45 protein-coding genes, 1 tRNA gene and 2 pseudogenes are annotated in these 57,671 nt (G+C 65.2%); 27 read left to right on the top strand and 21 right to left on the bottom strand.

Annotation, left to right across the window (positions count from 1 at the left end):
• Nucleotides 1–39 precede the first annotated feature (39 nt).
• Together GWK61_RS07070 and GWK61_RS07065 are read right to left on the bottom strand one after the other, a co-directional pair.
• Nucleotides 40–2,574, bottom strand: a complete 2,535-nt coding sequence (locus GWK61_RS07070) for an AfsR/SARP family transcriptional regulator (RefSeq protein WP_194906257.1) — start codon at nucleotides 2,572–2,574, stop codon at nucleotides 40–42.
• A gap of 825 nt (nucleotides 2,575–3,399) precedes the next feature.
• A complete protein-coding gene (locus GWK61_RS07065; RefSeq protein WP_194906255.1) occupies nucleotides 3,400–5,208 on the bottom strand; it encodes a hypothetical protein in 1,809 nt (602 codons plus the stop codon).
• Nucleotides 5,209–5,455: 247 nt separating this feature from the next.
• Here GWK61_RS07065 and GWK61_RS07060 point away from each other — a divergent pair.
• The 4 genes from GWK61_RS07060 (at nucleotide 5,456) to GWK61_RS07045 (ending at nucleotide 7,200) form a co-directional block, all read left to right on the top strand.
• Nucleotides 5,456–5,555: transfer RNA gene (locus GWK61_RS07060), tRNA-Leu, on the top strand.
• 123 nt (nucleotides 5,556–5,678) lie between these two features.
• Nucleotides 5,679–6,233: a sigma-70 RNA polymerase sigma factor region 4 domain-containing protein gene (locus GWK61_RS07055; RefSeq protein WP_194906253.1), complete on the top strand. Its 555-nt coding sequence runs from the start codon at nucleotides 5,679–5,681 to the stop codon at nucleotides 6,231–6,233.
• 41 nt (nucleotides 6,234–6,274) lie between these two features.
• Nucleotides 6,275–6,508, top strand: a complete 234-nt coding sequence (locus tag GWK61_RS07050; protein ID WP_194906252.1) for a hypothetical protein — start codon at nucleotides 6,275–6,277, stop codon at nucleotides 6,506–6,508.
• Nucleotides 6,509–6,576: 68 nt separating this feature from the next.
• The gene (locus GWK61_RS07045; RefSeq protein ID WP_194906250.1) at nucleotides 6,577–7,200 is read left to right on the top strand and encodes an HAD-IA family hydrolase; all 624 of its coding nucleotides are present in this window, start codon (nucleotides 6,577–6,579) and stop codon (nucleotides 7,198–7,200) included.
• On the opposite strand, the gene GWK61_RS07040 is transcribed toward GWK61_RS07045, so the two are convergent.
• Entirely contained in the window at nucleotides 7,186–8,619 is a 1,434-nt protein-coding gene (locus GWK61_RS07040) for a tetratricopeptide repeat protein (RefSeq protein WP_194906248.1), read from the bottom strand. The two genes, GWK61_RS07045 and GWK61_RS07040, sit on opposite strands and share 15 nt — an antisense overlap.
• Between GWK61_RS07040 and GWK61_RS07035 the strand changes: the two genes are divergently transcribed.
• The 3 genes and pseudogenes from GWK61_RS07035 to GWK61_RS59330 all read left to right on the top strand — a co-directional run.
• Nucleotides 8,603–8,965 carry a hypothetical protein gene (locus GWK61_RS07035; protein WP_194906246.1) on the top strand — a complete coding sequence of 121 codons (363 nt, stop codon included), beginning with the start codon at nucleotides 8,603–8,605 and terminating at the stop codon, nucleotides 8,963–8,965. The genes GWK61_RS07040 and GWK61_RS07035 overlap by 17 nt on opposite strands.
• A gap of 3 nt (nucleotides 8,966–8,968) precedes the next feature.
• A complete protein-coding gene (locus tag GWK61_RS07030; protein WP_194906244.1) occupies nucleotides 8,969–9,400 on the top strand; it encodes an ATP-binding protein in 432 nt (143 codons plus the stop codon).
• A 48-nt stretch (nucleotides 9,401–9,448) separates the two neighbouring features.
• Nucleotides 9,449–9,904 (top strand): annotated as a pseudogene (locus GWK61_RS59330) (helix-turn-helix transcriptional regulator); the annotation flags it as partial.
• Between the two features lie 51 nt (nucleotides 9,905–9,955).
• Here the strand turns inward: GWK61_RS59330 and GWK61_RS59325 are convergent.
• The 11 genes from GWK61_RS59325 to GWK61_RS06975 all read right to left on the bottom strand — a co-directional run bounded on the left by GWK61_RS59325 (nucleotide 9,956) and on the right by GWK61_RS06975 (nucleotide 18,427).
• Complete coding sequence (locus GWK61_RS59325) at nucleotides 9,956–10,333, bottom strand: pilus assembly protein TadG-related protein (protein WP_323747443.1); 378 nt, start codon at nucleotides 10,331–10,333, stop codon at nucleotides 9,956–9,958.
• A gap of 38 nt (nucleotides 10,334–10,371) precedes the next feature.
• A complete protein-coding gene (locus GWK61_RS07015) occupies nucleotides 10,372–10,785 on the bottom strand; it encodes a TadE family protein (RefSeq protein ID WP_194906240.1) in 414 nt (137 codons plus the stop codon).
• Complete coding sequence (locus tag GWK61_RS07010; protein ID WP_194906238.1) at nucleotides 10,782–11,216, bottom strand: TadE family protein; 435 nt, start codon at nucleotides 11,214–11,216, stop codon at nucleotides 10,782–10,784. The genes GWK61_RS07015 and GWK61_RS07010 overlap by 4 nt, the downstream gene beginning before the upstream one ends.
• Entirely contained in the window at nucleotides 11,213–11,455 is a 243-nt protein-coding gene (locus GWK61_RS07005) for a hypothetical protein (RefSeq protein ID WP_194906236.1), read from the bottom strand. Before GWK61_RS07005 ends, GWK61_RS07010 begins: the two co-directional genes overlap by 4 nt.
• 38 nt (nucleotides 11,456–11,493) lie before the next feature.
• Nucleotides 11,494–12,384: a type II secretion system F family protein gene (locus GWK61_RS07000; protein WP_228561876.1), complete on the bottom strand. Its 891-nt coding sequence runs from the start codon at nucleotides 12,382–12,384 to the stop codon at nucleotides 11,494–11,496.
• A 5-nt stretch (nucleotides 12,385–12,389) separates the two neighbouring features.
• Nucleotides 12,390–13,337, bottom strand: a complete 948-nt coding sequence (locus GWK61_RS06995) for a type II secretion system F family protein (protein ID WP_194906221.1) — start codon at nucleotides 13,335–13,337, stop codon at nucleotides 12,390–12,392.
• A complete protein-coding gene (locus GWK61_RS06990) occupies nucleotides 13,325–14,662 on the bottom strand; it encodes a TadA family conjugal transfer-associated ATPase (protein ID WP_323747442.1) in 1,338 nt (445 codons plus the stop codon). Before GWK61_RS06990 ends, GWK61_RS06995 begins: the two co-directional genes overlap by 13 nt.
• Nucleotides 14,659–15,429, bottom strand: coding sequence for a P-loop NTPase family protein (locus GWK61_RS56080; protein ID WP_228561870.1), 771 nt, complete (start codon nucleotides 15,427–15,429; stop codon nucleotides 14,659–14,661). Before GWK61_RS56080 ends, GWK61_RS06990 begins: the two co-directional genes overlap by 4 nt.
• Nucleotides 15,429–16,298: an SAF domain-containing protein gene (locus GWK61_RS06985; protein ID WP_194906210.1), complete on the bottom strand. Its 870-nt coding sequence runs from the start codon at nucleotides 16,296–16,298 to the stop codon at nucleotides 15,429–15,431. Before GWK61_RS06985 ends, GWK61_RS56080 begins: the two co-directional genes overlap by 1 nt.
• 805 nt (nucleotides 16,299–17,103) lie before the next feature.
• Complete coding sequence (locus tag GWK61_RS06980; RefSeq protein WP_194906208.1) at nucleotides 17,104–17,466, bottom strand: hypothetical protein; 363 nt, start codon at nucleotides 17,464–17,466, stop codon at nucleotides 17,104–17,106.
• A gap of 361 nt (nucleotides 17,467–17,827) precedes the next feature.
• Nucleotides 17,828–18,427, bottom strand: a complete 600-nt coding sequence (locus tag GWK61_RS06975; RefSeq protein ID WP_194906206.1) for a prepilin peptidase — start codon at nucleotides 18,425–18,427, stop codon at nucleotides 17,828–17,830.
• A 552-nt stretch (nucleotides 18,428–18,979) separates the two neighbouring features.
• Here GWK61_RS06975 and GWK61_RS06970 point away from each other — a divergent pair.
• The gene (locus tag GWK61_RS06970; RefSeq protein WP_194906204.1) at nucleotides 18,980–19,426 is read left to right on the top strand and encodes a hypothetical protein; all 447 of its coding nucleotides are present in this window, start codon (nucleotides 18,980–18,982) and stop codon (nucleotides 19,424–19,426) included.
• Between the two features lie 227 nt (nucleotides 19,427–19,653).
• Here the strand turns inward: GWK61_RS06970 and GWK61_RS06965 are convergent, their stop codons facing one another.
• Both GWK61_RS06965 and GWK61_RS06960 read right to left on the bottom strand, forming a co-directional pair.
• Nucleotides 19,654–21,315 (bottom strand): IS1182 family transposase, encoded by a 1,662-nt coding sequence (locus GWK61_RS06965; RefSeq protein WP_194906202.1) that lies wholly within the window; start codon nucleotides 21,313–21,315, stop codon nucleotides 19,654–19,656.
• Between the two features lie 372 nt (nucleotides 21,316–21,687).
• On the bottom strand, nucleotides 21,688–23,442 hold the full coding sequence (locus GWK61_RS06960; RefSeq protein ID WP_499699825.1) for a tetratricopeptide repeat protein: 1,755 nt from the start codon (nucleotides 23,440–23,442) through the stop codon (nucleotides 21,688–21,690).
• An 819-nt stretch (nucleotides 23,443–24,261) separates the two neighbouring features.
• Here GWK61_RS06960 and GWK61_RS06955 point away from each other — a divergent pair.
• From GWK61_RS06955 to GWK61_RS59320, 5 genes are all read left to right on the top strand, one after another.
• Entirely contained in the window at nucleotides 24,262–24,462 is a 201-nt protein-coding gene (locus tag GWK61_RS06955; RefSeq protein ID WP_194906198.1) for a hypothetical protein, read from the top strand.
• Nucleotides 24,463–24,602: 140 nt separating this feature from the next.
• The gene (locus tag GWK61_RS06950) at nucleotides 24,603–25,130 is read left to right on the top strand and encodes a DUF6879 family protein (RefSeq protein ID WP_194906195.1); all 528 of its coding nucleotides are present in this window, start codon (nucleotides 24,603–24,605) and stop codon (nucleotides 25,128–25,130) included.
• A gap of 1 nt (nucleotide 25,131) precedes the next feature.
• Complete coding sequence (locus GWK61_RS06945) at nucleotides 25,132–26,010, top strand: methionyl-tRNA formyltransferase (protein WP_323747441.1); 879 nt, start codon at nucleotides 25,132–25,134, stop codon at nucleotides 26,008–26,010.
• Between the two features lie 359 nt (nucleotides 26,011–26,369).
• On the top strand, nucleotides 26,370–27,854 hold the full coding sequence (locus GWK61_RS06940; protein WP_194906193.1) for a tyrosine-type recombinase/integrase: 1,485 nt from the start codon (nucleotides 26,370–26,372) through the stop codon (nucleotides 27,852–27,854).
• Nucleotides 27,855–28,029: 175 nt separating this feature from the next.
• Nucleotides 28,030–29,487, top strand: coding sequence for a tyrosine-type recombinase/integrase (locus tag GWK61_RS59320; RefSeq protein WP_194906191.1), 1,458 nt, complete (start codon nucleotides 28,030–28,032; stop codon nucleotides 29,485–29,487).
• Nucleotides 29,488–29,532: 45 nt separating this feature from the next.
• Here GWK61_RS59320 and GWK61_RS60620 read toward each other — a convergent pair.
• The 5 genes and pseudogenes from GWK61_RS60620 to GWK61_RS06915 form a co-directional block, all read right to left on the bottom strand.
• A pseudogene (locus GWK61_RS60620) lies at nucleotides 29,533–29,904 on the bottom strand (AAA family ATPase); the annotation flags it as partial.
• A 315-nt stretch (nucleotides 29,905–30,219) separates the two neighbouring features.
• Entirely contained in the window at nucleotides 30,220–30,693 is a 474-nt protein-coding gene (locus GWK61_RS06930; RefSeq protein ID WP_194906190.1) for a hypothetical protein, read from the bottom strand.
• 121 nt (nucleotides 30,694–30,814) lie between these two features.
• Complete coding sequence (locus tag GWK61_RS06925; protein WP_194906188.1) at nucleotides 30,815–32,614, bottom strand: DNA cytosine methyltransferase; 1,800 nt, start codon at nucleotides 32,612–32,614, stop codon at nucleotides 30,815–30,817.
• Nucleotides 32,615–32,801: 187 nt separating this feature from the next.
• Entirely contained in the window at nucleotides 32,802–33,209 is a 408-nt protein-coding gene (locus GWK61_RS06920) for a very short patch repair endonuclease (RefSeq protein ID WP_369125561.1), read from the bottom strand.
• 119 nt (nucleotides 33,210–33,328) lie between these two features.
• A complete protein-coding gene (locus tag GWK61_RS06915; RefSeq protein WP_194906184.1) occupies nucleotides 33,329–33,808 on the bottom strand; it encodes a hypothetical protein in 480 nt (159 codons plus the stop codon).
• Nucleotides 33,809–34,195: 387 nt separating this feature from the next.
• Between GWK61_RS06915 and GWK61_RS56070 the strand changes: the two genes are divergently transcribed.
• The 14 genes from GWK61_RS56070 to GWK61_RS06845 all read left to right on the top strand — a co-directional run bounded on the left by GWK61_RS56070 (nucleotide 34,196) and on the right by GWK61_RS06845 (nucleotide 57,532).
• A complete protein-coding gene (locus GWK61_RS56070; protein ID WP_228561868.1) occupies nucleotides 34,196–35,020 on the top strand; it encodes a hypothetical protein in 825 nt (274 codons plus the stop codon).
• Nucleotides 35,017–36,540 carry a hypothetical protein gene (locus tag GWK61_RS06905; protein ID WP_194906182.1) on the top strand — a complete coding sequence of 508 codons (1,524 nt, stop codon included), beginning with the start codon at nucleotides 35,017–35,019 and terminating at the stop codon, nucleotides 36,538–36,540. The genes GWK61_RS56070 and GWK61_RS06905 overlap by 4 nt, the downstream gene beginning before the upstream one ends.
• On the top strand, nucleotides 36,528–38,237 hold the full coding sequence (locus GWK61_RS06900) for a nuclease-related domain-containing DEAD/DEAH box helicase (protein WP_228561867.1): 1,710 nt from the start codon (nucleotides 36,528–36,530) through the stop codon (nucleotides 38,235–38,237). Before GWK61_RS06905 ends, GWK61_RS06900 begins: the two co-directional genes overlap by 13 nt.
• Complete coding sequence (locus GWK61_RS06895) at nucleotides 38,234–41,722, top strand: helicase-related protein (RefSeq protein ID WP_194906180.1); 3,489 nt, start codon at nucleotides 38,234–38,236, stop codon at nucleotides 41,720–41,722. Before GWK61_RS06900 ends, GWK61_RS06895 begins: the two co-directional genes overlap by 4 nt.
• The gene (drmB, locus tag GWK61_RS06890; RefSeq protein WP_194906178.1) at nucleotides 41,719–43,689 is read left to right on the top strand and encodes a DUF1998 domain-containing protein; all 1,971 of its coding nucleotides are present in this window, start codon (nucleotides 41,719–41,721) and stop codon (nucleotides 43,687–43,689) included. The genes GWK61_RS06895 and drmB overlap by 4 nt, the downstream gene beginning before the upstream one ends.
• A 238-nt stretch (nucleotides 43,690–43,927) precedes the next feature.
• Nucleotides 43,928–46,099 carry a coiled-coil domain-containing protein gene (locus GWK61_RS06885; protein WP_194906176.1) on the top strand — a complete coding sequence of 724 codons (2,172 nt, stop codon included), beginning with the start codon at nucleotides 43,928–43,930 and terminating at the stop codon, nucleotides 46,097–46,099.
• Between the two features lie 45 nt (nucleotides 46,100–46,144).
• The gene (locus GWK61_RS06880) at nucleotides 46,145–46,735 is read left to right on the top strand and encodes a DUF4241 domain-containing protein (RefSeq protein ID WP_194906174.1); all 591 of its coding nucleotides are present in this window, start codon (nucleotides 46,145–46,147) and stop codon (nucleotides 46,733–46,735) included.
• Nucleotides 46,736–47,434: 699 nt separating this feature from the next.
• The gene (locus GWK61_RS06875) at nucleotides 47,435–47,827 is read left to right on the top strand and encodes a hypothetical protein (RefSeq protein ID WP_194906172.1); all 393 of its coding nucleotides are present in this window, start codon (nucleotides 47,435–47,437) and stop codon (nucleotides 47,825–47,827) included.
• Nucleotides 47,824–48,876, top strand: coding sequence for a phosphate ABC transporter permease subunit PstC (pstC, locus tag GWK61_RS06870; RefSeq protein WP_228561866.1), 1,053 nt, complete (start codon nucleotides 47,824–47,826; stop codon nucleotides 48,874–48,876). The genes GWK61_RS06875 and pstC overlap by 4 nt, the downstream gene beginning before the upstream one ends.
• A 1-nt stretch (nucleotide 48,877) precedes the next feature.
• Nucleotides 48,878–50,305, top strand: coding sequence for a phosphate ABC transporter permease PstA (pstA, locus tag GWK61_RS06865; protein ID WP_228561865.1), 1,428 nt, complete (start codon nucleotides 48,878–48,880; stop codon nucleotides 50,303–50,305).
• On the top strand, nucleotides 50,302–52,014 hold the full coding sequence (locus tag GWK61_RS06860) for a phosphate ABC transporter substrate-binding protein PstS (protein ID WP_194906170.1): 1,713 nt from the start codon (nucleotides 50,302–50,304) through the stop codon (nucleotides 52,012–52,014). Before pstA ends, GWK61_RS06860 begins: the two co-directional genes overlap by 4 nt.
• On the top strand, nucleotides 52,011–54,893 hold the full coding sequence (locus tag GWK61_RS06855; RefSeq protein WP_194906167.1) for a hypothetical protein: 2,883 nt from the start codon (nucleotides 52,011–52,013) through the stop codon (nucleotides 54,891–54,893). Before GWK61_RS06860 ends, GWK61_RS06855 begins: the two co-directional genes overlap by 4 nt.
• Nucleotides 54,890–55,897, top strand: coding sequence for a hypothetical protein (locus GWK61_RS06850; RefSeq protein ID WP_194906166.1), 1,008 nt, complete (start codon nucleotides 54,890–54,892; stop codon nucleotides 55,895–55,897). The genes GWK61_RS06855 and GWK61_RS06850 overlap by 4 nt, the downstream gene beginning before the upstream one ends.
• Before the next feature lie 57 nt (nucleotides 55,898–55,954).
• Nucleotides 55,955–57,532 carry an Ig-like domain-containing protein gene (locus GWK61_RS06845; protein WP_194906164.1) on the top strand — a complete coding sequence of 526 codons (1,578 nt, stop codon included), beginning with the start codon at nucleotides 55,955–55,957 and terminating at the stop codon, nucleotides 57,530–57,532.
• The last annotated feature ends 139 nt before the right edge of the window (nucleotides 57,533–57,671 follow it).

Below are 57,671 nucleotides of genomic sequence, written 5' to 3'. Positions count from 1 at the left end.
GGTTGCGCTCTGTTCCGGCCATGCCTGCAACCAACTGGGCTACCGCACTGAGTTGGTCATCATCGCTGCGAGTTGTGCACTCGGCGTCGTCCCCAACTGTTCGAGGAGATCGACGAGGTCGCGGTAGCGGCGCTCGGCGGCATGCCGCTGACCGAGGTCGAGGTGGAGGCTGATCAACGACTCATAGAGCCCCTGGTTCCAAGGCTCCATGCGGATTGCCCGATCCAGCACGTCAAGGGCTCTCTCGGGGTCGGAGGTACGCACCAATTCGGCGAGGCTCTGGTGTGTGTCGATGATGCGTGTCCAGTACTGCTCGCGAAACGGGCGGAGCCAGATCTCGTAGGGCTCGGTGAGCTTGTTGGCTCGCTCGATCGCATAGCCGAGCTCCCCGCGGTACAGCTCTACCGCGGTGGTCAGCTCCTCGACGCGAGTAGCAGCGTCCACCCCGCCGCGGCGCTTGATCAGTTCGTCAAACTGCCAGACGTCGCTGTCGAAGTATTCGGGGTTCAGGTAGGCCACGCCGACGCTGCGGTCCTTGGGGAAGAACTCATGCTTGTCGCCGCAGATGCCGGCAAGGGCGGTCCGGGTGTGCGACAACGCTGTGGTGAGGTGGGCCCTGCGCTTGTCAGGGTCGTCTTCGGGCCATAGGTCGGCGGCCAAGACAGCACGGCTTACGCCGTTCTGGTACAGCACGAGGTACGTGAGCAAGGCAGTGAGCTGGACACGGACGTCGGCTGTTGCGTCACGGCCGCCGCAGACGATCTGGACCGGGCCGAGGATGTTGATCGTGATGGCCTCCGACGCGGCTGGCTTCGCGTGGGAGGCCTGCGGAGGGACCGGTGTCGGCTCCAGTGGTGTTCGTGGGGCAGGTGGTACCGAGGCCGTGGGTTCTGCCGATGGTTCAGTCCCGGCATCAGGATCGCTCCATGCCAAGGGCAAGTGTCCGAAAAGATCGCGCGCTTCGGGCAGGCTGAGATGGTATGCGATCCCACCTTGCAGCGCATTTGCTGCCGGACCGCTTGCGGAAATCTCGAAAGCAGCGTTGATGATCGCGACGCTGTTCGCCTCTGGACTGCCGAGGTAGACCGGGACCACATGCGCTGTGGGAGGCTCCGCAGGCTCATCGGATGAAGTAGTAAGCAGGAGACAACGATCGGCCGTCGTGGAGTTCGCCTCCTTCACCGCTTCTGCGTAGGTGGGGCAGACGGTCAGGTGCTCGACGCGTCGCGCGGCCAACTCGTCGCCCAGCAAAGCACGTAGGTCGGCGTCCGTCGTCACCACGGGAAAGGCGACCGAACTCGCCAAAAACCCGCCAGCCGTTAAGCAGCTGAGCAGCAGCGCCCGCGCAGCATCCTGCGCACCGTCGCCGACGAGCACGAGGCCGTTGCCCGCGGCGGTCTCCAGCAGAATCGGTCGTCCATTGCGGATCCCGAGGTAGACCGCCTCCGGTGCTCGCAGTTCCGCGAGAGCTGGCGGGACTCGCTCCACGTCGCTGACCGGAATCGAGTCGACGTAGGGATCCTCGTCATGGAACCCGAGTACGTCCGCAGCGCGAAGCAACGACGTCTCGGCCGCGCTGAACCTGGGCGTCGGCGGGACGATTTCCTCGGGATCACGGCGTCGCGGGCGAACGCGAGAGCGAATCCGCGCGGCAGCCAGGGCGGCTGTGAACCCTGCCGCAAGAGTGAGGCTGACGTAGCCGCCGTTCGGCAGATCCACCGCGACCGGGCGACGGACAACGGGACGTACGGAGGACGAATCGTCCGAGTGAGAGTGGGGCGCCGAGATGGCAGGGGCCGAAGGCACGCCACCACCTTCACCCGTAGGGTTCGGAACGACTGATGTAGCTCGTGGCCGCAAGGCTGTAGTCATGGCGGCCGGTCGCGAAGGCACGGCGTCACGTCCGAGGGTGACTTCTGAGCCACCATGGGGAAGCACAAGCCGCCAGCCGGGCTGGATCAGGTCCGGGTCGGTGAGAACGCCGCCATCGTCCTGAACCCGATATCGGTTCAGCTCGAAGATCTCGCTCCAGCGTTCAGCCTTCCCGAGGTACCTCGCGGCGATGTCCCACAGGCGATCTCCCGCAACCACTACATGGACCGCTTCTTCAGACGCGACGCTGATAGTACCCACTGACGGCCCGCCAACTTCGGTTGAAGCATGCGTGCCAGTCGCAGCGACAGCGACGCCAAGTGTCCCGCGTGCCGCGATGAAACTGAGAGCGATGCCTGTCAGGAATCGGCTGGCGAGGTTGGCGTTCTCGACAGTCGGCATCATCACGCCGGTCCGCAGACAACGTGCGGTATCGGCGGCGACGCCAGGAAGTTGCACGGCGATCTGCAGCGTGAAAAGAGCCCACAGCAGCCACGCGGCAGAGACCAGGACGTCAATCAACGCCTGATCAGGGAACAGCTTGGCTGCGTCCAACCAGCCAGTGACGTCCGCATAGTCGGGCACGTCGTTCGGCACGGGAGACCAGTAGAAGAACGATAGGCCCCACGGCAGACCGCCGATAATCCCCACGAGCACCACCAACAGCAGCGTCGGCCTGGCGATGCGAAGAAGCGCTCTCACATCAGAGCCTTTCCGTATCCGATAGCACGGGTTCGTGGCAGCTGGTCTTGGTCAGCTTCGTCAACGACGGCGGCACGGCGATGAGCGGAGTCAGGTGAGTGAGCCACGCACCGGAGAACGCCATTCCCAGGAACCCGGTCGGTCTCGATGACGCAGCGGATCTCACGCCTATGGCACGCCCGGAGAATGAGGTTCGTCGCGCGGACTGGCAGGTTGTTCGGCATGCGGAATCCCCGGAAGATCGCGTGGACGGAACCCGCATCAGTGTACAAAAGTGCAGGTCGTCGCATTGGGAAGCGAATACGTGTCGTCCTGAGGTAACCCATGGGGCGTCCAACCGTGCGTGATTGCTGCGGTTCTGTGTGACCCGGGGCCTGGCGCCTAGAAGCCGCCGGGCCCGCTGGCTCAAGTACACAGTTCGCCGGGCGGCTGGTCACATGGGACGCGAAATCTGTTTTGAAAAATCACTGCTGCCCCCCCTGAGTATCACACTAATGTGTCAACCTGGACCAGGAGGCCGCGCTACCCAGGGTGACCACATTCAGCCGGACAGCCATCGCCAAGCAGCTCGAGATACTTCAGGAGGCACCCCCACGGTTCGCGGGCGTCGCCAGCGGTTAGAAGCCCATTCAAAATGGACCGGCAGGCCCTAGACAGCGCGCACCATAAAGTCCGGACCAACCGAGGACGCCTATGGATGGCCACTCTCAATCATGCCCGTGCGGTCATGGCGAACGTCTGGGATCATTCGAAATAGTGAACCGAGGGCTCAAATTCGTCGCAGTTTTGTCGACTCCGAACTCTACCATTAGGCTGGATATGATCTTACTGTAGAGTGCTGTCCGATGGCTCGGCCGGCAGCACAAATGATCTATATCGCCAGGTTTGCGCGCGGTGGTGAGCTCGCTGCACCACCGTCACAATCTCGGGAAATGGTTCCGCCTCGTCGGTGATCGCCACCCGGATCTTACGTTCCAAAGCAGGCCACAACGCTTCAGCGAGCTTTGTCTTACTCACGGCATACTCCCACTTACCGCTAGGTTTACCAAGTTGGGCGTCCCATTTGCCACTCTCCCACACGCGCTTGACGTCTTCTTTTCTGTTGCGCCAGTATGCGAGCGCGGCAACGAGTTCAGCGCGTGACCACCCATCGCAGGTCCGGTGTACCGCCATAATCCCGTCTGCAAGCTCATCATCGCTGAAGTGGGCGAACTCGTAGCAGGACTGGTTCCAGGTGTATATCTCCAGAAGCGCCTGAATCTCTGAGTCGTCTGCCTTGATTTTCTGATCCCGAAGAGTCTTTCTGATCTCCTCGATCGCCTTGTTGCGCGTTTCGGCGACCTTGTTCGGCGCGAAAAAATTCTCAGGATCAGCGGCCACCATGAAACAAGTCGGTGGCTTGATCAGCCACCAGAACTCCCGATCACCATCTACACCTTTGTGGCTTACGAGAGGGGCTGCGGCAAGCACCGCGAGCTTCTGGATGTCGCGCTTCGTCCCACCGAGATTCAGTACTCGAATGAGCTCTGGCGCATCCGAGTACTCGAGTAGCTTCAGGATCTTCGGGACATGCGACTCCTCTGTGTCGCCTTCAACCGCAAGCACAACCCGCGGATGAGGTGAGATCCCCAAGTCCATGAGGTTTTTGTCGAGCGTGTCTCGACGGAAGCTCAAACGCTCATGCATGAACCACCACCCGCTACGGGGGTCGATTTCAGGCAGCGGCTCGGCAAGTCCGTGACTGGCAAGGTCCTCGTAGAACCGGACCAAGATCTCCGCCGTCACGCGTAGATCCATTGCTGACAAGGCGGCGTTCTTGAGGCCTTTGTGCGAGCTCGCAGGTGCCCGGCGAACGAGGCGGCTCCACTCGTCGCCCATCGGATCAATATGCCGGGCCCTTAGCAGCAACTGATCCGCATCCTGACGAATCTGGGCGGCCGGGTAGCCAAGCAACTCGCTCATCGCCACAGGGTCAAAGTTGCTGCGGTAGCGTTCCCAGTCCTCGATCTCAGTGTTCGAGAGTTGGATCCATTCCGGGTCGAGGCTCGGCAGGTAGCGCGCTTCAAGCGCTGTCGCTGCCACGGCAACGCGCCAGAACCGTGCCATGTGCTGCACGAAGTATTTATTGGGATCGGGAACCCGCGCCCGCTTCACGTTGCCGCGAAGCGAATATCGACGCTGTTCCAGGAGTGATAGCAGCTCTGGCAAGGCCGCCAACTGGTACCAGGTGTAGATCAGGCCGTTCCACCATCTGCGGGGGTCCGCCTTCGTACGGTCGAACGGCAACCTCGGATTGAACGGCGTCGCCGAGAGATCAAGCAGCTTGCCGGCGGCTCGCGCGCCATACAGTTGCCCAAGCCGCGTACTGTTCCAGCCTCGCCGCTCTTCAGCCTCAGTCAACGGAATCGGATCGGAGCAATGGCTGTCGCGGACCACCACGAACGGCGCCAGGAGTCCGTGCCGGTACAGCTCGCGAAGAGTCGAAAGGTCCAGCTTGCAACCGCGGCGCTCAGCCTCGCTGACGAAGTCATTCGTGTCGAGGGGATGGCGCTGCGAGAACGTCCAGGGCATCGCCGTAACGGTCAGTGGAGAACATATGTCCGGCTCAGTTATGAGATCGCCATCCTCAACCATGCACTAACGGTACGCGCGAGGGTTAGCCCAGTGCAGGCAGTTTCGACGTCACACATGTTCCAGACTCAAGTTGACGCTCACCCAACTGCTCGGCGGTCGAGCCCGCGTCCCCAGAAGGGCCGCGTTGCTGCGGGCGAAGCTTCCAGCGTCGATGGTCCCCGCGTCGCCAAAGCGGCCCAATAGGGCCTAGACGTCGTATAGGGGGGGTTGACAGCGGTAGCCGGGGGTTGCTAAGGTTGGTTTCGCTGGAGGTTTGGCAGAGCGGCCTATTGCGCCGACCTTAGGAGTCGGTGGCTGGTTCCGTCCTACCGGAAGCTGGCCCGAGGGTTCGAATCCCTCAGCCTCCGTGCCGCACGCAAACGGGGGACCACTAGTTGAAGTGGTCCCCCGGGCAGGCTTTTGAGCCTTTGGTTCCGTCCTACCGGAACCTTCAGTGTGGCAGCCAAGGGCAAGATCAGCAAGGAGGAAACATGATCACGGCCGATGATCTGCACGACATTGACGACCCTCTGGAGCTGTTCCAAAAGGCCACTGATGGAATCAGCCAGCTCCAGACAGAGATCGACCAACTGGCTGAGATTCGGTCGCGCTCACTCGCCGAGCTGTACGTGCGAGGCAAGTCATACCGCGATCTGGCGCAGATGCTGGGGATGAGCGCACCGCGCGTTAGCCAACTGGTCTCAGCCAACGACGCCGCCTCCATGCACGTGATCAAAGCATGGGCCAAGCTTGAGAGCACCATTGCCGATGTAGCTGGCCTCAGTCAGCGAAGCCCAGCGAGAGCTCCGGCCTACCATCGAGCACTTGAGGCGCTACGAGATTCAGGCCGGTTTGACGAGCACGCCCTCCGAGCACTTGAGGACCTTCGACGCGCCCGGAACATGCTCGTCCACGGCCAGCGTGATGTTTCGGTCGAAGAAGCCGAGAAGCTTGTTGACAGTGCCATTTATCTCAATGCCTTAATGCAAGTGATCCTCCGTAGCCCGCCGTGGGACAGCTCGGAGTCACCAAGCCTGTTGGTTTGATGGATCCATCTGAACTCTCTCGTCCGTGCCACCATCCCTGTATGGCCCCCCATACGCCGATCCTCATCCTCTGGGACATCGACCACACGCTGGTAAGTATCAGCGGCGTCAGCCGTGAGACTTACACCCGCGCCTTTGAGCAGGTGATTGGCCGGCAGATGGAGCACCTGGCCGACATGACCGGCCGGACCCAGGATCACCGCAGGCCGCCGCATCCGGGCCATTTCAAACCTCGGGTCGAGCCGAGCACGGGTGCAGCACCGAGCACTCGGTAAAGGACGTGGTCGGCGTTCCAATAGCGACGGCACTGCCGCAAGAGCCACTGTCCCCATAGGGTGACTTCATGAGCGCGCGACGGTTCAACGGCCTCATTCTCGACTTCTTCGGCGTCCTGACGTCGAACATGGTCGAGGTCACCGCACAGTTCGTACTACGGGAAAAGCTGCATCCCTCGGCGTTCCTCCGCGCATGGTCCGACCCGCGCGGGCAGGAGCTCTATCGAAGGCTGGAGCTGGGCGAGATCGATCAGACGGCCTGGAACACAGGGTTCGCTCCGCTGATCGGTGCCGAGCCGGACAACCTCATGGAACGCATGTGCTGGGACCTGTACCCGGCTCATGACGTACTGAAGGTAGCCAAACAAGCGCGAGCAGCAGGTATCAGGACAGCAGTGCTGTCGAACTCCATGGGACGTCAGCCGTACGACCCGTACGCGCCGTACGATCTGCGCGGCAATTTCGATGAGGTCGTGCTGTCGGGCGAGCACGGCATGCGCAAGCCGGATCCCGCGATTTTCCGGCTCGCCCTGGAACGACTTGGGCTGACCGCTGATCAGTGCGTGTTCGTCGACGACTCCGAGGAAAACCTTCAGACCGCGTCCGATCTAGGGATGACGATCGTGTTCTCGCTGGACGAACGGGTGGTCGCACAGAGGCTCCGGATGCTGTTCGGGCTACCCGACCTGTAGGAACTCCCTTACCGCAGCATTCGTAGTATGCACTGCCAGCTTGCGACGCAGCCCGACCATCGTCGAAGACGAGCGGGCTGAATCAACCGAGCCTAGGCAGCGGGCCGCATGCCGGGCCTGCACCACGGCGGCGTCGAGGTCATGCATCGCCAGATGAGCCTCGGCCGCACGGGCTAGGTAGATGGCGTGGGTACGTGGGTACTGGACGTCTCCGGGGTAGTCGGCTTGAACAGCGGCGCTGAAACAACGCAGAGCCTTGGCGGGGTCGTTCATCTCCAACGCCGACGAGCCAGCGATCATCTCTACCTCGCCTCTGGTGACCCAGTACAGGAACGGCGGATCATCGTCGTGCGGGCCCCTGTCCAGCAGCTTGCGGGCAGCCTCCAGCGCTCGGGCGTTTCCGCGAGGGTCGTTGGTTTTGGACAGGGCGCGTGCCTTACGGGAGGCCAGCATGGCGCGCATCTTCGGCGTGGCGTTTCCCGATACCGACGTCTCCGCTGTGTCCATCAGACTGACCGCATTTTGCGGGTTACCTGCCGTGTAGTGCTGAATTGCCATGAACGACATGGCATACGCCCCGGCTACCGCGTCCCCTGCGGTAGCCGAGGCACGGAGTGAGGTTTCGAAGAATCGTTCTGCTGATGCGTGCCGACCGGAGTCGAACATGGTCCATGCGACCTGCCGGGCCGCCTCGCTCGCCAGGCTGTAGGCGCGGTCTTCGGTGCTGCCGTTCAGCCGGCCGGCTCTGAGGAGTTGGACGATCATCGCGAGCTCGCTGCGCGCATAGCGCGCAATATCGCCACTGCCGAACTCGTCATCGAGGTGCCTCAAATAATCGAGCCGCTTCTCGATATGACCGAGTAGTCGTGGCGGCGCGACTGGTTGCGTGCTGCTCGCCGCAGCTGGCGCGGCCTGCGCTTCGACAGCCGCAGACCATTGCCCGATCAACGCTGTCAGCGCCGTACCCGTTGTCACGACGAAGTGCCGACGGTCCAAACCGCCTCCATCTGCCATTTCCGTCAGGGCCGCGAAGGCCCCCTGACGGTTCCATGGTGCCTGCTGCGTAGTCGCTCCGTCGACCATTGCGCCAAATACGCCGCCAGTCGCCAAGACCCGGTCGTAAGCCCTGGCGACGTCGCGAGTAGCGGGCTTCGTCCCGTTCTCCACGTTGCGCAGGTGGCTCTCGGAGTATCCCGCTGCACGCGCGAACACGTTGAAGGCCAGCCCCGAACGTCGCCGCGCGGCCCGTAGTTCGGCTCGCAGCTCTTCCGTCATGATGCCGCCCTTGCCGGAAAAGGAATCGCCTAGGAATCGGTCATCGTCATTGTTCCTCGCCCGGTAACGCGGTGTGCTCATTTCGACGCAGATCGCGTCGGTCCAAATAGAAACACGGGAGGACATCGTGGACCTGACCAGCATCGACGAACCTTTCGACGGTCCGCTCACCGCAGAGCCCCCAAAGTGTGAAAGCGCGAAGGCCTCGATCCTCAGCCGAGTCATGCAAGAGGGGCACACGGACAGTTACGGCGTGCTGCTGCACCTCGTCGCAGTCATGGGCAGGGAGCCGAAGGCACTCAATCCGCGAACGGAGAAAGAGCTCGCCGAGTGGAGCGGCCACTTCCGGGGCTTGAAAGCTGCGCTGCTTTGCCTGGTGATGCACGAACAGAAAGTCGAGCCCGGCCCCGCCGCAGTGGTCGTCTGTCGGCACATCGAGGACGCGTCGGACGAGTTGGACCGTCGCAGCGGCACCGGGACCGGAGGGTGAGCGGTGTCCTACTGGTCCAAGACCTTCGACGGGCGTCCTGAACACGTCTCCGAAGTAAGGAAGTTCACGCGCAAGGTGATCGGCGACTACAAAGGTGCCGATCTGGTGGAACTGGTCGCCTCAGAGCTGGCTGGCAACGCTGTCCGGCACAGTGACAGCGGCGAGCCTGGCGGGCAGTTCACGCTGCATCTTGCAACATTCCCCAACCGATGGCAGGTCCGCGTGGATGATGCCGGCGGGCCAAGGGAGCTGCACGTCTGCGAGCCGAAACCGATCGAGAGTATCGATGACCTCGACGCCTTCGGCGACGAGGTCGAAGCCGGACGAGGCTTGGCACTCGTCGCGGCGGTGTCGTCGCAATGGGGCGTGCTCGGGGACCAGGCCGGCCGCGCGGTATGGGTCGAGATTTTGAAGCCCCGGGAGATCCCTGCGTGAACGGTGCCTGGGAGTTTTCACGGACGGTGCGCAGGAGCGGGAGCGCGCATGACGCTGCAAGTTGACGCTCGGGCGAAAGAGAACCTCGCGTGGATCGTCAGTGGTCTGCGATCTGTACGACAGGATGCCGGGCTTTCCCAGAACGCCCTGTCGTCGGGCTTGCCGGTTCGGGGAAGAGCGATTTCCGAGTGGGAGACCGGGCTCATGGAGCCGACCTTGGAACATCTGATGCAGTGGTCGCGCGAGCTCGGCCAACGTCTGGTGATCGTCGGTCGGGACAACGAGCTGCGGGAAGGACCACCACGCCCGCAGACTCGCGAGACCTGGGAGGCCTTCCAGAGACGGCGACTGGCGGTGCCTCTAAAGAACCATCGACTGACCTGGCGGCTGACACAGAAAGAACTCGGTCTACTGGTCGGCGTCAGTCGGGACTCGATCCAACGATGGGAGCACGCTCGCGTACCTCCGAGACCGATTGCGCTGATCGTTTGGGCGCACAAGCTGGAGTGTTCCGTGACCCTGCGGCCGATCAATATGCATGCCGCCGGGTTGGACTCAGGAGTTGGCGGATTCCGGGTGCGCGGTGGCGGCGGCGTGCATTGTCATGGTGCTCATGCCGATCAGCTCAAGCAGCCAGGTGTGGTGCGAAGCGGCGACGGTGACGGTGACGGCATCAGTGGTCGACGTGACGGTTCCGCTGTCACCAGTAGCCGCCAAGTACTGCTTGGCCGCCGCGGTGGCGGCAGTCTCGTCCAGGACGCGTGTCCCAGTGCGGTGGAAGATCCCGACATCGAGCTGTTCGGCTCCGGCGCGAGCGGCCTCAGACGCCTCGTCCAGCGCCCGAACCCGCGTCGCCAGAGCGGATCCGCCGTCGCCGACAAGACCGGTGAACAGCAATAGCGCAGCGAACACGACGACGATGAACGCCGTCACCGATCCATTCTCCGGGTCTTGGGATCTCAGCGCGCGGATCACGGAGCGTCCGACTGACGCCAGGTGTCGATCCCGGACACCATCCGCTCGCTGATCTGCACTGTCCCTGGGAAGCCGACGCCGGTAATGTCTGCGAGCCGCGGATGGCAATCCACTGTCACTGCGACAGTGCCACCTGGGCGGAATGCGGAAGTGTCGACGATGACATTCGGGTTCGGGCACGACACGCTGCTGTTGGCCTGCACCGTCGCGTGCGCAGCGACGACGGCCTGGTCCGCGCTGCGGGCCAGCGACGCAGCTCGCGCAGCTGAGCCGGCGGCGGTCTCGGCCAGCATCTGGGCCTCGGTTACGCGCCCCAGACCGACGGTGAACAGCACCACCAGTATCAACAAAGGAGTGGCGACGACCATTTCGACGGCCGCGCTGCCCTCCTCACGGTCCCGCGACGTCATGATGCGGCGGCGGTGGTCAGGGCCTCGTTCGGAGTACGCGCGACCGAGGAGACCTTCAGGTGGAGGAACGGCACGACCGTCACAACGGCGCCGGAGATCCGCACCGTCGTGAGTGTCGCGGTCCGAGTGACCGCGACGTCGGTGGCGGTGAGAAAACCAGCCCCGACAGCTCCCAAAATCCGGTGCGCTTCCGATGTCCCGTCGTCGGTATGGCCGTGCTCGCTGCTGGTGCCGGCCGCCGCCTGCGCGGCGGCGGCCTGGGCGACGTGCAGGGCGCAGAAGTACGCCGCAAACTGCACGATCACCATGAGCACGAGCATCATCACCGGTGTGATCACGACCATCTCTACCATCGATGAGCCGTCGTCGGCGGCTCGAGACTTCAGGGCACGACCGGACCTAGTCAGCGGAATCTTCTGCGAGCGGGTCACGGATTATTGTTGAGGTTCGGGGTGTCGAGGCTGATGCTGTGGGCCTTAGCGATCACGGCATTACCGATGATCGTCACGACCCCGATGGCGATCAGCGCAAAGGCTGCGGTGATGATGGCTGTCTGCAGTGCGTCACCGGCTTCGGGGTCGGACTGAGCGATGCGTTCGAGTTGACTGCTAGCGCGTTCCCGCAGTGTCGAGACACGGACGGCGTAGGCCGCGGCCAGGCGGTACATCATCTTCAGGGTGCTCCATTCTCTTGGGGGATGGCAGGCGGTTACTGAAAGGTGGTCATGATCCGGTAGACAGATGGAAAGCCGAGGATCAGGAGGAACGCGAAGAGCATCAGGCCAACCGGAATGTGCATCATCTCGGTGGCTGAGGCTGTCTGACCTTCGTTTTCGGCCTGGAGGCGTCCGCGCAACGCTGCGGACTTGGCTGTCAGAGAGTCGGCGATGCGTGCGCCTTCGGCCCCAGCCAGTCTGATCGAGGCACCGAGTTCGGAGAGTTCTGGAAGGCCGATCTCGTCGCCGAGTTCGCCGTAGCAGTCCCAGATCGAGCGTCGCGCCAGCCTCGATTTCGTGGCGGCGGCACGGAAGCGGGCGAAGCTCGGCCCATAGCCGATCGCGGCTGCGCTGGCCAGGGCTTCCTCGATGCCGTCTCCGGACTGCAGGCTGGTGGAGGCGAACGACAACAGCGCGCCCAGCGCGGCGCGGGACTCGGCCCGCGCAGTGCGGGCTCTGGCACGGGTGTCGAAGTCGGGGACGAGGAACAAAGTCGCGCCGAGCACCAGGCCCATGCCGACCACGACTGGGTTCGACAGTCCGACGCCGCCGGCGGTGAGCATCAGCTGGAACAAGGCTGGCATGAGCAATCCGGCAACGGCGGCGGTGACCTTCTTGGTCAGGAACGTCTCGGGGTCCTGGCCGGTCAGCGCCAGGTCGATCATGAGCCGGTCGCCTGGCAGGCCGAACGCTGACAGCACCCGGATCACCGGGGCAGTCAGTCGATGCTCCAGGCCGGGCCGCGCGGAGGCGGCTGGAGTCGGCGTGTCGGCAGGAGTCTCGCTGGCGAGGATCCGTTCGGCCTCGGCCAGGCCGATGGCCGGAGGCCGGATCCCGTAGATGAGGGCCGTCAGCCCGAGGCCGAACCCGGCGCCCCACAGCATCGCGATCAATGCGTCGCCTCCGTGTCTCGTGCGGCCCGGGGCCGGGGTGGGATCGTAGGCGGCAAATCGTCTGACTTTGGGGCCTGATTCAGTGCATCCAGCCGGGTCAGGAACCTGGGCACGGAGGCCGGACGGGCGATGCGGATCAACCAGGCGAATCCGGCAGCGAAGATTCCGCCGGCGACCGCGAGATCAAGTTGCCCAGCTGCGGTGGAGAACGGATCGAGATAGGCGGAGTCGGTGACCAGCAGCAGGATCGTGATGCCGAGAATGACCGCGGTGATCACGCGGACGGCGGTGCGGATCTGGGCACGGGCGGCCACCGTCTTGCGCATGGCCAGCGCCTGGTCGCGGGCTTCGGAGGCGAGCGCGGTGAGCGTGGCAGGCAGGTTACGCGACGGCCTTCCATTTGCGTGGATCAGAGTGGCACAGATCAGGTCCGCGATCGGATCGACCAGCGTGTCGGCCAGCTTCCCGAGTGCCTCGGTGACTTTCACGCCGTGCCGGAGGTCGCTGTGCAGAGTGCGTAGTGGTACCTCGATCGCTTTCGGCGGTACAGAAGACGCAGCGAGTGCTGCCTCAGTCAGCCCGGAAGCCGCCGACAGAGTGTCCCGGAGCATCTCGGCAAACCCGGCGCAGCCTTCGGTGCGAGCGATGATCCGCTCGGATTCCCTGTCTGGCCCGAGCACAGCCGGAAGCCACCAGCACCCGGCGGCAGCCAACACTGCCGCCACCGGCCAGCCGGTGGCGGCGACGGCGGCGATCCCAGCTGCCAGGCAGAGAAGAAGCCTGCGCCATTTGAAGAGCAGTGGACGCAGGTCGAATTTCACAGCCAGCTGTGGGCTTGTACGGCTGCGGGACGCCTTGGGCCGGAAGGCGTGGCGGACCATCAGCACACCGATCCCGAACCCCGCCCCGCACAACGCGCCGAACAGGCCGTTCACGATACCCATGCCGGGACGTTGAACCACGCGGAGTCGAATCCGGCCTCCTCCAACAACTCCAGCTTCTCCTCGCTCGGAGCAACGTTGAACACCCCGCGTCGGTCCGAACGCTGTTTGAAGATCTCGTTCGACACGACGTCCTCGCCGCGAGCGTTCGTGACCTCCCGGATCGACGACACCACCCGGACCTTGTCCTCGTCCCTGCCCTTGGACCACTTCAGCTGGATCACCAGATGGACCGAGTTGGCGACCATCAAAGCCGTGGATGCCGACGACAACCGCTCGGGAGCCTGTGCAGCATAGGAGGCGAGCTTTCCGAAGGCACCCCGTGAATCCGAGGCGTGAATCGTGGCCATGCTGCCATCAATACCTTGTGACATCACGTTGCATACCGATACGACTTCCTCGCCCCGGATCTCCCCGAGGATTACGCGGTCGGGCGAGCCGCGCAGCGCCATCCGCACCAACTCGGCCTGATTGATACCGCCGACGTTTTGGGTATTCGGGTACTTGACCTGGTACGCAGTGACGTCGGGATGCCGCTCCGGATCGTATAGCCCGAGTTCATAGACGTCTTCGATGGTGATCAGCCGCTCGTCCGGCGGGATCGCTGAGGCGAGCGCGCGCAGCATGGTCGTCTTGCCTAAACCCGGTCCGCCGGAAATGAGAATATTGAGCTTCGCGCGGACGGCGGCCCGCAGGAACTCGTACAACGCGTCGTCGAGCGTGCCCAGATCTCGGAGCGTGGCGAGCGTTGCGTCAGGGAAACGGTGACGTCTGATGGAGACTGTTGGCCGGTCGCATACGCCCATCGCGGCGAACAACCGCGAGCCGTCTCCCAGCTTGAGGTTGATGCTCGGTTGTTCCCGGTCGAACCGTCTCTCCTCGGCGCCCGGCTGAGCCGCGAGCATGCGGATCAGCTCGATCAGCTCGCCATCCGAGGCCGCGACCGGCGTCTTTCCTTCCGCCCGTCGGCCGTCGGAAAACCTCAGACGGACGTTGTCGCACCCATTGCAGTTGATATTCTCAATGGACAGATCATCTAGATACGGCTGGAATCCGCCATGGCCGAATAGCACGTCGACCACCTGCCCAGCGATCCGCCCCTCAGCCTCGGCGTCCAGGTATTGTGCCCCGACCGACAACGACCGCTTGGCGTGCGCCGCGAGTTCGTCCTCGGTGATCGCGGCGACAATCTCCCGTTGGCGGAGCTCGGGGACCGGTCGCCCCGCGAGTTCCTCCTCTTCCTGACACAGCTCGGCCAGTCGGATGCCGACGGCGGTGGCGATCTGCGAGCCGATCCCGGCTTCCGACTTGAGATTGATCTCGGTCACGCGGAAGCTCCCACTTCTTCGGCCATGCGGACGGCGTGCGGAGCAGAGCCAGCGACGAGTCTTCGTTCGATGAGCACGTCTGCAACGCCGGCGGCGGCCTCTCGGAACCCGGCCTGGGTGCGGTCGCGTCGGAGCCGCTCCACAGCCCGGGATGTTGTGCCTGTTGGCAGCAGTGGCAACGTGCCCCAAACGGGCAGTTCCAGCAGCCATGTCAGCTCAGCCGACGAGTAACCAGGGCCTACCAATACGAGCCCGACGTCCCGATGAAGCTCCCTGATCTGCCCGAGGACAGCCTTGAGTCCAAGGGCGTGCTCGACCACCGGCCGGATCACGAGGATCAGAGACTCGGCGCAGGCTAGTACTGCCCGGGTCTCGGCGTCACGTGGGTCCAAACGCCCGCAGTCAGCGAACATGACAGCCCCCGAGTCCGCAGCGACTGTCGATAACAGCCCGCCTGGCTTCGCCAACGCCGCGATCAGTGGACGCAGCCGCTCGCCGTCCTCCGGAGCCGTCACCACGGCGGCTCCAGCTGACGTCGTGCGAGTGTGCTCGGCCAGCAGCCGGGCATCGCCGCCGTGTCTGGCAGCGCTGGCCAGGGCTTCAACCGTCCGGGATCCAGGGATAAGAAACCGGCAGGCCACGGAACCGCCGCGCGGATCACACTCCAGAACCACAGGGCTCTGCGGGCCAGGCCAGGATTCGGCGAGCGCGAGCGCGGTCGTCGTCACGCCCGGCGCGCCGCGCCACGATCCCACCGCGAACAGCATCAGTTGCCCGCTGATGGCGGCAGTACGGCAAGGGATACTTCAGTCGGGCTGGCCGAGGCGACCTTCTGGATCGAGTTCTGGTCCATCAGTAGATCGGCGACCATCTCGCCCTGACCGTCGGCTCTACCAACCTTCGTCACCACCGCATACGTCGGGACCGGCGCGGGGGCGACTGTCGCAGGATTGGTCGCCGGCGTCGCAGGTTGGCTGTCGCTCGGGACCACGACCTGAACCCGGTCACCGGCCGCCAGATCCAGCGGGTAGGCGCCGGCCCGAAGCGCCACAGCCAGCTCGGCCTGACCGGCAGGCGGAAACGTCGACTTCCCGATGTCCGTAACGTTCAGCAGCGTTCCCGGCGTCAGCGGCACGGCTGCCGTCCGTCCGACCACTTTCGAGGCGAGCGAAGCGTCGATAGTCCCCACGCCTGCGTCGGCAGCCACAGGAATCGTGCGCAGCACATCGGAGGTGATCGTCTGGCCTGCGGCCAGCGGTTCCGCTACCACGAGCACGGGGGACTTCTCACTGAGGAGTCCTGACCCGGTGGAAAAGCCGACCGTCGTGGCGACGACCGTCAGACCGCCGCCGATCGCCCACGGCAGCTGCATCCTGCGCGGGGCAGACAACAGTCCCGTCCTGAGCTGCTTCTTGCCTGCCTGGCGGGATGGATCGGGGGCGGTGCTTCCGGGCGGAACCTGGCCCGGGCGCGTAGTCTGCGTGGTCATATACGTGTCCTGTGTGTTCTTCGTCGTCGATCGCGTCAACTGGAGACGCCGGTGACCAGTGCCTGGACCTCGGTGACCTGCACCTGCGTGCCAGACGATGTGCGCAGGTTCGGGAAGGTCCCGCCACTGTTCCCAGTCCCAGACCACGCCACCTGCCAATCCACCGTCGCGGTGACCGGGAACGACGCGCCCTGCAAAGTCGTCGACGGCCGCGGATAGGTGTATCCACAGGTTGGGGACAACAGCGGGGGATGCGCCGATGGATCAGACGGAAAGGGCGTTCCCGGTCCGTGGCATGTCACGCTCCCGCCGTCACCCATCGACCACATCACCGACGCGGGCGTTGCCGTCGCGGTCACGGAGACTCCGCCCGCCGACGCGTTTGCGGTCACCGGAGCCCAAGTTGCAGCGGGGATCGAGAGCCATAGCGGCATCCCGACCAGTTCTGGTCGTGTATTCGGGGGACTCAAGACCAGTGTCGGAGTCGGAGGCTTCAGCTCCTTGTACGCGACTTGGGCAAGGGCGGATGGTGTCAGGGGAGCCACCTTCGGCACCCAGACGACCTCACCGACCGTCGGCATCGGGGCTCTGCCCATCACGTCCATTGCAGGTCCGGAGCACTGCCTCAACATCCATGAACCAGCTTCGCCCCTGTGCGCGTCACCTGGGCTCATAGTCGGCGGCGGCACAAAGTCCGGGTCAGGCATGAACTGACAGAGGGGGCGCGGCGTCTGCGCTGTTCCTGGGGCCACAGGTGACACAGCAGTGGCGCTGGTGGCCGGCGTGGAACCCGCGCCCAGGTCGCACTCTGCGCTTTGGCAGTTGACCTCGGCAAACGTGTCGCTGATGACCGGAGACTTGGACTGCTCACCAGCAGGGCCGGATGCCGTCGGGGAAGGGACAGGGGCCGAGACCACAGTCGCGAGAGCCATCGCGACCGCCCCCACCGAGGTCAGCATGTACCTGCAGGATGGAACACGAACTTGGTGACTTTCCACACGCCGTCAATGTCATCAACTTGCACATCAGCCGCGTGGCGACCCCCGACGCCAGGAACCTTGGCCCCGTCGGTCCTGTACTGAAGCCAGGCGGACCCGTCAGCGCAGTCGGTCAAGATCGCCTCTGTCGGAGCTCCCTGCGGCGTCAACTTCACGACTCGTGGGTTGTCGACGGGCTGGCCCTTGCTCACGACACCCGCGGCCTGTGCGGCGGCGACGGTTCGGACGAGTTTCGACAGCGCATCGCCGCTGGTATGGCGTGTCAGGGTTGGATCCTGATAGTTCGAAGTCTTCGACACAGCCGTCCAGTCGGCCATCATCCCGTCGTACGCAGCCAATGCATCTCGGCTCGCGACAGACGCCGGGTCAGTTGGCAGGACGGAGGTCGGCGCCGATGCTGGCGTAGGCGACGGTGGCCTCGTCGAGTTACCGCAGCCGGCGGTCAGTACCGTGACCATGGCGTACACGACGAGAGCCGCATGACCAACATGCTTCCCCGCCACAGCGATCCTCCCGAGTCAGGTGTCCATGCGAGCCGCGCCGACTCGAGAACTTGATGACGACCACTTCAGTCCATCAGCAAACGTGAGGAAAGCAACAAAACGCTGATATCACTCGAAAGTGGTAACTATAGGGATAATCGAAGTGCCGCCTGGTCAACAGATCCATCTGGCTGGTTCAGAGAAGGACAGCGATCAAAGCTCCCGCCACCAAGAACGGCCCCAGCGGGATGCGTTCGCGACTTCCTGGGCGGAAACCGCTGAAGACGATGAAGATTGCCGCGAGGGCGAAGGCCGCAAGCATGCCGATGTAGACCGTCGTCCAGCCTCGGAAGCCGAGGACCAGGCCGAGCACGCCAGCCAACTTGACATCGCCCAGCCCCACTCCGCGCACCAACGCGGACACCATGAACAAGGCCACGAGTAGAACCCCAGCTGTTGCTGCCCGTACCGTCGATCCTTGGTTCGGGGACGCGATCTCGGCGGCGCTGAGCATGATGACGAGGATCGGATAAGAGGGCAGCGTCAAGCGGTTTGGCAGCTTCCCTGTCGTGGCATCGATCGTCGCCAACGGCACGCCGACGACAACGAAGTACAGATATGCAGGAAGCTGAGCGGCCATACCGAGGCGCTCAACCATCAATAAGGCGGTGAACACCGCGACAACGGCCGCGCACACCACGAAGGGTCGCGTTGCCTGGATCACCCGCACTCGGTGTTCAACAACCATGATCCGTACTTGGTCCCCATCCAGCTCGGGGCTGGCGTCGTCTAGCATCCACGGCCCAACCAATCGGCGGTTCGCTGACTCAATCAAAGCGCCAATTTAGAACAACTGGCGGCTCGAGGGCAGTGGGAAGTGTCTGTGCCGTACGCCCTGGGAAGACCCGACAATTAAACATCCAATCCGGTATTCGGATTGGACGGGTCAACGGAGGACTGCACTATCGAGATCGTTACGGCGCAGATGCTGGCCGGGGGGCTATCGAAGGTGCTGGATACGGCCGCCGGGGAAGCCGGGTGACAGAGCTGGGCGGCGTTGGTCCGGATCGCTAAGAAGCGGAGGAACTGGTCCGAGGCTGGCAAGGACGTCCTGCTTGAGCTTGAGAACCCGGCGGACGCCGTGGGGATCGCGGACTTGGCCGAGTCATTGGAGACGGATGCAGTTCTCGTTGAGTGACCATTCGGGAGGTCTGTAGCCGCTTGGTACGAGCTGGTGTGGTCGAGGGGGAAGTAGTGGGGCCGGAGGGCGGCCGGGGTCGTGGCGGACGGCCGTCCTCGGCCCCCTTGCTTGTTGCTTGTCGGTGAGACCACCGCCATCGTGACTGGCATGAGCGCATGGATAACTCTCGCTGCAGCTGTCGTCGGCGCCACAATTGCGCTTGTCGGACAACAGGTGACCAGACGCAGTGAAGCAAGGAGACGCGGCGGAGAGCTTCTGCTGGAGCAGTGCGCCCTGGTAGTTGCGCTCGCTCACGACTACACCAACCGTCTTTGGGAGGAGAAAGAACTCGGCCTCGTCGGCAGAGTAGACGGTTGGGACCTCCAGGCGGACCGGCTTGCGGTTGCGCGGCTGCGGATCCTGAGCGCTGACAACAGGCTCAGGCAGGCGCTGGAGGAGCTCGAAGATGCTGGCGAGGAGCTCGGCAAATACTGGCGGGGCGGCAGTAGTGACTCGGGCGAATTCGACGCACGCAAACTTCGCTTCAAAACGGCACGAGCAGCCTTCGAAGCGGCCAGCGCTAGCGTCGTCAAACATAGCTTGGGCAGCCACTGATTCTCGTCGGCCTTCGCTCGCGCGATCCATATCCGGCGGCACCGGGTTGAGCGCGGGATCAACCGACTTGCACAACCGGACCGTGGCCAACCTGCAACAACAAGCTCGTCCTGCGCAACGACAACCGTCAGCCTTCGCGAGCAGTCGCGCCACCGACGTCGATCGACAGTTCCTCAGGACGAACTGCACCCATTGAAGGACTCTGTCGGGAATCTTGAGCCGCAAGGTCACTTTCCTTGGCGCCACCAGACCGGGCGGGGTAGGTCGTGGGCGTCGAGGTACTGCTGGAAGGCTGTGGGCGTCCGGGGCCGGTAGTCGGAGTCGGCGGGTTCTTGCTGGCTGAGCCGTTCGATGTTGACCGCGATCGCGGTCAGGACGTGCTGGACGTGCGTCTTGGCCTGGCCGCGGTAGCGGCAGTGGCGGGCTCGGTGTCCGACGGCGAACTCGGCGATGGTGCCCTCGGTGCCGCTGCGCAGGGCGTAGAGCCTGCGCCAGGCGGAGTTCTGCTGGTCGTCGCGGTTGCGCTCTTGGAGCTCGTGGATCCGGCGGGGCAGGAAGTTGATGGTCCGAGCCTCGCCGCTGGTGCATTTGGCCTTCTCCGGGCAGGGTCCGCACTGGCGTTTGCCGAACCGGACCACGGTGTAGGGGGCCATCGACGGGATCTCGTTCCAGTTGCCGCTGACCTTGCCGTTCGGGCAGGTGACCTCGCGCCGGTCGAAGTCGATGATGAAGTTCTCCTTGGCGAACCCGTCCTTGGCCTTGGCCTGTTTGGAGTTGTTGTTGTGGATCGGCCCCACCAGCGCGATCTTGTAGTTCCGGTCGGCGTCCGCCAGCCCGGCGCCGGAGGCGTAACCGCCGTCCACCAGGTGCTCGGCCGGGAGCAGGCGGCGCTTCTTGAGCCGACCGTGGATGCCGGGCAGAGCCTGGCTGTCGGCCTCCGACACCCAGGTGGCCACGTCGGTGACGACGTTGACCCGGTCCTCGTCGCAGGTCTCGGTGACGTGGAGGAGGTAGCCGGTCCAGCGGGTGTCGCCGCGGCGCACCCAGCGGGCCTCGGTCTCATACGGCGATTGGATGCGGATCCGAGACGGCGGCAGGCCGTCGCGCTCGGTGCGGGGCCGGAACTTGCCACGCGCGTCGGTCAGGAAGTGCTGGATCAGCAGCCGACGCAGCACGTCCGCTTGCGGCGGCATCTGCTCGCCGAAGCGGCCGTAGACCCGTTCCAGCAGTACGTCGGCGTCGGCGCCGACCTGGGTGAGCCGGGCCACCGGGTGGCTGGGCTGGCTGCACATCCGTACCTGCCGGCCATAGCGTTGGCTCCAGTCGGCCGTCACCAGCTCGTCCAGGATCTGCGGCGCGGCCGTGGCCAGGTGTTCCAGCAGCGCCCGCACCGCCTCGGTCACCAGCTCCAGCCGAGTGAGCTCCCGTCCGGCGGACAGCACCCGGGTGGAGTCGGTGCGCTGCCGTCCGCGCGCCTTGACCAGGCCGGCTTCCTTCAACCGGGCCAGCATCAGGTCGAGCAGCCGGTCGGCCCGGCCGTCCTCGGCCAGGCGATCACGAAAGTCGCTCAGCACGCTGTGATGGAACCCGGGATCCTCCAGCTCCAGCCCCAGCGCGTATTTGTAGTCGATCCGGCAGCGCACAGCCTCGGCGGCTTGCCGGTCGGACAGGTGGTCCAGGAACTGCAGCACGCACACGGTGGCCAGCTGCGCCGGAGACCAGGCGGGCCGCCCGTCGCGGGGATACCAGCCGACGAAGTCCTCATCCGACCACAAGCCCTCGAGCCGATCCCGCACCCACATCGCGGTGGTCCCCTTCGGGTTGGCCGCCCGAGCCACCCGCACGGTCAACTCCGGAACCTCGGCACCCGAACGAGGACGAACCGACATCTGCACCACCCTGGGATCCGACAACCTGTCATGCCATGAAGATCCGGACCATAGCAGTGCATTGATCCAATCAGGAGACCGTCACCGAACAAGATCCCCGACAGAGTCCTTCATTGGCGACCGCGGCTGCTTCCGACCCGGCGCTTGCCTCCGACTTGGGCAACTGGCATCGCTCCGCCACCATAATCGTCGTATCCGGGGCCGGCGATGTTTCGAGCACGGTCTCAGGGACAGTGCACGGTCCCATGGTGCGGTCCCGGGATGTGACCGGGCCGATCACATTCAACTGACCGCATCGCAGACCCCTGCGCCTTCTAAACCGCCGATCTATGAAGCGACCACTACCGGACGCGGAAGTCCGCTCATCAGTCGTCAAGACTCCATGGCGCTGAGCACGCGGGCATGGACAGCCCGAGCCTCCGGATCGGGGAATTCCCGGAGCAGGCTGGCTGCTTCGCTGCGATGAGTTTGAGCCTCCGCCGACGCGCCGCCTAGCTCGACGGCATCAGCCAAGCTCGCTAACGAAAGCGCGAGCTGCCAGCGATCGCCGCGCTCGCGCTGCGCGGCAACGGCGCGGCGACAGAATTGAGCGGCGTCATCCGGGCGACCTGCCATGACATACACCTGGCCTGTGGCATTCCATGCCACAGCCTGAAGATCCAGGCGTCCGACCCGCCAGAAGAGCGCTGCAGCCTCCTGTAGGCGCGCGAGCGCGTCGCCCACATCAGGATCCGCCATCGCGATCCGGCCTAGTTCCAGCAAGGCGAGTCCCTCGAAGAGCTTTCCGCCGAGTTCGCCAGCGGTCCGCAAGGCGCTCTCGGCGGCATCCCGCGCTTCTTGCGCGCGTCCCTGCTGCCGCAATACGGAGGCGAGCAGAGTCAGCGACTCGGCGACTTCCAACGGCTCGCCCAGGTCCTGAAGTAGCTGGGTGGCCTCTCGAAGCGTTCGTTCAGCCGCGTCCAGTTCGCTACGTTCGAGAAGCGCCCAACCGACGTTTCTAGTGAAGAAGCCGATGAAGGCTCGATGGCTGAGTTCGCGCGCGGTTTCCAACGCTTGCTGGAAGTCATCGAGCGCGTCGTCGAGGTGGTGTCCGAAGATGCGAACGACGCCAAGTCCGTTCACAGCGCGGGCCTGGCCGGATCTATCGCCTACCTCGCGAAAGGTCGTAGACGCAGCTTCGAAGTATCCAGCCGCCTGGCCAAGCTTGAACAGGTGACGGCAGGCGATGCCGAGATCATCCAATGTGATGGCCTCACCGTAGCGGTCATCGATCTCTCGCGCGGAGTCCAGGGCAAGCTCCTGTGTGGACAACCACGTCGAGCCGGGTTCTCGATCTGCGATGATCATGGCCAGCACAGCGGGGATCTGCCAGGCAACACGATGCATGCCGAGAGAACGCGCCGTCCGCACTGCCACCATGAGGTTGTCGCGTTCTGTCTCGTACCAAGCGAAAGCGGCTCTGTGGCTGTCGAAAGTCGCCACTGCCACCCCGTGCGGCAGCGGCTCTAGCTCTACTGGAAGCGTGTAGGAGCCGGTCGCGCTGCGTCCGGCCTCCGCGGCCGAGTGCAGATACCAGCGAAGGACACGGTGCTGGGCTGAGACCAGTTCGTCGGCGGGCTCCTCATGCTGAGCTTGGTCCATAGCGAAAGCGCGAAGCAGGTCATGGAACTGGTACCGATCGTGCCCGCATTCCTCCAGCAGGTGCGCACCTGCCAGAGTGTCCAGCGCCCTTCGGGCCTCGGTCGGATGGACGGCAGCCAGAGCAGCAACGGCCGCCACTCCGAACTCGGGGCCCGGATGTGATCCCAGCAACCGGAAGACGCGCATCACTTGTGGTGACAGCGCTCGATATGACCATGCGAACACGGTCCTGACCGCTTCAGACTCGGTCGCGTCATCGGCCGACAGCGCATCCCAAAGACCTGCCTCGTCCCGGAGGTCGGCGATCAGCTCGCTCAGGGGCATGCGAGGCCGTGCTGCTGCTCGCTCGGCAGCGATGCGCAAGGCCAGCGGCAGATGAGCGCACAGTCGCGATAGCTCGAGCAGATCGTCATCCTCGTCGTCCCGGTAGCCGGACAGGACTCTGTGCAGCAGTTCGATCGATTCCGCCTCCGACAGCGTCTCCACACTCACACGATGTGCCCCTTCTCGGACGACTAAACCGGACATACGGCTCCTACTGGTCACTAGTACGGCGCAGGCTCCTCCACCTGGAAGCAGCGGGCGGAGTTGCTCAGCGGAGGCCGCATTGTCCAAGACGACGAGGATTGATCTGTCGGCTACGAGGGACCGGAACAGCTCCATTCGAGCCTCCTCGCCGGCTGGTATCCGCGCCACAGGCATATCCAAAGCCTGGAGAAAGCGCCCCAGAACGTCCATCGCCGTAGCCGGCAGCCCCGGGTCGTATCCACGAAGGTTCACATACAGCTGACCGTCGGTGAACTGTGTGCGGGCCAGGTGCGACCACCGTATTGCCAAAGCTGTCTTTCCAACGCCCGCCGTACCGACGATCACTGCCATGCGGGCGGCCCCAGGCTGGCCAGTTTGGCTGCTCAGCAGGGCGTCCAGTGTGTTCAGCTCACGGGCTCGATTGACGAAACCATGAACTTCCGGCGGTAGTTGAGCGGGGCGCGAGGCGGTTTCACGGAGTGGAACGTGAAAATGAACACCGCCACTGACATCACGAGCCTGAACAACGTTATCAGCTGACCCGGAAAGTTCTGAACGCGTCCCGGACACAGACTCGGACGATTCCCCGTCCATTCGCTAGAGGCCCTCCCGCCACTCTTGACACACAAGACGACTCAAGTAGCGCACAAAGCGCACTCCATGTCAGTCAGGTTAAGCATTGGTGAACACGCTTTGACACCTAACGAGGGTTGACGCAAAGCTCTTATCGCAGTGTCATGCTAGTAGAATCTGTCCACTCCCGGAAGCGGGGCTCCCGTGCGTATCTCATTCGTTGGCGGATCCACAGGTCAGGGCGGTTCGCCTCGGTTCTACCGGGACGAGGACAGCGGCGATTTCATCGTCCAGGGCTACATCGTCTCCGACCCCGCTGATCTGGCTCAGATGACGATCCCCGAAGGCGAGGCGGTCGTCCGGGTGCCCGTATCTCTGTTCGAATACCTTCCTGAAGACGTCTGATCATCCAGCGGAGCCGCGTCTCGCGTGTTCCCGCGCAGACGAGGTCGCCGTGGGTATTATCGGTCGGCGTCACGGCCAGTGGCGGAGGCACGGCCGTCCGTACTGGCGTCCCGTCCGACGACTTGCCGAAGGGTGACTTGATGGAGTCTCTCGACCTCGAAGGCTGGACGCGGCTCTTCGACGGCTGCCAGCGAACGGCCTGCCACCTGGAGATGCGCGATAACTACGCTGTTCAAGAAGAGTTGGAAGACATCGCGAAATGGCGAGCCGGTAAATGGACCGCACGCGATGACGCTGAAAGCAAGGCGGATTGGCTGGAACTGATGCGCAAAACCGCCAGTCGAGGTGTGAGCTTGCGACGTGCCAGAATCGTCTCAGAACCAGCCACTGAATACATTCGTTTCGAACACTTCGGCACTCCGCAGAACATCGAAGCCGGCGAACAAGTCCGATGGCTGCCTCGAGCGCAAGCATCAGGGATTGCGCTGCCAGGCAACGACTTCTGGGTCTTCGATGGCGCGACGGCGCTGTTCAATCATTTCACCGGTGACGGCGGCTGGGTTGGCAACGAACTGACCTCAGACCCGAAGGTGGCGAGGCTCTGTTCGGAGGCCTTTGAAGCGGTGTGGGCCCTGGCCACTCCGCATGACGACTACGTAGTCCGCTGAAGTGGTCGTCGACACGTCGGCCATGACAGACAGCCGGAGAGTCGCCATCATCTCGTCCGGGCAGGATGAATTTGTCGCGATCCATGAAGCCTGCGAGGAATCCGGATTCGAACCAGTCGTCTACTGCTACGGTCGCTCGCTGAGGCCAGGTCAACCGAACCTCACAGACGCGGAGCAGGCAACCGCCTCAATCCTCCAGGTTCTTCCTCCGAGAATGGACTTCATCCTCCCTGGCACCATCGACCAGCTTGCAAGCGCCCTGCGAAGCCATCGAATCGATCTCCTGATCGTCTTCGGTTTCGCCTGGAAGCTGCCGGCGTCCGTTCTTGCGATCCCAAGGCTCGGTGCACTCAATGTGCACGTCTCGATGCTGCCCAAGTACCGGGGCCCAGCACCGATGCTCTGGGCAATCCGAAACGGCGACGCGAACGGCGGAGTGACAGTCCACCGCATGGACGAAAGCTTCGACACCGGGCCCATCCTCGCTCAACAAGACGGAATCCCGCTCGACGACGACATCACGTGGGCCGGCTACTGCCAACACGCCATGCCCGTGATCAAGCAACTCTTGACGACATCACTGAGCCTCGCCGCGGCCGGGCAGCCGGGGTCGCCGCAGGATGAGTCGATGAGCAGCTACGCCGGGTTCATGGAGGAGGACTTCAACGTCGTCGACTGGTCGATGAGCGCACGCGAGATCCACAATCAAGTAAGAACTCACCGCTATATGCGCTCCCAGCACTACCCTGTTGCCAAGATCGGCACCGAGTGGCGGCGTCTCATCCGAACTAGCCTGGAGCCAGCCGACGGACTGGCCGTCGATTGCGGAACCGGAACCCTCTGGGTGATCGAGTCCGAGCCCACGGATTCACCGCCATGAGAGCCAAGTCGCCAAGGATGAAGCCGAGTGACTCCGCCGCCGCGCTCAACCTCTGGTTGAGCGCGGGCCATCGGTGAGGCCACGCCTCACCATGTGTGCAGCGGTTCGAGGTGGCCTGGGTGTGCTCAAGCATGCGCCGCACGAAGCCGCCGCAAACGCCTGAAGCGATCGTTGCCGCAGCCTGGCTGTCGAAGCTGACGAGCAACAATCCGGTGGCGTGAGCGCTGTGCGTTCCTAGCGGGACGTGCCGAATATGGCGTACCTGTCTGGCCTAGCCGAATCACTCTCGCGGGCTATTGGGAATTGCCCAGAAATGCCGACAAATATGCCATGCGATTGACTCGACATACGAGAGAAGCGTGAGCCCGTTGGCAGAGACGACTGATGTCCGTGTCTGGAGCATCCGGATCAACGATGGCGCACGAGGCAAGACCTACACCGTGCGGTGGCGAGTGAGCCGACAAACGTTCTGTAAGACCTATAAGGTAAAGCAGCCCGCCCTGCAGCGACACGCGGAGTTAAGAAACGCTGTTCGACGCGAAGTGCCGTTCGATATCTACACCGGTTTGCCCATCAGTGAAACCTGCAAGGCGGTTGTCGAGGCGACATGGTACGACCACGCGGTGGCCTTCATCGACATGAAGTGGCCGAGCCTACAGCCGGGATCCCGTCGAACCATCGCTACGGCCATGGCCACGGTCACCCTGGCACTCACCAGCCGCGAGCGTGGCGGTCCTGATCGGGAGTTGTGTTTCAAAGCTCTGCTGAACTGGTCGTTTAACCGAACAGCTAGGGCAGCTGGCGCCCCGCCGTCTGAATATGCCTCGGCCGTCGCATGGACGCGTACGCATTCGCTGCAGGTGAGCATGCTCAACAATCCGCAGACGCTGCGGGCAGCTTACGACGCGACGCTCATCGCGGCTGACGGGAAACCGTATGCCGTCGCTACACACAGGAACAAGATAAAGGCACTGTCGGGCGCCATCCGTTACGCAATCGAACTCGGGCTGCTTGAACGGAACCCCCTCGAGCGGCTGAGCACGCCACGGCCGCGTAGGACGACTGCCGTTGATCGCCGAGTCGTCGTGAATCCAAGCCAGGCGCGCCGGCTGATTGCAGCCGTGGAGGACCTCGGAGGCACTGGGCCGCGCTATGTGGCGTTCTTCGCGACGGTCTACTTCGCTGGCCTGCGGCCCTCCGAGGCGCTGGCCTTGCGTGTCCAGGACTGCGTCCTGCCGGAGCGGGACTGGGGCGAGTTGTGCTTCGCAGAGTCCGCCCCTTATGTAGGTGCAGCCTGGACCGATGACGGAACCAACGGACCCAGGAAGGCGCTGAAGCATCGGGATGCGAGCGAGAGCCGAACCGTGCCCGCTCACCCCCAACTCGTAGCCCATCTTCGCAACCACATCGAACGCTTCGGAACCGCCGAGGACGGACGGCTGTTCGTCCGGGCAAACGGCGGAGACATCAGATACGGATCCTTCGCCGGAATCTGGTCCCGGGCGCGCAGGGCTGTACTCACAGATGCCCAGTTCGAGACACCACTCGGGAAACGTCCCTACGATCTTCGGCACGCCTGCGTCTCCACTTGGTTGAACGCAGGCGTGGCCGCGCCCCAGGTTGCCGAATGGGCCGGCCACAGCGTCCAGATGCTGCTCAGCACCTACGCCAAGTGCATCGACGGCCAACATGAACGGGACCGGCATCGTATTGCCCTGGTGCTCGAGGAGACAGACGACGAGTCGGCTGCATCCACGGCACCTCACGCCGTCTCTCGCCATCGCAATCAGCGCTCACACATGGCGGCGGCCCATCAACAACGACGAGCCGTAAGACTTCGATGACGCCAAGAGATACGGCTTTGGGAGCGGCAGAACAGCAGCGCAGTAGTGGCCACAGAGTGGATCGGTCATCCCTCGCGGCGGCCGGATGCAACGAGCCGGTCGGCGGCGAAGGATGCCGGCGGCAGAGGGCGATGAAGACTCTTACGGTCTGCTGACCGGGGCGAGGAGAACAGTCGTGACGACGACAACCAACGACGTCCGCGTCTGGGCGATGCAAACGTATGACGGGGTGAGAGGCAAGACGTACAACATCCGATGGAAGGTCGACGGCCGCATCTTCAGCAAGACGTATCAGTCGAGGCCCGTGGCGGTTCGACTGCGTGCGGAGCTGAACAAAGCCGTTCGTCGAGGAGTGCCGTTCGACATCTACTCCGGCCTGCCTGTCACGGAAGTTCGGCAGCAGGTCATCGAGACTACGTGGTACGACCATGCGGTCGCCTTCATGGACATGAAGTGGCCGACGCTACAACCTGGTTCACGCAGAAGCCTTGCGGCAGCTCTGGCCACAGTGACAGCGGCGATGACCTCGCGGCAACAGCGTCTACCCGATCGGGAACTTCGTATCAAGGCACTGTTGAACTGGTCGTTCAACCGGACTGTCCGGGAGGCCGGCGCCCCGTCGCCGGAATTCGCCGAGGCCGTCGCCTGGGTGCGGGCCCACTCATTGAAAGTGGGCGCGCTCAACGACGCTCGTACGCTACGTGACGTCTACACCGCCACGCTCGTCGCGCCGGACGGCAAGCCATACGCCGTCAACACACATCGGAACAAAATGAAGGCGCTGACCGGTGCCATCCGTTACGCCATCGAGCTCGACCTGCTGGAACGCAACCCCCTGGAACGGCTCAGCACACCCCGGCCTCGCCGTACCACCGTCGTCGACCGCCGGGTTGTGGTGAACCCCGACCAGGCTCGCGAGCTCATCGCCGCTGTTGCTGAAATTGGCTGGACCGGGCCGCGGTACGTCGCGCTCTTCGCCGCGATGTACTTCGCTGGACTGCGACCTGCCGAGGTACTGGCGCTTCGCATCCAGGACTGCGTCTTGCCAGACAAGGGCTGGGGCGAGTTGTGCTTCGCCGAGTCCACGCCATACGCCGGAGCGGCCTGGACCGACGACGGCACCAGCGGGCCGAGGAAGGCACTCAAACACCGAGCGGCGAAGGAAAGCCGAACGGTCCCGGCTCACCCGGAGCTCGTCGCGCACCTGCGTCGGCATGTCGAACAGTTCGGCACTGCCGAAGACGGTCGGTTCTTCGTGCGCGCCAATGGAGGAGACATCAGGTACGGCTCGTTCGCGTCGATCTGGTCTCGCGCCCGCAAGGCGACTCTGACGGATGCCCAGTTCAACTCCCCGCTCGGTAAGCGGCCGTACGACCTGCGACATGCCTGCGTCTCCACCTGGCTAAATGCCGGAGTCAGCGCGCCCCAGATCGCCGAATGGGCCGGCCACAGCGTGCAAATGCTGTTGAGTACCTACGCCAAGTGCATCGACGGCCAACACGAGCGGGACCTTCGCCGAATCGGAGACGCGCTGCGCTGGCAACCCGCAGAGCCCGAACACACGCTTTGCTTGAGTCGCGCATCGGACAAAGCCCGCCATAGGAATCGCCTGAATACCATCAGAGCCCGTTAGGTTGTCGAGAACGATCAGCCACTCACTTCTGCTTTCGAGCCATTGCAGGGCAAGTGTGCGGTAGATCTCGTCGGTGGCTGTTCCCACGCCGTTCAAGGCAACGGGCAGCGTCGGCGCGAGTTCCCGTCCTAGCTGTGCGAGTCCGTGCTCTATGGCGGGCAGCGAGTCTGCTGTGATCGACCACCGAACGACGGTGTCGGGGCGTGAGGATGCGATATGCGACGCCAGCGTTGATTTACCGACTCCGCCCAAGCCATGGAGGACGCAGAACCTAGGCGTCTCGGTAGCAAGTACCGCTGTGACCCGTCGGACATCGTCTGACCGTCCGACGAAGGTCTTGGGCGCTGGAGGGACATTCGAGAGCAGAGGCTGATCCCCAGTTCCCGAGTGTTGTCCTGAAAGGGCCGGTGCCAGCACGATTTATGAAATCTGCTGCACGGTGGAGATCGCGTTCACACCGGTCGAGATGACGCCGGCATTATCACCGCCTACCCGGACAGCGTCGGACACTACCCTTGCCACCCCGCTCGTGTGGTTACGAATGGCGAGTCACAACGTCGTGACCGACAGGGGGTGTATGAGGAGTCTGCGACGCTCTCGAGGCTGCAGGCCAAGCCGGAGGCAGCGGCAGGAACCCGCAGCCTGCTCGACCCACGGTAAACCTGCCCGCCGGATCACGGCCTCTGGACGTGTGGGCAAATCCTGCGGGCTCCCCCGCCTGTCTACAGTTTTTTACTTTGTGTTCGGCCGTAAAAGCCGTTCGGCCCATACTCTGGGCCCCGCCTTGACATCTTTCCAGGGCGCGACAGCGCTGATCACGCCGTTCGTCTCTTCAACCGAGGCGATCCTTGCCATGCGGATGTCGTAGATCACCGAAAAGAGTTGTACCGCCAAGACCTTCTGGAAGGCAGCCCCGGGCCGTCCTGTCAGCGCGGATCCGGCCAGCAATACAGCCTCGGGTTGCAAACTCGCCACTTGGGAAATGAGATCGTCAGATTGTTCAACGAACGGCACTCCCGAATCGTTGACGAAAGCAACGACGTCACCGGCCCGGTGTGTCGAGGTACCAGTAGCGGCGTCAACCGTCCCGTCACTTGATGCGACTAAGACGATTCGTTCCGCAACCTCCTCTTCGCCGATGGCACTATCGCGCACGTCAGCGCAGACGCCGTCGAGGACCTGCAGAAGCTCGTCGCGGGATTTCACACTGTTCACCCTATTCCAGGGGCCGCCACGCTGGCCCGATTCGTAGCTGGCTGTCGTGCAAGCACTGTCGGCGCCGGGCTGTCCATGGTCACATCCACGGCGGCACAGATGCGGCAGCTCATCACGTGGCGAGACGCGATGCCCGAGAGTCCTCACCGAGAAGGGGGCGATCGGCTGGACCGCACACGTCCACGCCATGATGGCGAGGAAGGTCTTCCTCTCCGTTGAGCCTCGCAACTAGGGAGTCCGCAATCGTCTTTGCGAGCGCCGGCGGCACTGCGTTCGCCACCTGCAGCGGTTGCGTGCCGCGCTTCCCGCAGAATACGTAGTCGTCGGGGAAACCCTGGATCCTTGCGGCCTCGCGGACGCTGATGGTGCGGTTGAGGATTGGATGGACGGGCAACGCCCGATGTCCCGCCACAATGGTACGTGCCAGGTCAGGGTGCAGCCTGCGGTAGGAGATCGGACCCTTGCCGGCATCGATCTTCGCGATCTTGTCGATGACCGCCTGGCCGTGCGCCATGGTGGAGGCATTGAGTAGTGGGAGCCCGGGCTTCGGCGGCTCGTAGTCAGCGGCATCCGGGACGTACTCGGCGATCTTCCCGGGTTCGTACGGGGGCAGACCCTCCAGGCGTTCAAGCACGGTGCTCACCTTCTGGCGTTTACACCGGCAGGGATCGTACGTGGACCCGCAATACGGACCGAGCGGGACTGGAGGCGGGTTTCCGGGCAGTTTCTTGCTCTGCGCGATGAAAATTAGCCGATGCCGGAGTTGCGGAACGCCATAGTCGCTAGCCCGCACCGGGGCGAAAGTTGTGCGAAACCCCTTTTCGCGGAGCCGGTCGACTACGTGTTCTGCAAATTTGACCCCCTTGACCTGCTTCATGCCGGGGACGTTCTCAATCACAACAAATTGAGCCCCCAGCTGTGCAGCAATATCGACTTGGAATTTGAAGAGGTCGTTTTTCTCGTCCGCTGGATTACGTTTCCCGGCTACAGAGTAGCCCTGGCACGGCGGCCCTCCGATCACCGCCGTCACTTCCCCCATCCAGGGCGCGGCACTGCGAATGTCTGCGGCTGTGACCGTACGGGCGTTCTGCTCAAGTACAACAGTTCCCGGATGGTTGGCTCGATGCGTCTGAGCGGCATCGCGGTCTAATTCAACTGCCACAGCGATGCGAAAGCCGGATTCACTAAAGCCCTCCGCCAAACCCCCGGCACCGCCAAAGAACTCCACGACCACCGGCCGTTCGTCGCGTTTCAAGCTCTCGCGCCCCGTTTGGCAGAAGCTGATAAGCGGGCACGCATGGCACAGAGGATCCCTCGCGCGGCACACAACGCGGGAATGACGCGCAAGATTGATCCGCAACCGCTTACGCATCGCCTCCGGAACGACACGTGCCAGTGCCCTGCTATCGGATTCGGTCTTGAGTGCTAAATTCAGCCTGCGCAGGATCGCCCGGGAGAAGGGATCATCTACAATCGCATGCTGATCAGTAGCCGCAAGCACGCGCTGGGCGCTCGTTTCATCCATGCCCGGCAGACCGGCCAGAGCCTTCATTCTCGCCTGGCGAGATTGCTCAGCGCCGCCCGCCACCAACTGCATTTGTGGCGGGTCGCCTGCCCACCAGAGCTTCATCACGCCCTCGACTGCGGACAGCATCACGCCTGCGCTTCTGCGCGGTAGCCCGGCTCCTCGCAGTATGGCGGAGACGTCAGTTTCGGATGCGGCCAACAGCTCCTTCTCGTCGGCATACTGCGAGCCAAGCTTCTCGAATACCTCCTGATGCGCCTGGTTGTCATCGACCAGTCCGAGGATGCAGCAGACCAGCTCGGCGACCGGGCCGCTCAGGTGCCGGACTGGCGCCGAGCGGTGGGTGACTTCGAGCAGCTCGTCGACACGCTCGACAATCTCCAGCATCTCTAGCTGATCTCCATCCGCCAACGCGCTACCCACCAGCGTCTCCCACCGCGTCTCTTTGCATCTGCCGAATCCTTCCACCCGCCACCGACTGAGCGCGACCGGCTCACCCGTTCAGCCACAAAGGCCCGGCCTCAGCGGCCAACCTCTGGCACCGGACCGGTGAAGACACCAGTTGAGACGGCGATCATCCTCCTCCTAGCCGACGACGGCGGCGAGTCCTGACAGCATCGGCAATCTTGTCGGCGCACACCGCTGGGTCCTCGTGCTCCCAGAAACGGAGGATCAGCCACCCGGCAGCCAGGAGGCGGGCGTCTGTATCGCGATCACGCAGCCGATTGCCCTCGATCTTTGGCGACCAGTAGCCGCTGTTCGTCTTCGGGAGCGTGTAGTGGTCAGGACAACCGTGCCAGTAGCAACCGTCGATGAAGACAGCGACTTTAGTGGGTCCGAATACGATGTCGGCCGTGCGTCGGAGGCCAGGCAGCGGCCGGCGGCCGACACGGTAGCGAAGCCCATCGGCATGCAGCAGGCTGCGGACCGCCTTCTCTGGCCCTGTATCACTGCTCTTAATGGCCTGCATGTTCCTGCGCACTGCCGCCGACGACGCCCACGATCCCTCCGGAGGTGCCCAGACAGTGGCGCCTTCCACAGCCGGGGCGCCGCGGCCCGCCGCCTTTGCTCCCGCCACCGTCGTCCGCCTGCCTGCCGGACTCATGGATCACTAAGCCGCACGAGAGCCTCCCCGAGCTCTGCGGCCCAGGCCGGAGCAGCAAGCTGGTCGAAGTCGACTCGTCGTTCAAGGACCGCGCTCCCCAGCTCGTGTAGCGCGGTAACCGTGCGCGTGTAGATGTAGAGCAGTCCCTCCGATTGCGCTATCCCGCAGGCATGCGGTCTGACCAGCTCCGAGATTAACTCGGCACGATCTGCATCCAGGTCGGCGCCGACCATAGGAAAACGGGCGTGATGACGGCGGTCCAGACTGCTCGCGCACGAGTAGAACGTCGCCACACCTGCAGCTCCCAGCGTCATCACGAGCCCCACGACACCAAGATCCAGGCCGCTGGTGAGCTCCATGTACCGGATGTATCCACTGTCATTTTCGTCGTCCGCGATCGCATCGATGACCGAGTTCGGCCCATCGCGCTCCAATGACGCGGCGGTCTCTCGCAGCAGGCTGGCTTCCCAATCCACGCACGCTTCGGCATGGGCCCAGTCGACCGGGCATATGGGGAAATAGCCGTGGTGATCGGTAAACCCCCGGCGACGTCCTCACCACTGAACGCGGTCAGCAACGCCCCAGCGTGGTAGTTGATCTCTACGTCGACATCGAACTCCGGTATCACGCCGCAATTATTCACCAGACAGGTGCGGCGCGCGGCAGCATGACGGTTTCTTCGGCAACAGCTGGAAACCTATCGGCTTCAGCGCGTAATCTCCTCTCAGTTCCAGCTACCGGCGGCCGAGCCAGGGGAGGGGGTGGCCGTGGGTACGACGCCGAATCGTTCTGCCGTGCAATTATCACTCTCCGACAGCAGGCATGGACCGGCTACGTCCGCTTCGTGGATCGGGCGTCTAGTGATGCTCGGCCACCGCGCCGCACGCTGGCACGAAAGGCATCCTGACCGTCAGCTGGTCATCGCGCTCTCTGTTCCGGCACGCGACCTCGCCGCAACCCTCATCGGCTGCGGCTGGATGCTGGCAACTCCTGCACCGAGGCTGCAATCGGCTCGCGAGGTCTCGGCGTCGATCAAGCGCGGCACCCCGGTCCGGATGGTGACCGACACGAGGGTAGTCGCCGACTTCTTTCATGGCGTTGACACAGCGCTGGATCGTATCCGCCTTAGCGCGCAGTGGCCGTTCGAAAGGATCAGGGCTCTCGCGGTCCTGCCGAGCTTGGACGGACCGCGTGTGAGGCCGCTCGATCGGCCGGGTGCAGTCACCCGAATGGCCGGCCTGGCAGACGGCTGGGAGGCTCGTATGTGCCGTCCGCCCGCTGACCTCGCCCTGATCGGTACGCTCAGCTGGCTGCGCGAGGACGCCACAGCCTTCCTCGGGCGTGGCGGCGAACTCGAGCCGATCGCCACGATCCTCCTGCCGGAAGACTCACACGCCGCAACCTGGTCGACTAAACTGTATGCCGCATCGAGACTGGAAGATGATCTGCTACTTCCCGGCGATCTACGGGCCGTCATCCTAGATGGCGGGACCGCGTCGACGTACCTACCCGCTATAGAGGCGCCGGTTGTGATCGCGGTGCTGGATCGCAGTCTCGCCGACGAATCGGCGGCCGAGATGATAGTGCAATATCGAAACAGCAGAGGGAATCCGGTGTCCGTCGAACATGACCTGCACTGGCCGCCTCCAGCCGGCACTGAGGCCCTGGGATTCTGGGTGTCGCTGTGAACAGGATCGAATGGCTGAACGCCCGATATGCGAGGTCAGCCGGCCTTGTTGCGAGCGGCGTCGAGCTCATCACCGTTGGTGATCCGTGTGGCGCTCGCGTGGATGCTGCCGTACGCCACGTGCTGGGGCTCGTGCGCGACGATTACCCGGGCCCATGGGATCAGCTGCTCGGTGCCGCCAAGTCATTAAGGTGGCGCCTGATTACCCAACCGCAGCCGCTGGAGCACAATACAGCGTTGCGGCAGGCGGCAAGCGATACGGCTGACGAAGCGACCGCGTTACGCACGGCCGTCGCGCGGCATGTGCGGGAGGCGCTTGAGGAACTTGCGGCCGCGGCGAGTAGCGTTGTGGAACATGATCCGGAGATCGCCACTACGCTCGTTGAGTCGATCCGGGACGTTGGCGCCTCGGCTTGCGTGGTCGTCGCGGCGAACAATGCCGCCGCCGCTGGGCTCGAGAGCTGGCTCGCGCCGCGTGGTGTGCGCGTGCACAGCGTCAGCCGATTACTGCGCGAACCGCTGCTGGCGGAGCAGGCCTTCGCAGTGGGCCCACCGCGCTTCTTCTCATCTCCGCTAGTCACAGCTCCAGTGACTGAGGCAGTCAGCTACCTATTCCCGGCCTGGTTCGAAGATCACTCAATCCCGCATTCGGCGCTAGCCACTGCCGCCGAGCATGCAGTGCAGGTGCGGGGCCGCGTGTTTCCCGTGGGTAATTCCGCCGTCGCGGATACAGCCCTCACTGAACACGTCGTTTCCGAAGACGAACTTCTGCCGCAGCCTGCGTGGTCCACCCCAAGCGTTCCCGAGCGTGATCCAGGCAGCGACGAAGTGGCAGCGTGGCGAGTGCTGCTCAGCGGCGGTTTCGCGATCCTGCTTGATGACGGCGAGCGGATCCGCGCGGTCGACCCAAGTCAGCCGGGTGGCGAGCGGGTCATCTATGTCGATGTGCAAGCTGTGCGCTCAGGCACCTATCTGTTGCTGCGCATGGGCGAGACCGAACGGCACGCACTTTACGCCGCAGCGCTCAAGCTCCTGGGTGACCAGGCAGCGGCAACGGAAGCTTCCCAGGCATGCTGGAAGGACGAGCTCCAGCGACGGCTCGACCTAGAAGGTCTTGATACGGTCACCCGCGAGCTCGCCGATCTCGGCGTGCACACACTCGATCGGATTCGCGCCTGGACTGGTCCGACGCTCGCGCGCCCACAGAACGACCGTGACTTCGAGCTGCTCCTCCAGTGGCTCGGCATCCCGGTGCAACCCACATACGGACTTGCGACCGCCCTGCGACGTAAACGGGCGCAGGCCAGCGCCAATATCGCCGAACAGCTCGAGGAAGCCGTCGGCGTAGCGGACATGACCGCCCTAGATCGCGACGGCAATCTCCGGCTACAACTGAGTACGGAAGGATTTCGAGGGGTGATCGCGACAAGGGTACTCGCAATCTCGCCGCATACCGAGATCATCTCCCGGCACGATGCACGAGTGCCGTTCGAGGATCGGGGGGCGAAATGGCTCGAATGATGCCGCCATACTGCCCGACCGACGCCCCACCCGGCGAAAAGGCACTCTTCAACGCGCTCGCGTCCAGCACTGCCACGGATGGCTGGATAGTGTTGCATTCGCTCGCCATCGCCTCGCACGTCCGACAAGTCCAGGGTGAGACCGACTTCGTAATAGTCGTGCCTGAACGCGGCGTTCTCGTCGTTGAGGTGAAGTCACACTCGTCCGTCAAGCGGATGGACGACGGGCGTTGGAGACTCGGCAACCAGTCACCGACTTCGCGAGGGCCCTTTCAACAGGCCAGCGAGGCCATGCAGAGTCTGCGCAAATACATGATCAATCGCGGGGTCGATCTGCGCTCGGTGCCTATTCTCGACGCGGTCTGGTTCACCCATGTGCGCGCCCGCACCATGCTGCCGCGGAGCCCTGAGTGGCACGACTGGCAGCTGCTCGATTCCGAAGATCTGCGCGTGGATGCAGCCGCAGCTGTTTTGCGTGTCCTCACAGCCGGAGGTAAACACCTAGCCAGCAAGATCGGGGGCTTCGCTCGTGGGGGCACCGGGCCCGACGCCACGACCGCTATGAGAATTGCAACGATACTGCGTCCGAAGTTCGAGGCCGCTCTCGTGCACGGAGACATCCGCCGCGGACGCGAGACACAGCTGGCTGCATTCACCGACGAGCAATACGACGCCCTCGACAACATGCAGCACAACCGTGCCGTTCTCTTCACCGGACCGGCTGGCTCCGGCAAGACCTGGCTCGCTCTCGAAGCAGCTCGGCGAGAAGCCGAACTGGGCCACACTGGTCGCTTGCTGTGTTTCAACCGCTTGCTTGGTCAGCATCTCAGGAGAGAGACGGCAAGCCTCACCGGTCTGCGTACCGCGACCTTCTATCAGGAAGCTGTACGGCTGGGCGGAGTGGCGGTACCGGCAGATGCCGACGCTGGGTTTTGGGATCGCGAGCTGCCCGACAAGGTCATTGAGGCGCTGCTCGAAGACGGCGAGGCAGAGGCAGGCGACTTCTTGATCGTCGACGAGATCCAGGATCTAGCCCGCGAGTCCGTCCTTGACGTACTCGACTTGCTCGTCAAGGGCGGGCTCAAGAGCGGCCGCGTGCTGTTATTCGGCGACTTCGAGCGGCAAGCGATCTACGAGGCCGGTGACGGGCGGGGTCTCCTTCGGCAGCACATCCCGGGCCTCGTAACCTGCAGCATGGCAGTTAACTGTCGCAACCTCCCGCGTATCGGGACAGTTGTGAAGAAACTCAGCCGCCTGTCTCCGGGCTACCGGCGCTTTCGGAGGCCAGACGACGGCGTTGATCCGGAGTTTGTGCTCTTCGAGCGCGGCGCAGACCAGTCAACTGTTCTTGCTGACGCTGTGCGCACGCTGCGGAGTGACGGGTACGGGCTCGATGAGATTGTCGTGCTCAGCCCGTTGCGTAACAGGTCGGCTGCCGAGGTGGTCACCGATCCTTGGCTACGGCAGATCCTCCGGCCGGCGGACGGTTCGGCGCCCGGGCCCGGCCAGTTGCGCTACACCACGGTCCACGCGTTCAAAGGGCTGGATGCGCCAGCCGTGATCATAACTGACCTCGACGAATCGAACGTGCTGAACTTCGAGCCGTTGCTCTATATCGGGATGACCCGCGCTACCGACCGCCTCACCGCTCTGGCCGAGTCCCGGACGCTTCGCAACAGCTTTGGAGCCAGCGCATGAGCGGGGTTGAGGCACGCGCCACCGTCGAGGCCGCCGTCCGTCGCGAGTTGTTCGGCCCGCCTCTAGCTGAGCCGCCGCGCGGCAAGCCGCTCGACTGCTCTTCGGGCACCGTGCACTTCGAGAAGCGCGAGGACAGCTGGGGCCTGTGGCACGACGGCAGCAGTGGCCAGGAGATCCTGACTGAATCCGACCCGCTGAGGCGCTATGGCGTCGGCATCCTACACAGTGGCGCTCAGGCTCGAGGCACGACACTGGCCGCGGAACCGCCGATCGACAGTGATCCCGAAGAAGAACTTATGGGTGTCACCGGCTTGAGCAGCAGCGAGGAACCGCTGTCCGGTCCTATCGTGGAGATCGACGTCCCGGCAGCCGCGGCAACTCGGGGGAACGCGGACAGCGATGACTTCGATCTCACCGACGCCAACTCGTTCAAGCCCTCGGCAATGGCGGTCTCGTTCCAATGCGATGCGGTTGCGGGCGGCAGCCTAGCCGTGACCATCACAGGGGCCTACTACGATCGGATCGCCGCCGATTTTCCCGGGATCCGCAAGCCGCGCCCTTGGTGGGTGCGCCGTCCGTTCAAGCTGACCGGCAAGATACCGAGCGAGGTACTGCTCCAGAAGACCAACCGGCTAATCACTGTCCCCCTCGCTCCGGCCGACCGCTTCCGCGTGGTGCCAACACTGCAGCTCTTCAGTCGCCCCGGGCCGGGCCAGTCGGCAGGGTCAGCATTTCGCCTCGTCACGATGGCAGTACTCAACACAGCACCGGGGACCGGGCCGTCCTCTGCCCTATTCCAGATGGGGTTCCGAGCGGACTCTGAAGGTGGCCTGCGGATCACCCCATACCCCGACGTTGAGCAGTACGGTCCGGACGAGGAGGAGCAGTCGATCGCGCTCCTGTACCGAAACCAGCGCACATACGCCATCGGGCACGGGTGTGCCGCCGATTGGTCAGTTGAGAGGGCCCAGACTGTCAGCGCCATCTGGGCCGACCCTCTGCCGACCTACGAAGTCGTCAGCCTCACCCCGGATATCTACGTCAGTACCGGGGATGGAAGCCGCGAGGCGGTCACCGTCAGCATGCATGAGCTGGCAACCTCCACCGAGATCGGCCGAAGGCAGGTTGAAACAGTACTCAGGCTCTACGAGGACTGGATCGCTGCCCGCGAGGCAGAGATTAGCTCGCTGCTGCCACGATTCCAGCCCGCAGCCCAGCGGCACGTGCGTCTTTGCCGCGAGACCCTCGACCGTATGAGCGAAGGCTGGCGGCTCGCGACTAAGGACCCGATAGCTGTCCGTGCATTCCAGCTCGCAAATCAGGCGATGCTCGATCAGCAACTACGTTCCAACTTCAACCGGCGCGAAGTCGAGCGCACAAAGGACGGGCGCCTGCGAGTCGCGGGCCCACATCCGACGCCTGCGCCGGTTCCAGGCAAGGGCAACTGGCGCCCATTCCAACTCGCGTTCCTACTAACAAGCCTGCCGGAGCTCATCGATCGCGCGCGGCCCAGCCGTTCGACCGTGGATCTGATCTTCTTCCCGACTGGAGGCGGCAAGACGGAGGCGTATCTAGGCGCCTCAGCTATCAGTCTGCTGGCTCGGCGACTGCGCGACAAGGATGATGTCGGCACGGACACCTTGATGCGCTACACACTCCGATTGCTCACAGCGCAACAGTTTCTGCGCGCAGCAGCGTTGGTATGCGTCCTGGAAGACATCCGCTCGGAGCACGAGGACGAGCTCGGCAAAGCCTCCTTCAGCATCGGCATCTGGCTCGGCGGTTCATCGACGCCGAACTCCAGAGAGCAGGCGCTCGAGAATCTCCGGCAGCTCCGCCGCAACAGCTCCAGCCAGAACAAGTTCTTGCTGCTGCGCTGCCCCTGGTGCGGCACCCAAATGGGACCGAAGCCAGGAGGCAAGGACGGACAGGACGTCATCGGCTACCAGCAGGTCGGCAAAAGCGTCGAGTTCCGTTGCCTCGACAACGACTGCCGATTCGGCGGCCGCCGCAAGCTGCCAGTCTATGTCGTAGACCAGGATATTTACGATAAGCAGCCGTCAATCGTCATCGGGACTGTGGACAAGTTCGCCATGCTGGCCTGGCGTCCTGAGGCTCGCGCGATTTTCGGGCTTGCAGCCGACGGTACCCGCGAAGTCTCGCCACCCGGCCTTATCATCCAGGACGAGCTCCACCTCATCTCGGGACCGCTCGGCTCGATGGCCGGTCTGTACGAGCCGGTAATAGACGACCTGTGCACCGACAAGCGGGGTGCTGCGCCGATTCCGCCGAAGATCATCGCATCGACAGCAACGATCCGGGGCTACGAGTCCCAGATCAAAGGGCTGTTCGGGCGTGAAAAGATTGCCCTTTTCCCGCCGCAGGGACTCGAAGAAGGACACGCCTTCTTCGCCGAGCCTGCGGCGCTGGACGATGGCACGCCAGCTCCCGGTCGCCGCTATCTCGGCGTCATGAGTGCCTCGCTCGGATCGACGCAAACCGTTCAGGTCCGCGTCGCTGCCGCCACGCTGCAAGGCGCGGCTGCAATCCCTGATGCCGACCGAGACGGCTATTGGACTAATCTGAACTTCCTCAACAGCCTGCGCGAGCTCGGCAATACGGTCTCGCTGATCCAGTCGGACATCCCCGACTATCTGACTGGCCTGCGCCGCAGGGAGGCGCTGGCTTCCCCCCGCTGGCCGCGGATTCTCATGGAACTGACCAGCCGCAGGCGAAGTGACGATATCCCAAAGGCCATCGAGCAGCTTCAGCTGAACTACGGCGAGGCCAGTTGCGTAGATATCTGCCTGGCATCGAACATCATCGAGGTAGGCGTCGACATCGACCGCCTAGGCCTGATGACGATGGTCGGCCAGCCCAAAACGACAGCGCAGTACATCCAGGTGAGCGGCCGCGTTGGCCGCCACGCTGACCGCCCAGGCCTGGTCATCACGATTTACGGCGCAGCTAAACCCCGGGACCGAAGCCACTACGAACGGTTCCGCACCTACCACCAGCAGCTATACGCCCAGGTCGAGCCTACATCGATGACCCCGTTCGCGCTGCCAGTGCTGCGCCGAGCGATGCACGCCGCCGCCATCTCGTATATCCGGCAGACATCTGATCACAAGCTCGCACCCTACCCGTTCCCGCAGCATTTGTACGATGAGGCCGTCGAATTGCTCCGCAACCGGGCGGCCATTGCAGACAAAGACGAGATTCCAGCGCTTGAGCGGATGCAGCGCAAACGCGCCCAGGAGTGGAGCAAGTGGGAGCGCACAGAGTGGAGCGCAAATGCCTTCGACGGTGATCCCATACAAGGGCTCATGCGCTACGCCGGCACGCTTCCGGACCTAAAGGCGCAAGCCACCATGTGGGATATCCCCACAAGCATGCGCGACGTCGATGCTGAGTGCCAGCTGGAGATCTCGCGAGACTACAACCAGGAGGAGGTCGCTGCGGCCGAAGAGGAGGGCTTGGAATGAGTTCGGGCAGCATCCGACGCGCACAACTGGTGACGCCATTCGGTGTCGGCGCCATGAGCGTTCTGGTGAACGGCACGACGATCATTACGGCCGGCCTTGACCACTGGTACTCCGTCAGAGACGCGGCGACGCTAGAACTCGGTGAGTACGTAGCACACGATTGGCGCCTAGAGTCCCGTCTACGGGTCCGTGAGTTTCGCCTGCCCCCTGACTTCCGTCGCCCTCAGAAGGGCTCGGATCAGCGGAACACCGGCCTGACGGTCCCTGCGCTTCGGTTCCCGCGCTGGTCGTTCTGCATGTACTGCAAGAGACTCGAGCAGAGCCCGCTGACGATGGCACAGCCGGTCGAATGCCAGGACCCGAAACACAAGCAGGACCCGGCGGGGAAAAAACGCAAGCCACCGCGCATGTCGCAGGTTCCGTTCGTGGTTATCTGCGCGCGCGGGCACCTCGATGACTTTCCTTTCCGCGAGTGGGTACACCGCAGCCACCATCCGGCCTGTCAAGGCGTCATGCGACTCGAATCACGCGGCGGCGGCGGGCTCGAAGGCCAAGTAGTCGTTTGTGAATCCGGAACCCTTTCAAAGGGGTGCGGCGCCGAGCGGTCCCTTGATGGCATCATGAACGCACGCCGGGACAAGCTGCAGATAGAGCGCACTCACCTCACGGACCAGCTGGCGCCGAACGACGGCCCTTTCTACTGCACAGGCGCGCGACCGTGGCTGGCAGAGCCCGAAAGCCTCTGCGATGAGCCGATCCGGGGCGCGCTACGCGGTGCGGGTAACGTGTATTTCCCGAAAGTGGAGTCATCCATCTATCTGCCACGGCAGACCGGCGCCGTCAGTGCTGAACTGCACGATCTGTTGAACAGGGCAGATGTCAGCCCGGTGCTGCGACTGCTTCATAAGATGTCGGCTGCCGCCGTTACTGCTGACCAGATCCGTGATGAGCTGCCGCCCGAGCTCTTCAGACCGATCACCGACAGCGAGTTGCTCGCCGGGTACCGCGACATGTTTGGCATCGACGATGTGGGCACGAACGAAACTCAAGACGAAGCTGACCCCGCCAGCACGGAAGAGGACGAGGGCACTGACGACAGCGAGACGCTGACCGGGAACGATGTGTGGCGATACCCCGAGTTCAAACTGCTTCGGGAGACCCCCGCCGATGATTATTTGACCGCGACCGACCCGGGCTTACATACCGAGCTCACGGGGGTGTTCGCTCGTGTTCGAAGCATCGAGACCCTGCGAGAGACGCGCGCCCTCCGGGGCTTCACCCGCGTGCGTGATGCAGGCCTGAAGCTGACAGCCGGGAAGAAACTATTGCGGCGCAGGCAATTGCAACCAGGGCACGACTGGCTGCCCGCCTACGTGGTCAAGGGCGAGGGAATCTACCTGGAGCTCGACAGTCAGCGGCTCGAGAGGTGGGAACGGCGGGCCGAAGTCATCGCGCGGGCAAAGAAGATCGCCGACCAGTACGGGGACGTCGCCCAGTCGCGCGGGCTACAAACGCGCACAATCAGTCCGAGATTCGTACTCCTGCATACACTCGGCCACTTGATGATCAACGAACTCGTCTTCGCCTGCGGGTACAGTTCGGCATCCCTGCGCGAGCGGCTTTACGTTTCTGAGGCGCCGGGACGGCTTATGGCCGGCCTGCTCGTCTACACGGCCGCTGGCGACTCGGAGGGCACCTTGGGCGGTCTCGTCCGGATGGCGCGTCCGGAAAATCTCTGGTCAGTCATTGCCCGCTCTGTCAGTGACGCCAAGTGGTGCTCGACAGACCCGGTTTGCATGGATGTGGGCGAGAGGGGGCAGGGACCAGACTCATGTAACCTCGCGGCCTGTCATGGCTGCGCCCTGCTGCCCGAAACAAGCTGCGAAGAGTTCAACCGCTTCCTGGACCGAGGCCTGGTAGTCGGCACGTTCGACGATCGCTCGATCGGCTTCTTCTCAGGTTTATGACCGTGACCGCGCAGGAGCATGCCTTCATCCGACGGCCGCGCAGCTGAAAGACGTCACCGTCGAAGTCAACGCCACGCCGTCGTATCGGTATGACCGCCGCTCGCCGGGCGCCAGGGCGGGTCTGCGGTGCTGAGGGGGCCGACAGCTGAGCTCAGCCGTACCGACTTCGATGTTGCCAAGGTTGTCGCATGGTGCCTGTCGGCGTCCGTGTCGGGTTGTTCTGGTTTGATACCGGAGCATGACGCGCGAGCACCCTGCACTGGCCGGTTTGGAGTCCGTCGCCTGGCATGAACTGGGACATGCCTACGGCCCTGCAGTGGACACGCCTGAACTGCTGCTGTTGTTGACCTCCACATCCGACGACGAGATCGGGGACGTGATCGAGGCACTGAATAGCAGCCTGTGCCATCAGGGCACGGTCTATCCTGCGTCAGTAGCCGCCATCGAGTTCATGGCCCGGCTTGCTGTCGGCGGGATCCACACCGTCTCGCTGCTGGAGCTGCTCGGTGCGATCGCGGGAAGCGACGACCCTCATGGTCTGGATGCCCGGGACGCCGCCCGGCAGGCGGTTGTCGCGCAGCTGGATCTGCTGATGCCACTGACCGAGCACGGACAAGACCGGATCCGCTCGGCGGCGATCGCTACCTTCGCCGCCACTGGTTCCTCAGATCGGGTAGTAGCTGTACTGCGGCGAAGGTGGCAGGTCGAGACCGACCGGGCGATGCGCTTGGACGTGCTCTGGGCGGCGATGGAGGCCGATGTGGCACTGGCCGCCGAACTGGCCGAGGATGTACTCGAAGACGCCTCCGCCGCGCTGCGGATGGCAGCGGCGCTCGCACAGGTACAGGCCGGACGCGCCTGGAGCGAACGACTCCTAGCAGCCGGAACGGCCCGGATCCCCGAACGTGCCGCCGGTTCGGGGTGGACCCGCGAATACCGCTTGTTCGGCGCGCTGGTCAAGGCGACAGCCGAGCACTGCGGCACGCAGGCCGGGATCGACTTGGTGGTCGCGGCCCTGGAAAACTCCCACGAAGGCCCCGGCGATACGCTCGCACGAGCGCTGGGCGGCGCCCGGCATCTGGTGCTGACCTACCGCTGCGCCGTCGACCCGCTGATCGCCGTCGTCGCGGAACTCGTCGGCACCGACACGTCGGGCCAGGTGGCACTGGGAATCCTGGAGGTCGCCGACGAGCGATCCCATGCCGATGTCGTGCTCGCTCTGGCTGAGCAGCGTAACCTGGGCGACCTCGCCGATCGAGCACTGGCTTGCCTGGTGCGACTGGGCGAACCGCGGGCAACCGAACTGTTTGCACAGAACCTGCCAGACCGTCCACGAGCTCTGGGCGCGGCCGTCGGATTCCCGTTCGGCCCGACCGATTCCACCCTCGCGTTCGATGAGCGCCTGCTGTCCGCGATCCGCGACCGACTGCGCGCGCTCGGCGCCTCCAACGGCGACAGTCGCCCTTCGGACCTGGTCACGAACGTCCGCAATCACAACGAGCCAATCCACCTTGCCGAGATCTTACGCCACTGGGGTCCTGTGGCCGAACCCGCAACACCCGAGCTGATCGGGCTGCTCGGCCAACGACCGCACCCGGCAGCGCAGACGCTGGGCGCGATCGGCCGCGCCGGGACCGAGTGCATCGCCGCACTGCGCGCTGCCGCTGGCCAAGCAGGGATATCCGACCAGATCGCCGTTGGACGTGCGCTGCTCACCCTCACCACAGACCCACAGCCGCTGATCGCAGCCATCTTGGAAGGGCTGGGACGCCAACGCTATGACCTGCAGGTAGCGGCGCAAGCCGCAGCAGAGCTCCCCGAATACCGCGACCTACTCGCGTCCCGGATCACCCAGGCCCTGGACACGGCCCGCGCCCCGAGCTCGACCCGCCCCGACCTGCAAGCACGCGTCACGCTGGCACGGGCCCTGTGGCGTCACACCGCGGACGGCATCCGAGTGCTCCCAGTACTGCGTGAATCCCTGCAGCACACCGATCTCGCCTTCGGCGGGTGGCTTCAGGCCGACGCCGCCAACCTCGCGGCCGAACTCGGCGCCGGTGCGACTGAACTGATCCCCTCACTAGAACAACTGCTGTCCGATCCCGTCACCGGCCCGTCGGCCGTTCACGCGCTTCTGGCCATCGATCCGGCCGCAGCCGCCTCAGAACACAGGCGGGACAAACTCTCCGCGTACCTAACCATGGCCATCACCGACGGGCGTGCGACCCACATCGACCGCGCCCTGGATGTGCTTAGTGAACTCGGCGCACCCCTGCCGGAACCGGCCGCAAGCCGTCTCCGCACGCTCATCGATCAAGACCGGCGGATCTCGTCAGGAACGCCGGAGGAGCAGATCGTGTCCGAGGACAAGCGCCTCCGGCAGAGAATGAAAGATCTCCTCAACGGCTAAGGCCACGGTTTTCGCCACCGTGCCGCATGATCGTCAGGACACAACATGGCGCAACCCAGCCCGCCTAACTTTGACAGGATATTCACCGACGGCGTCACCGGCTCGTTCCTGATCTCCGTTGAAGAGATCGGGAAACTCGGTCTACCGAGTGGGCGGGTGTTCGCGTGCGACCCGTTTATGGAGCTCGATCAGGATGGTCCGGTGGCGTTCGGCGCTATCGTTGCGCCAGGCAGCTACCCGGTGCATGTTGCCCGGGTTCAACGGCTGGACTCGCCCTACCCGAGGGTTGTCGCCGTGAAGCTGGCCATCGCCGACGAGCCGGTAACAGCTTGGGAGCTCGACACCGAGCGCCCCGGCTACGGCGTCGATGCTGGTGCCGGCTGCTTCATCGACCTCGACTCGGTGGCCGTCTTCAACCGCCTTCACCAAGCCGGGGACGAGAGCCCGGTCCGCCGGATATTCCGGTCGACCACGAGCACGGCGAGGGCTTCGATCGTCACCAACGCCACCAGCGGACACAGCATGGCGATCTTCAGCACAGGTCTCGGGGACGGGTACTACCCGACGTGGATCGGCCGCTCCGCCTCCAGGCAAGTTGCGTGTTTCATCACCCAGTTCCTGGACCCCGACGCATAGCCGAGAAACGTCGAGTGGATCCAAACCTCCCGGAACCCGATCTTGTGTCAAAATTCGATAAGGACAGCTTCCAGCGCAGGTCAGGCGCGGCACATCACCTCCCTGTAAATCCGTCGCGAAAGCTTCGAAGGTTCGAATCCTTCACCTGCCACATCGGAAATCGCCTCTGACCGGAATTCTGGCCAGGGGCGATTTCGCATTTTACCGGCGACCTCGTGACACATCGGCCGACCAGCGACATCGCTATCGACATCGGCGTCGAACATCGGCGTCGAACATCGCCGGCGATCCGCCCCATCCGCGAGAACCAACCCCCGTACGGTTGACCGCTTAAGGTCGCGCCGCGCTCGCCATTCGCGCGCCGCCGACTTCCGTTGCGTATCGGCCCGCATGATCGGCGGGACCTCTTCGCACCTCTGAGCCGGTGTCGGGGCGCAAAGCCGTCGATAAAGCGGATGAGCAGCCACCGATGATCGTCACTGTGCGTCACCGGCGGGGCGCTGTGAATCATCCAAGGTCAGGGGGCTGCGAATGTCTGTGGTTTGGCCGCGCCATGTCCGGCGTTAACACTTCGGTCGCCGCTATGACGCAGTGGGCTGGGACCTTCGGCCTGCACGGAACTAGTGTTCGCGGACGGCCGGACTACTGATTCTCCTCCGGCGTCCGGTCCTTGTGGGGTGTGGGGGAGGTATCGGGCTCATGGCACATACTCGCTTTCACGTCGGGCCTTCGCAGACCGCGATCGCCGGGCCGGGTTCGGCGGCGCTTCCGGCGTGGCGCCTGGTCGGCGGGAACAACCGGGTTCTGGGTCGTGCGCCCGGTTGCTTCGAGGACTTCGAGACCGGGTACGCGGCCATTCTCTTCCTGCGGGAGCGGATCGCCGACGCGGTGCCCGTGCTCGGCGTCGCCGCCGACACCGGGGGGCGGACGTGGCGGCTGGAGATCGACAACGTGGTCGTCGCGCGGTCGGCGCGGACGTATCTGCGGGGGCGGGAGAACCTTTACAACCTCGCCCACTTCCTCGACTCCGTCCTGCTCGCCGAGCTGCCCGCGTCCACCCGGGATGAACGCGGCCGGGCGTGCCTGGCATGACGGAACAAACCATCCCGGCGGCCGAGACGGTAGTCGTCGACCTGCCGCCGGTGACGGGCACGGAACCGCCGCGCGCCGTACGTCTGCGCGCGCGTGGCGGCGACCGGGTCTTCCTCACCGTCCTGGCCGGCAGCGGGATCCTGGTCCTCACCATCATCGCCGTCATCGGCGGCTTCCTCGGCACCCGCGCCTCGCAGGCGCTGCGGGTGGCCGGAACCGGCTTCCTCACCACCGCCGCGTGGTCCCCGGGGAACGGCACCGGCGGCGCGTCCAAGTTCGGCGTGGCCGGGATCCTGACCGGAACGATCCTCATCGGGCTCGTCGCGATCGTGATCGCGGTGCCGCTGGCGTTCGGTACAGCGCTCTACATCTCCGAGTACGCCCCGCCCCGGCTGCGATCGCTGTTCACCAGCCTCATCGACCTGATGGCCGCGGTGCCGAGCGTGGTCTACGGCCTGTGGGGCTTCCTGTTCCTGGAGCACCGGGCGGTCGGCGTCGCGCACTGGATGGCGACCTATCTGGGCTGGATCCCGGGGTTCCACGTCACCGGCGCCCGGGTCCGCGACCCGCTGGCGCCGCTCACCGTCTACACCGCCTCGACCTTCATCGCCGGCCTCGTGGTCGGCCTGATGATCACCCCGATCGTCAGCTCCCTGATGCGCGAGTCGTTCTCCCAGGCCCCGCTGGGGGAGCGGGAGGGCGCCTACGCGCTCGGCGCCACCAAGTGGGGCATGATCCGCACGGTCGTGCTGCCGTTCGGCCGGGGCGGCGTGATCGGCGGCGCGATGCTCGGGCTGGGCCGCGCGCTCGGCGAGACGATCGCGGTGTACATGATCATCTCGCTGGTGTTCCGCATCCAGCCGCACATCCTGCAGGCCGGCGCCAGCTCGGTGGCGGCGCTGATCGCCGCGCACTACGGCACGGCGACGCCCTTCGAACTCTCCGCGCTCATGGCCGCCGGTCTCGTGCTGTTCCTGCTCACCCTGGTCATCAACCTGGCCGCGTCGGCGATCATCGCGCGCAGCCGGTCCGGAAGGGACAGCGGCTGAGATGACCGCCATCGCCGAGGACGTCGAGGGCTTCGAAAACATCGAGAACATCGAGAACACCGAGAACATCGAGGACTTAGAGACGCAGGACTCCGACGAGACCACCGTCCCGCCGGAACCGCCCGAATCGCCGGAGGACGGCGCCCCGCCCGAACGCCGCCGCCGTGTCCGGCGCCTGAAACCCGACGCCCTGTTCGCGCTCCTCGGCGCCGCAGCCGCGGCCGTGAGCCTGACCGTCCTGATCAGCGACTGGTTCGCACCGTTCTCCGGGCCCCTCGGCTTCGTCGTCCTGTGCTATCCGCTGTTCCTGATCTGCTACGGGATCCTGGTGTGGACCGACGAGAGCGGCCCGATCCTGCGCGACCGCCTGATGGCGGTGGTGACGCACTCCATCGCGATCCTCGTGTTCTGCGTCCTGGTGCTGATCGTCGGCTTCCCGATCTGGGGCGGCGTGAAGTCGCTGACCCACCTGAACTTCTACACGCAGGACCTGCGGGTGGCCGGCCCGGTCCAGCCGATCTCGATCGGCGGCGTGCGGCACGCCGTGATCGGCACGGTCGAGCAGATCACGATCACCCTGGCCATCACCGTCCCGCTCGGCATCGCCTGCGCGGTGTTCATGAACGAGTCCCCGGGCCGGCTGGCGAACCTGGTGCGGACGGTCGCCGCGGCGGCCACCGCGCTGCCCTCGATCGTCGCCGGCCTGTTCGTCTTCGCGCTGCTCATCCTGGAGTTCGGACTCCCCAAGTCGGGGCTGGCCGCGGCGCTCGCGCTGAGCATCATGACGCTGCCGATCATCATCCGCGCCTCCGACGTCGTGCTCCGCCTGGTGCCCGGCCATCTGAAGGAGGCCTCCTACGCCCTGGGGGCCAGCCGCTGGCGGACCGCGCTCCGGGTCACCATCCCGACCGCGCGGTCGGGACTGGCCACGGCGGTGATCCTGGGGGCGGCCCGCGGCATCGGCGAGACCTCGCCGGTGCTGCTGACCGCGGGCTACACGCAGTACACGAACTACGACCCGCGCCGGGGCCCGCAGACCTCGCTGCCGCTGGCGACGTTCAAACTCGTCACCTCCGGCCAGCCGAACTACATCACGCGCGGGTACGGCGCGGCGGCGCTGCTGATGCTGCTCGTCCTGGTGCTGTTCGTGGCCGCGCGGGCGGTCGGCGGCAAGGGCGCGGGGCAGCTGAACCGGCGGCAGCGCCGGCGCCGCACCGTCTCGTCCAGGCGGGTCCAGGCACGGTTCCTGGCGCGCCGGGCCGACCACGGGACGGCCGGCTTCGAGGCGACCGGCCTCGCGGCGATCGGCTTCGCCCCGACCGAGCCGGCCCCGACCGACCCCGCGCTGACCGACCCCGCGCCGACCGGTCCCACAGCGACCAGTCCCGCCGCGACCGACCAACCCGACCCCACGGAGCGCCCTTCATGAACCGCCAGCACCCGCGGCGCCGTCGATCGCCGCGTGGCAGACTCCTGCTGCTCGGCGCGGCCCTCGGCCTGCTCGGGACGCAGCTGGCCAGCCCGCAGGCAGCGGTGGCGACGCAGTACGCGCCGATCGCCGGCGCCGGATCCACCTGGGCCGAGAACGCCGTCAACCAGTGGACCAGCGACGTCGCGCAGTACGGCATGCAGGTCAGCTACACCGGCTCCGGCTCCTCCGACGGCCGCAACCAGTTCAAGGCGGACCCGGCCACCGTCGACTTCGCCATCTCCGACATCCCCTACGGCTCGGTCGACAACGGCACCCTGGACGTCCTGCCGACCAAGCCGTTCGCCTACATGCCCGTGGTGGCCGGCGGCACGGCGTTCATGTACCACCTGGACATCGGCGGGCACCGGGTGACGAACCTGCGCCTGGACGACCAGACGATCGCGAAGATCTTCACCGGCGGCATCACCAGCTGGAACGACCCGGCGATCGCGAAGACCAACCCCGGCCTGACGCTGCCGGCCCGGCAGATCATCCCGGTGGTGCGCACCGACGGCTCCGGCACCACCGCGCAGCTGACGGGCTGGATGGCCGCCGAGTACCCGGGCGTGTGGGACGCGTTCTGTTCCGCGGCCGGCCGCGTGGTCGCCCCGCACTGCGGATCGACCTCGTTCTTCCCGCCGGCGCCGGCCGGATCGGCCTTCATCTCGCAGTCGCTGGACTCCGGGGTCGCCGGCTACGTCGCGCAGCCCACCTCGGAGGGCGCGATCACGTATACCGAGTACTCCTACGCGATCCAGTCCGGATTCCCGGTCGCGAAGATGCTCAACGCGGCCGGCTTCTACACGCTGCCCAGCGCGTCGAACGTCGCGGTCTCCCTGACCCAGGCACAGATCGACCAGGACGCCTCGGATCCCACGAAGTACCTCACCGAGAACCTGTCGAACGTGTACGGGTACTCCGACCCGCGGACGTACCCGCTGTCCAGCTACAGCTACATGGTCATCCCGCTGTCCACCGCGCCGCCGTTCAACACGGCCAAGGGCCAGACGCTGAGCGCCTTCGGCTACTACCTGCTGTGCCAGGGCCAGAGCACGATGGCCCCGCTCGGGTACTCGCCGCTGCCGATCAACCTGGTCCAGGCCGGCTTCAACCAGATCAAGAGGATCCCCGGGGCGGTCGTGCAGAACATCGTGATCTCCTCCTGCAACAACCCCACGTTCTCAACCAGCGGGGTCAACACCCTGGTGGCGAGCGCCGCGAACCCGGCGGCCTGCGACAAGGCCGGCGGCACCCAGTGTGCGGACGACGGGGTGACCGCGATCCCGGTCGGCGCGGCGGGCGGCTCGTCCGGCGGCTCCGGCGGCGGCTCCTCGGGAGGCTCGTCCGGCGGTTCGGGCGGCGACAACGGAAGCGGTGGAAACGGCACCGGCGGGGCGACCGGCCCGGTGACCGCGAGCGCTTCCGGCAAGGGCGGCCCGTCGGCGCATCCCAGTTCCACGAGCCATGTGGTCACCGTGCCGACCACGCCGAGCTCTCCCCCGGTCTCGCTGGACGCCGCCGACGCCGCCGCCGAGCCGGTGTCCGTCGGCAACTCGCTCGGCGATTCGCTCGGCGCCTACCTCGCGGCCGTGGCGGCGGCTCTACTGCTGGTCACGGTCTTCGGTCCGCCCTTGGTGTCCCGGCTGCGGAAGGGGCGCCGATCATGAGGGCCCTGACGCTGTCCCGCAAGATCTCCGGAGTCTTCGCCGTCTGCGTGGCGGTGTCCGGACTGCTCACGGGTCCCGCGCAACACGCCGTCGCCGGGCCGCTGCACAGCGCGGCGCAGGATCCGAGCTCGTCGGTGACCAGAACCGGCACCGGCGCCTTCAGCGGCATGGCGGTGACGGTCGACAAGACGCAGAACCTGATCAACGAAGCCGTCGGCGTCAGCTGGTCCGGCGCGCCGACCACCCTGCCGTCGAACAACAACACGAACTTCGGCGCCGACTACCTCCAGATCATGCAGTGCTGGGGCGACGCCGCGACCGGCCCGGACGCCTCGCAGTGTGAGTTCGGCGGCACGACGCTCGGCGGGCCGACCACGCGGCGGCTGAACAACCCCCAGTTCCCCGATCCACTTCTGCCTCCGGCCGTCGCGAATGACCCGAACCAGGAGTACGAGGATTTCCTCCCGGCCCCGACGACCGCGCCGACGACCGCCTACCAGGCGCCCGCGCCGACCAAGGACCCGGCGCACATCGCCACGTCCTTCGACAGCTCGAACACGAACGAGATCCCGTACGCCCGGACCTACGCCAACGGCACCGGCCACGTCTACTTCCAGCTGGACACCGTCCGCGAGTCCCCGGCGCTGGGCTGCGGACAGCCGGTCGCCGACCCGACGGCGCCGGGCGGCACCAGGATCGAGCCGTGCTGGCTGGTCGTGGTGCCCCGCAGCACCCTGGAGGCCGACGGCAAGACCACCGTCGACGGCACCAACATCGTGCTGCAGACCTCGCCGCTGTCCCCCACGAACTGGGCCAACCGGATCGTCTTCCAGCTGACCTTCCAGCCCGCCGCCTCCGCCTGCACCATCGGCGCGAACGAGGTGCAGATCGGCGGCGACGAGATACTGGCCGAGGCGATCAAGAGCTGGGAGCCGGGGCTGTGCGCCAAGAACCCCAAGGCCCCGTTCAGCTTCTCGCAGATCGGCGGGGACGCCGCACGCCAGCAGCTCGGCTCGCCCAGCCCCGGCTTCCAGTTCGTCTCCAAACCGGTCGTCCCGACCGCGGGCACGCCGTTACCGAAGATGCTCTACGCCCCGACCGCGATCTCCGGGCTGACCATCTCGTTCTACATCCAGAGCCAGGCCGTCGTCCCGCCACCGGGACAGCCGCCGAATCCGCCGGCGGCCCAGAACGGGGTGCAGATCACTCGGCTGAATCTCAACGCCAGGTTGCTCGCGAAGCTGGTCACGCAGTCCTACCGGTGGGGCGTGGACTCCTCGGTCGGCACAGAGCAGGGCGCGGCGTCGGACCTGGCCAAGCAGAATCCGCGCGATCTGACCGTGGATCCCGAGTTCCTGGCGTTGAACCCGCAGTTCAAGGGCCTGAGTTTCTCCGGGGGGATCCCGTCGGTGGTGGTGCCGTTCGGCAACGCCGACGCCTACACCGAGTTGTGGACGTGGCTCAAGAACGACCCCGCCGCCGCGGAATTCCTCAACGGCGTCCCGGACAACGCCGGGAAGTACGGTCAGCCCGGCTACACGGGCATGACCCTCAACCCGAACTACCTCCGGACGCAGTTCCCGATCGAGGACTTCCCGACGACCGACCCCTACTGCCGGCCCACGGTGTATCAGGACCCCACGCATGCCGGTACCCATAACCAGCAGGCGCCGCTGTGCGGCCTGGCGCTGCACCCGTACCCGGTCACCATGCACGACGGGGTCCTCAACGCCACCAAGGGCAGTCTGGGCCTGCGCGTCACGTGGAGCCCGAACAGCGCGGACATCGGCTCCTGGGGCCCGACCCCGCCGCAGCCGGACGGCCAGGTCGCGATCCTGGTGCTGGCCGACGCGCCGACCGCGGCCCGCTACGGCCTGCCGACCGCAGAGCTCTGCGACGACAAGGCCGGAGTGCCGGATCCGCTGCTGGCGCCCGGGCAGCAGCACCCGCAGGGGGACCTCGACGCGCACTGCGTCGCGCCGACCGCCGACGCGCTGCTGAAGGGGGCGGCCGCGGCGCAGCCCAGCCCGGCCGCGCCGACGATGCTGGTCGCGAATCCCAGCGCGATCGACCTCGGCGCGTATCCGTTGACCACGCTCACCTACGCGGCCACCGTGCCCAGCAAGCTGACGAAGGCCGACGGCACGCACTACGCCGATCTGCTGGACTACATCGCCGGCGCCGGACAGGTCCAGGGACTTGACCCGGGCGACCTCCCGCCCGGCTACGCGCCTCTGCCGGCCGCCATGGCGGCCCAGACGGCCGCCGCCGCGAAGTACCTGCGGACCGCCGCCGGCGTGCCGGACACCGCCCCGATCGGGACGCCGCCGCCCCGCAGCGTGCCGGTGCAGCACCCGCCGCTTCCGAAGCCGACGGGTCCCGGTCCTCCGGTCGTCGTACAGGGCACCATGCCGGCCGCCGACGTGGCGCTCTCGGCCGGGACCACTCCCGCCCTGGCGATCGGCACGATCCGCTTCCTGGTGCTGGTCTGCCTGCTGGCGGCGGGGGCGAGCGTCCTGATCGGTCCCGGACTGCTGCGCGTCGCGCGACGGACGGCGGCGGCGGACGGCTACGAGGACGACGGCGACGGCGACGGCGACGGCGACGGCGAGGAGGACGAGGACGAGGACGGGGACGGGGACGACGGTTCGGACGACCTCGAAGAGTCCGAGGACCCCGACGCCCCGGACGACTCCGAGGACCCCGACGGCACCGAGGACCCCGACAGTCCCGAACCCGCCGAGGACCCCGAGCCCGCCGACGATCGCGAAAGCCCGGACGAGGGCGCGATCGGCGACGCCCCGAACGTCCCGGCATCTGAGAGTCCTGGGACAAACCCGTCCCAGGGACCGTCCCCCTCGAAGGGAACAGGACAGTGAACCAGAAGGCGAAGAAGCTCGCCGGCCTCAGCGTCGTCAGCGCCGTGGCGTTGTTCGTGCTGGGCGCGGCGAACTCGGCCCAGGCCGACCCGAGCGGCGCGCCGCAGTTCCGGCAGCTGGCCGGCGTCGGCTCGGACACCACCACCCCGGTGATGAACGCGCTGTCGAACGACATCACCATCGGCGGCACCAAGGTCGTCGGCTCCTACGACGCCACCGGCTCGACGACGATCGCGACCCAGGCCGCCGCGGCCTGCCAGTCGCTCGCCCGTCCGAACGGCTCCGGCGCCGGCCGCACCGCGCTGCTGCAGTCGCTGGCCGCGAACAACGGCTGCCTGCAGTTCTCCCGCTCCTCCAGCCTGAACCTCGCCGCCACCGGCGGCGCGCAGCTGACCTACGTGCCGTTCGCGCTGGACGGCGTGACCTACGCCATCACCGGCAACGACGTCACGATCCCGCGCAACCTGGACCTGGCCACGCTGCAGTCCATCTACACCTGCAACCCGGCGGTCGTGGGCACCGCCCCGAACTTCGCCATCACCGCGCAGCTGCCGCAGGCCGGATCGGGCACCCGCTCGTTCTGGGAGGGCAAGATGGGCATCACGGACGCCGACGTGGTCGCCGGCAAGTACGCCTGCATCACCGACAAGTCCCACGGCCAGCCGATCGAGGAGCAGGACGGCCGCGTGCTGACCGACACCTCGATCATCCCGTTCTCCATCGCGTCCTACGACGCCGAGGAGTCGCAGACCATCCAGGACGTGCGCGGCCAGGCCGTCCTCGGCGCCATCGGCGGGGTCGCCGCGCAGCAGATCAACTCGACCTTCCCGGTGACCCGCGAGGTCTACAACGTCATCCCGACGACGGACACCGCCACCGCGCCCTGGAGCACCACCTTCGTCGGCTCCAACTCCCTGGTCTGCTCCGACTCCGCGACGATCCAGAAGTACGGCTTCACCGTCGCCTCCGACTGCGGTAGCACCACCAACGTTACCGCCCCGTAGTGACGGCCGTCCGGCCGCTCACGTCCCGCACCACGTAAACAGATGAGGAGAAGCACCTTGTTCAGCAACAGGTTCGTCCGCTACGCGGCGACCGCGGTTGCGACCGCCACCGCGGTCGGTGCGATGACGGTGCTCGGCGCCGCCACCGCGTCGGCCGCCACCGGCACGCTGACGTTCTCGCCGAGCTCCGGCGCCGACTCCCAGGTGTTCAACATCAACACCTCGGACGTCTGCCCCGCGGCCGACCCCGACATCGTCGGCATCATCAGCGGCGGCAACTTCCCCTCCGGGGCCGTGGCCGTCAAGAAGGAGCCGGTCTCCGTGCTCCCGGCCGGCCCGAACGGCGCCGGCTACGCGATCGCCATCTCCAACGACCTGCGGACCCTGGCGACCTCGTACTCGGTCACCAAGCTGGACCCGAACGCGTCGGGGACGACCCCGTACACGATCGACATCCAGTGCGTCCCGGCTCTGGGCACCACGGTCGGCGGAGACTTCTCCGGCCAGCTCACGTTCTCCAGTGAGACCGCTTGGAGCTCGGCGTCCAGCAAGGCGACCACCACCACGCTGGGCCTGGCTCCGACCAGCCCGGTGACCTTCGGCTCGCAGGTCACGCTGACCGCGACCGTCAACCCGGCGGCGGGCACCGTCGTCTTCCTGGACGGCACGACCGCGCTCAACGCGACCCCGGTCGCGGTGGCCAACGGCACGGCCACCTACCAGACCAGCTCGCTGTCGGTCGGGACGCACTCCATCACCGCCGCGTTCACCTCCACCGACGCGAACTTCTCCAGCTCGACCTCGACGGCGTCCTCGTACGTCGTCAACCAGGTCGGTCCGGTCGCCACCACCACGTCGCTGATCGCCACCCCGGGTTCGGGCCAGGTGCAGGGCGGCAACGTCAACCTGACCGCGAGCGTCCAGCCGGCGACCGCCGCCGGTTCGATCGCGTTCATGGACGGCACCACCACGCTGGGCACGGTCGCGCTGACGAACGGCTCGGCCGCGTTCAACACCACGACCCTCGCCCTGGGCACGCACAGCCTCACGGCCTCGTTCGTACCCACCAACACGACCGCGTTCGGCGCCTCCGTCTCGTCGGCGGTTCCGATCACGATCACCAAGTTCGTCCCCCCGACCACGACTGAGACCATCACGACGACGGTCGACGCGGGGTCGCTGAACATCAGCGTGCCGACCGGCCAGGTCACCCTGCCGGACCCGGCGCTGAACAGCACCGGCACCCTGTTCACCACCTCCGGCTCGCTGGAGACGGTGACCGTCACGGACAACCGCGCGGGCAACCCGGGCTGGACCGCCTCCGGCCTGGCCACGGCGTTCTCGCAGACCGGCGGCACCGCCCAGATCAGCGCGGAGAACCTCGGGTGGACGCCCGGCCAGCCCACCGGCTCGGCCGGCCAGACCCTGACCATCGGCCCGGCCGTCGCCCCGGCGAACGGCGTCCCGGCCGCCGACAACGGCACCGCCGGCCTGTCGCAGTCCCGGACCCTGGTCTCCGCCGCCTCCGGCGCGGGCCTGGGCACGGCCAAGATCGGCGCGTCGCTGGCGCTGAACGTCCCGACCACCACCACGGCCGGCACGTACCAGAGCACGCTGACGCTGACGGTCATCTGATCCATCGGATGGAGCGCTGTCACGTTCACCGATGAGTGAGGAGCGGCGGCCGGGCACCGATACCGCCCGGCTGCCGCGCCCCCGACGGCGCCCCGCACAGCCCCCGCACCCCCGTCGAGAGTAGGACCTGTCTCTTATA

The sequence above is a fragment of the Catenulispora rubra genome (genome assembly GCF_015356825.1).
Classification (GTDB): Bacteria; Actinomycetota; Actinomycetes; order Streptomycetales; family Catenulisporaceae; genus Catenulispora; species Catenulispora rubra.
The sequence above is the reverse complement of the archived record's forward strand: the minus strand, read 5'-3'. Positions and strand labels throughout refer to the sequence as shown.

Coding starts and splice junctions, on each gene's coding strand:
- GWK61_RS06970 (WP_194906204.1), top strand. CDS start 18,980: ATGAGCGCATGGATAACTCTCGCTGCAGCTGTCGTCGGCGCCACAATT.
- GWK61_RS06895 (WP_194906180.1), top strand. CDS start 38,234: ATGAGCGGGGTTGAGGCACGCGCCACCGTCGAGGCCGCCGTCCGTCGC.
- GWK61_RS06965 (WP_194906202.1), bottom strand. CDS start 21,315: ATGTCGGTTCGTCCTCGTTCGGGTGCCGAGGTTCCGGAGTTGACCGTG.
- drmB (WP_194906178.1), top strand. CDS start 41,719: ATGAGTTCGGGCAGCATCCGACGCGCACAACTGGTGACGCCATTCGGT.
- GWK61_RS06900 (WP_228561867.1), top strand. CDS start 36,528: ATGGCTCGAATGATGCCGCCATACTGCCCGACCGACGCCCCACCCGGC.
- GWK61_RS07050 (WP_194906252.1), top strand. CDS start 6,275: ATGGCCCCCCATACGCCGATCCTCATCCTCTGGGACATCGACCACACG.
- GWK61_RS56080 (WP_228561870.1), bottom strand. CDS start 15,429: ATGCTGTTCGCGGTGGGATCGTGGCGCGGCGCGCCGGGCGTGACGACG.
- GWK61_RS06885 (WP_194906176.1), top strand. CDS start 43,928: ATGACGCGCGAGCACCCTGCACTGGCCGGTTTGGAGTCCGTCGCCTGG.
- GWK61_RS06995 (WP_194906221.1), bottom strand. CDS start 13,337: ATGGGTATCGTGAACGGCCTGTTCGGCGCGTTGTGCGGGGCGGGGTTC.
- GWK61_RS06860 (WP_194906170.1), top strand. CDS start 50,302: ATGAACCGCCAGCACCCGCGGCGCCGTCGATCGCCGCGTGGCAGACTC.
- GWK61_RS56070 (WP_228561868.1), top strand. CDS start 34,196: ATGCTCGGCCACCGCGCCGCACGCTGGCACGAAAGGCATCCTGACCGT.
- GWK61_RS07040 (WP_194906248.1), bottom strand. CDS start 8,619: ATGCTGGTCAGGTCCACGATGTCCTCCCGTGTTTCTATTTGGACCGAC.
- pstC (WP_228561866.1), top strand. CDS start 47,824: ATGACGGAACAAACCATCCCGGCGGCCGAGACGGTAGTCGTCGACCTG.
- GWK61_RS07005 (WP_194906236.1), bottom strand. CDS start 11,455: ATGATGTACCGCCTGGCCGCGGCCTACGCCGTCCGTGTCTCGACACTG.
- GWK61_RS07065 (WP_194906255.1), bottom strand. CDS start 5,208: ATGGTTGAGGATGGCGATCTCATAACTGAGCCGGACATATGTTCTCCA.
- GWK61_RS06950 (WP_194906195.1), top strand. CDS start 24,603: ATGGAGTCTCTCGACCTCGAAGGCTGGACGCGGCTCTTCGACGGCTGC.
- GWK61_RS06855 (WP_194906167.1), top strand. CDS start 52,011: ATGAGGGCCCTGACGCTGTCCCGCAAGATCTCCGGAGTCTTCGCCGTC.
- pstA (WP_228561865.1), top strand. CDS start 48,878: ATGACCGCCATCGCCGAGGACGTCGAGGGCTTCGAAAACATCGAGAAC.
- GWK61_RS06880 (WP_194906174.1), top strand. CDS start 46,145: ATGGCGCAACCCAGCCCGCCTAACTTTGACAGGATATTCACCGACGGC.
- GWK61_RS06875 (WP_194906172.1), top strand. CDS start 47,435: ATGGCACATACTCGCTTTCACGTCGGGCCTTCGCAGACCGCGATCGCC.
- GWK61_RS06925 (WP_194906188.1), bottom strand. CDS start 32,614: ATGCTGGAGATTGTCGAGCGTGTCGACGAGCTGCTCGAAGTCACCCAC.
- GWK61_RS06980 (WP_194906208.1), bottom strand. CDS start 17,466: ATGGCCGACTGGACGGCTGTGTCGAAGACTTCGAACTATCAGGATCCA.
- GWK61_RS07000 (WP_228561876.1), bottom strand. CDS start 12,384: ATGCTGTGGGGCGCCGGGTTCGGCCTCGGGCTGACGGCCCTCATCTAC.
- GWK61_RS06975 (WP_194906206.1), bottom strand. CDS start 18,427: ATGCTAGACGACGCCAGCCCCGAGCTGGATGGGGACCAAGTACGGATC.
- GWK61_RS07015 (WP_194906240.1), bottom strand. CDS start 10,785: ATGACGTCGCGGGACCGTGAGGAGGGCAGCGCGGCCGTCGAAATGGTC.
- GWK61_RS07045 (WP_194906250.1), top strand. CDS start 6,577: ATGAGCGCGCGACGGTTCAACGGCCTCATTCTCGACTTCTTCGGCGTC.
- GWK61_RS07055 (WP_194906253.1), top strand. CDS start 5,679: ATGATCACGGCCGATGATCTGCACGACATTGACGACCCTCTGGAGCTG.